We start from the raw sequence: 57,671 nt of genomic DNA on the forward strand, positions 1-57,671 counted from the left end.
ATGGAAAATTTCTGGCAGAGCTGCTCCACCCAGTTGGAGCAGGAGTTGACGCCTCAACAATTTAGCGCGTGGATAAAACCACTGACGCCACTCGATTATGAGGATGGGCGCCTGCGCATAGCAGCGCCGAATCGCTTCAAGCTGGATTGGGTCAAAACGCAGTTTGCCAGCCGCATCACCACGCTCGCGCACCAATATTGGGAAGCGCCGATCGAAGTGGTGTTCGTGCTCGACCCGCGTAAATCCACACCGGCACCATCGGTTTCCAGCATGCCGGTCTCCGTTGCTAATAATAGTGAGCAGTCGGGCGTGCAGTCGTCGGCTGCCAACGGCGGCAATTATGGCAATAGCAACTTCGATCGCCTGCCGGAAGTGCAGACCGAGAACAGCGCCGTCAGTGCCCGCCGCGATCAGTCGCGCATCAATACCGCGCTCAGTTTCGACAGTTTCGTCACCGGCAAGGCCAATCAATTGGCTCGCGCGGCGGCGATCCAGGTGGCCAATAATCCCGGTGTTTCATACAACCCGCTGTTCCTGTATGGTGGCGTCGGCCTTGGTAAAACCCACTTGATCCACGCCATCGGCAACCAGCTGCTGGCTGACAATCCAAACTCGAAGATTCGCTACATCCACGCAGAACAGTACGTTCGCGACGTAGTGACCGCTTACCAACGCAAGGGTTTTGACGATTTTAAGCGTTATTACCATTCGCTCGATCTGTTGCTGATTGACGACATCCAGTTCTTCGGCGGCAAGAGCCGGACCCAGGAAGAATTCTTCTATGCGTTCGAAGCGTTGATTGCAGCGAAGAAACAAATCATCATCACCAGCGATACCTATCCGAAGGAAATCACGGGCATGGATGACCGCCTGATTTCACGTTTCGATTCCGGCCTGACGGTCGCGATTGAACCGCCGGAACTGGAAATGCGGGTGGCGATTCTGCTTAAAAAAGCAGCATCCGAAGGCGTCACCTTCTCCGACGACGTGGCGTTTTTTGTTGCCAAACATTTACGTTCCAACGTCCGCGAACTGGAAGGCGCACTGCGCAAGATTCTTGCTTATTCACGTTTCCATGGCAAAGACATCAGCATCGATGTTGTCAAGGATGCACTGAAAGATTTGCTGTCGGTACAGAATCGCCAGATCTCGGTTGAGAACATCCAGAAAACCGTGGCTGACTTTTTCAACATCAAAGTTGCCGATATGTACTCAAAAAAGCGGCCGGCGAATATCGCCCGTCCGCGCCAGATTGCGATGTACCTGGCGAAGGAACTGACCCAGAAAAGTTTGCCGGAAATCGGCGAATTGTTCGGCGGCCGCGATCACACCACGGTGTTGCACGCGGTCCGCAAGATCGCCGCCGACCGTACCAAGAATCCCGAGTGCAACCACGAGTTGCATGTATTAGAGCAAACCCTCAAGGGCTGATTTTTGTGGTCGGCGAACTGCTTGCCGACCTGTGGATAAGTTTTGAGGTGGCAATTTTTAAGGCAGTCGGTAAGTGTGGTTTTTTTGTCGTTTTTGTGAAATCCGGAGCAACCGGAGAGGCGAGAAAAAAAGCCGAAAACAAGCCCAGATTTACACCTTGTTGTGAGTCGTAAGGGGTCGATTTCAGTTACATTTATAGGCTGCGGCAAAGTACAACGCCGAGTATTAATAAGTCATAGGTAATGCATTCAAGCAAGCCGCAATATTTGTATTTTAAATAACAAGGATATAGCTATGCAATTGGTCAAAACCAACCGAGATACCCTTCTCCGGCCACTGCAGATCGTGAGCGGTATTGTCGAGCGTCGGCACACACTGCCGATTCTGGCCAATATCCTCATTCGCAAAGAAGGCGAAAAGGTCTCGTTCCTGTCTACCGACATCGAAGTGCAAATCACCACCAATGCCAAGGTTGGCAGCGGCGGTGAAGTTGCTGCTACGACGGTCGCGGCACGTAAGCTGCTGGATATTCTGCGCGCCTTGCCGGACACCGGCGAAGTCTCGTTGACCCTCAGTAACAAGCGCATGACAGTGCAATCCGGGAAGTCCCGTTTTGCGCTGCAAACACTGGCCGCCGAAGAGTTTCCGACAGTCGCCCAGGCGGATCACTACAACGCCACCGTGACACTGCCGCAAAAGACCCTGAAGCACCTGTTCAACATGGTCCATTTCTCGATGGCCCAGCAAGACATCCGCTATTACCTGAACGGCCTGCTGCTGGTCCTCGACGGCAAGAACGTGATCGCAGTCGCCACCGATGGCCACCGTCTGGCGTTTTGCCAGGTCGCCACCGAGCAGGAATTCGCGCGCCAGGAAGTCATTATCCCGCGCAAGACCATCATTGAATTGCAACGCCTGCTGGAAGAAACCGACGAACCGGTCCAGCTCGAAATCGCCAACAACCAGGTCAAGCTGTCGTTCGCCGATATCGAACTGATTTCCAAGCTGGTCGAAGGCAAGTTCCCCGACTACACCCGCGTGGTGCCGAAGGGTTACAAGAACGATTTCACCATCAGCCGCGATCAGCTGCTGCGCTCGCTGCAACGCGCCGCCATCATGACCAGCGACAAGTTCAAGGGCGTGCGTTGGGTCGTGACGCCAGGCAGCCTGAAGATCAGCTCCACCAATGCTGACCAGGAAGAAGCGATCGAAGAACTCGAAATCGATTACGGCGGCGATAGCGTCGACATCGGTTTCAACGTCACTTACCTGCTCGATGTACTCAACAACCTGAAGGGCGACAACGTCAACATCGCCCTCGGCGACGCAAACTCTTCGGCACTGATCACCGTGCCGGAAAACGCCGATTTCAAGTACGTAGTCATGCCAATGCGCATCTAGCCAAGCGCGCTGTCGCTTGTGCCGTCTGGACGACCTCAACTCGGCGTCCCCCGTCATTCCCGCGAACGCGGGAATCCATGGTACGGACGAGGCAAGCGGCAAAAAGATGGACTCCCGCGATCGCGGGAATGACGGCGGGAGCATGTAGTTGTAGCCGTAGGGTGGGCAAGCTTTTCTGCCCACGCACTCCCCCCAGCTTTGCTTGTAAAAACAGCATCAGCCCCAATATATATAGTTCCGAAGTAAGCTTTTCAGAAGGTAGCCATGTCATCAGCCCCAGACAACACCAATCAGCCGCAACCCAATGCATACGGAGCGTCCTCGATCCAAATTCTCGAAGGCCTGGAAGCGGTGCGCAAGCGCCCCGGGATGTACATCGGCGACACCTCTGACGGCACCGGCCTGCATCACCTGGTGTTCGAAGTGCTGGACAACTCCATCGACGAATCGCTGGCCGGCCACTGCACCGAAATCCACGTCACCATCCACTCGGACAATTCGATCTCGATTACCGACAATGGCCGCGGCGTGCCAACCGGCATCAAATACGACGACAAACACGATCCAAAGCGCAGCGCAGCCGAAATCGTCATGACCGAGCTGCACGCCGGCGGCAAGTTCGACCAGAACTCCTACAAGGTCTCCGGTGGCTTGCATGGCGTTGGCGTCTCTTGCGTCAACGGCCTGTCGAAACTGCTGAAGCTGACCATCCGCCGCGACGGCAAAGTGCATTACATGGAATTCGTCCGTGGCGTGCCGCAAAACCGCGAAACCGAAATGCAGGACGGCGTGCTGGTCTCCCCGATCAAAGTCATCGGCGATACCGACAAGCGCGGCACAGAAGTGCATTTCTGGGCCGACGAAGAAATCTTCACGCACGTTGAATTCCACTACGAAATCCTGGCCAAGCGCATCCGCGAACTGTCCTTCCTCAACAACGGCGTGCACATCAAGCTGAGCGACCAGCGCACCGGCAAGGAAGAAAGCTTCGCGTTCGAAGGCGGCACCCGCGGTTTCGTTGAATACATCAACAAAGCCAAGAGCGTCCTGCACCCAACGATTTTCCAGGCCACCGGCGAAAAAGACGGCGTCAGCGTCGACGTCTCCATGCAATGGAACGACGCCTACAACGAACAAGTGCTGTGCTTCACCAACAACATCCCGCAACGCGACGGCGGCACCCACCTGACCGGCCTGCGCGCTGCGATGACCCGTATCCTCAACAAGTACATCGAAGAACACGATTTCGCCAAGAAAGCCAAGGTAGAAACCAGCGGCGACGACATGCGCGAAGGCCTGACCTGCGTGCTGTCCGTGAAAGTGCCGGAGCCGAAGTTCAGCTCGCAAACCAAAGACAAGCTGGTCTCCAGCGAAGTGCGTTTGCCGGTTGAAGAAATCGTCGCAAAGACACTCAACGATTATTTGCAAGAACGCCCGAACGACGCCAAGATCATCTGCGGCAAGATCGTCGAAGCCGCGCGCGCCCGTGACGCCGCCCGCAAGGCGCGTGAACTGACGCGCCGCAAAGGCGTGATGGACGGCCTCGGCCTGTCCTCGAAACTGGCCGATTGCCAGGAAAAAGACCCGGCGCTGTGCGAACTCTACATCGTCGAGGGTGACTCCGCGGGCGGTTCCGCCAAGCAGGGCCGCGACCGTAAATTCCAGGCGATCCTGCCGTTGCGCGGTAAAGTGCTCAACGTCGAAAAAGCCCGTTTCGAAAAAATGCTGTCGTCGGAACAGATCACCACCCTGATCGCCACCCTCGGCACCAGCATCGGCGCCGATGAATTCAACGCCGACAAGCTGCGCTACCACCGCATCATCATCATGACCGATGCGGACGTCGACGGCGCCCACATCCGCACCCTGCTGCTGACCCTGTTCTACCGCCAGATGCCGCAACTGGTAGAGCGTGGCCACATCTACATCGCGCAACCGCCGCTGTACAAGGTCAAGCACGGCAAGGACGAACGCTACCTGAAGGACGACGCTGAAGAAGTCTCCTACATGATGCAAGTCGCCCTCAACGACGCCGCCCTGGTGCCAAGCGAAGGCGCCATGCCGATCAGCGGCCCAGCCCTGGCAGAATTGGTGCGCCAGTACAACATGGCCAACTCCATCATCACACGCCTGACCCGCGCGATCGACGGCGCCGCCCTCACCGCCATCATGACCGGCGTCACGCTCAAGCTGGACACCCTGGCAGATGCAGAAGCATCAGCCAAGGCATTGGAAGAGTCGATCAACGATCCATCGGTACAAGTCATCGTCAAATCCGATGAGCTGTCCGACAAACACGCGCTACGCATCAACCGCCGTTACCACGGCAACATCAAAGCCAGCGGCATCGACAGCGACTTCGTCGCCAGCCCGGATTACGCCGTATTGGTCAACGCCGCAGAAACCTTCAAGGGCCTGATCGGCCCAGGCGCAGTCATCCAGCGCGGCGCTGGCGAAAAAGTCAAAGAGTCAGCCATCACCGACTTCCACCAAGCCATGGCCTGGCTACGCGACGAAGCCGAACGCGGCGTCAGCAAGCAGCGCTATAAAGGTCTGGGCGAGATGAATCCTTCGCAGTTGTGGGAAACCACAATGGACCCAACCGTGCGTCGGCTGTTGAAGGTGCAGATTGAGGATGCTATTGCTGCGGATCAGATCTTCATGACGCTGATGGGCGATGATGTTGAACCGCGGCGGGCGTTTATTGAGTTGAATGCGCTGCAGGCGGGGAATATTGATGTTTGATTTAGTGGGTGTAGGATTTCACGATGCTTGCAGTTATTCTCGCTAGTTGCTTCACCCCGACAGGGGGACTATAGCTAGCGTGTAGGGAGTCATCGACAGTGAAAAAAAATTACTCAGGTGACGGTCGTTATACGCAACAGCGAAAAGAGTGTATGAATTTGGATCGCGTTTCCCCTTGGTAAATATGGAGGCGATAGCCAGTGGCCAAATCTGAGGTACAAACGCGGTCAGAGCTTATAGACCAGCAATTGGCCTTATCCGGTTGGAATGTCAAAGATCCCACGCAGGTAATTGAGGAATTCGACATCCTCACTGAATTGCCCGAAGGCGTGGCGGAACGACGCACTCCCTATGAAGGTCATCAATACAGTGATTACGTCCTGCTAGGGAAAGACAGTAGGCCTCTTGCCATCATCGAAGCCAAGAAATCCAGCCGCGATGCCGCCTTCGGCCGCGAGCAAGCCAAACAGTACTGCTATCACACCCAGAAGCAACTGGGCGGCGAGCTGCCATTTTGTTTCTATACCAATGGCTTAGAAATCTATTTTTGGGACCTGGAAAACGCCCCGCCCCGCAAGGTGGTCGGTTTCCCGACGCGCGACGATTTGGAACGCTTTGCGTACATCCGTCGTAACCGCAAGCCGCTGACGCAAGAGTTCATCAACACTTCGATTGCCGGGCGCGATTACCAGATCCGTGCGATTCGCTCAGTGCTTGAAGGCATCGAACAGAAGAAACGAGACTTCCTGCTGGTGATGGCCACTGGCACCGGTAAGACCCGCACCTGCATCGCCATGGCTGACGCACTTATGCGTGCGGGACACGCCGAGAAGGTTTTGTTTCTGGTCGACCGCATTGCCTTACGAGAGCAAGCCCTAGCTGCGTTCAAGGAGCACATGCCCAACGAGCCTCGTTGGCCCAATGTGGGTGAAAAGCTCATAGCCAAAGATCGTCGCATCTACGTGGCAACCTACCCGACAATGCTCAACATCATCCGAGATGAGGAACAGCACCTTTCGCCGCATTTCTTTGATTTCATCGTCGTGGATGAAAGCCACCGCTCAATCTACAACACCTACGGCGAAATCCTCGATTACTTCAAGACCATCACACTCGGGCTGACGGCTACGCCAACAGACATCATCGACCACAACACCTTTCAACTCTTCCACTGCGAAGACGGGCTGCCCACCTTCGCCTACACATTTGAAGAAGCCGTGAATCGTGTGCCACCTTATCTCTGCAACTTCCAGGTCATGAAGATCCAGACCAAGTTCCAGATGGAGGGTATTAGCAAGCGAACCATTTCACTTGAGGACCAAAAGAAGCTGATATTACAGGGCAAGGGTGTCGAAGAGATCAACTTCGAAGGCACGCAACTGGAAAAGCAGGTGATCAATAAGGGCACCAACACTTTGATCGTCAAGGAATTCATGGAGGAGTCTATCAAGGACGTCAACGGCGTCCTACCTGGCAAGACTATTTTCTTCTGTTCCTCCAAAGCCCATGCCCGCCGTATCGAAGAAATTTTCGACAAGCTCTACCCACATTATCACGGCGAACTGGCCAAGGTACTAGTGTCAGACGACTCGCGTGTGTACGGCAAGGGCGGCCTGCTCGATCAATTCACTAGTAGCGACATGCCGCGTATTGCCATCAGTGTAGACTTACTCGACACCGGTATTGATGTGCGCGAGATCGTCAACCTGGTCTTTGCCAAGCCGGTGTATTCTTACACCAAGTTTTGGCAGATGATCGGGCGCGGCACCCGTTTGCTGGAAAGCAGTAAGCCCAAGCCTTGGTGCACTGAGAAGGATGTGTTCCTGATTCTCGACTGCTGGGACAACTTTGAATACTTCAAACTCCGACCCAAGGGAAAGGAGCTTAAGCCTCAGCTGCCGCTCCCAGTGCGGCTGGTGGGACTACGCCTCGACAAGATCGACAAGGCCATAGCAAGGGACCACACCGACATCGCCGCACGCGAAGTCGCCAAGCTGCGCCAGCAGATCGCTGTATTGCCCAAAGACTCCGTGGTGATCAAGGAAGCCGCTGTTGCGTTGGCTCGGCTGGACGAAGAGAACTTCTGGATCAGTCTCACACCCCAGAAACTCGAATTCCTTCGCAATGAAATCAAGCCTCTATTCCGCACTGTGTCGGAAGCCGACTTCAAGGCCATGCGTTTCGAGCGCGACCTGCTCGAATACTCGCTGGCCATACTGAATGAGGACAAAGGACAGGCAGACACCCTCAAGGAAGGCATCTCCGAACAAATCAGCGAATTACCGCTATCGGTCAGGTTTGTGAAACATGAAGAGACACTTATTCGCGCAGCACAAACCAGCTACTACTGGGCCAAAGCCGACGAAGATGATTTGGACGAACTGATAGCCAAGCTCGGCCCGTTGATGAAATTCCGTGAACAGATGACCGGGCTGGAGCCGGTACATCTGGACCTGACTGACGTGCTGCACAACAAGGAGATGGTCGAGTTCGGTCCGCAACACCAAGCCGTCGCCATCAACCGCTACCGCGAAATGGTCGAAACGCTGATTACCGAACTTACCGAGCACAATCCGGTGCTACAAAAGATCAAGAACGGTGAAACGGTCACTGCCGATGAAGCCAACGCGCTGGCCGAACTACTGCATGAAGAACATCCGCACGTCACCGAAGACCTGCTGCGCCAAGTCTACAAGAACCGCAAAGCGCACTTCATTCAGTTCATTCGTCACATGCTCGGTATTGAAGTGCTGAAGAGCTTTCCCGACGAGGTCAATGCAGCTTTTGACCAGTTCATTCGTGCCCACACCACACTCAGCAGCCGGCAGATGGAATTCCTCAACCTGCTGAAAAACTTCATCATCGAGCGCGAAAAGGTGGAAAAAAAAGACCTTATCAACGCCCCCTTCACAGTGATCCACCCTCAGGGCATCCGTGGCGTATTCAGCCCGGCCGAAATCAATGAAATCCTGCAGCTGACCGAACGGTTGGCTGCCTAAGAAACTAGATACATTATGCTACAGAACAACCCCGAACTCAAAAGCAAGATCGACCAACTCTGGAACAAATTCTGGAGCGGAGGTATCAGTAATCCGCTCACAGCCATCGAGCAGATCACCTATTTGCTGTTCATGAAGCGACTCGACGAGCTGGACCAGAAACGGCAAGCCGATGCCGACTGGACCGGCGAGAACTATACCTCCAAGTTCGAAGGCAGCTGGATTCCGCCCGAATACCGCAACCAGCCAGCGCCTGAGAAATTCGCCATAGATAAACGCACTCTGCGCTGGAATGAATTCAAGCGCATGCAAGCTGAAGAGATGTTACTGCATGTGCAGGGTAAGGTGTTCCCCTTTCTGAAAGACCTGAACGGCGCCGAGTCCAACTTCACTCACCACATGAAGAACGCCGTATTCATCATCCCCAAGCCAGCCCTGCTGGTGGAGGCGGTAAAGACTATCGACGAAATCTTCGAAGTGATGGAGAAGGACTCGCAAGAGAAGGGCCAGGCCTTCCAGGACATCCAGGGCGATGTGTATGAAATGCTGCTGTCCGAGATCGCCACCGCCGGCAAGAACGGCCAGTTCCGCACCCCACGCCACATCATCAAGCTTATTGCCGAGCTGGTGCAACCACAACTGGGCCACAAGATCGCCGACCCTGCTTGTGGCTCCGGCGGGTTCCTGCTTGGTGCGTACCAGTATATCGTCACACAGCTTGCCATCAAGGCGGGTAAGTCGGATCTCACGCCCGATGAAGACGGTTTCGTGCGCACGTCGATCGCCGCCGGCCTCACTGAAAAGGCTCAAGCCGTTCTAGCCGGTTCATTGTGGGCTATGATATCGACGCCACCATGGTCCGCTTGGGGCTGATGAACCTGATGATGCACGGCATCGACGAACCACACATTGATTACAAAGATACCCTCAGCAAGAGCTACACCGAAGAGTCTGAATACGACATCGTGATGGCCAACCCGCCCTTCACCGGCAGCATCGATAAGGGCGACATCAATACAAACCTGCAACTTGCCACTACCAAGACCGAGCTGCTGTTTGTCGAAAACATCTATCGCCTGCTTAAGAAGGGTGGCACCGCCGGTGTGATCGTGCCACAGGGCGTGTTGTTCGGCTCCGGAGGTGCGTTCAAGACCTTGCGCCAGATGCTGGTCGAGCGCTGCGATTTCAAGGCGGTGATCACCCTACCCAGTGGCGTGTTCAAACCTTATGCTGGGGTCAGCACCGCCATCCTGTTATTCACCAAAGTCTGGGGGCCGAAGGACAAGCTCACCCAGCCAGCCACAGAACACGTCTGGTTCTACGAAATGGCGGCCGACGGCTATTCGTTGGACGACAAGCGTAGCAAGCGGGAAGGCTTTGGCGACTTGCAAGACATCATCGCCAGATACCACGCCCGCAACCCCGCCACCAATATTGATCGCACGGCGAAATGCTTCATGGTGCCGCTCGCTGAGATCGCGGACGACAAGAACAACTACGACCTCTCACCCTCGCGCTACAAAACGGATGTGTTTGAAGAACAGCACTACGAAGCGCCAGGCGTAATTCTGGATCGGCTGATTCAAGCCGAAGTGGGCGATGTAGATAGAGCAGAGCTGACCAAGATGCAAAGCGGTATCGTGCGTGAATTGCTTGAGTTAAGGGGGATGGTGGGATGACAAAATCCGTGCCCCAAACACTCGGTTCGGCTATTTCAATTGCTAAGGGCAAGAAACACGAAATAACGACCTCACCATCCGGCGCAGCAAAGCGATTGATCGGCATCGATGACCTTCGAAACGATGACCTGATTCGTTACACAGACGACCTCACTGGTACCGAAGCGAGTTTAGACGACGTGTTAATCGCTTGGGATGGGGCAAACGCCGGAACCATTGGGTATGGGAAAAATGGTTACATCGGTAGCACCATTGCACGTCTTCGTATTAGAAATAATGTACAACTGTTTACTCCATTCCTCGGGATGTACCTGAAATCCAAGTTCGCCTATCTGCGACAGACCGCAACGGGTGCGACGATTCCGCATATCAATAGGAACGCGCTGGAAAGCATCCCGCTGCCGGTAATCGATTTCGAAGACCAAATCCGCGTTGCTCATCTGCTCGGCAAAATTGAAGCACTGATTACCCAGCGCAAACACCACCTGCAACAACTCGACGACCTGCTACAGAGCTTATTTCTGGAAATGTTCTCGCCCAAAGCGCCCGGTTATACAGATTGGCCACTGGTAGAGATAAAGGATCTGGCGGCGAAACACAAAGGCGCGATGCGTACAGGCCCATTTGGATCAAACTTGTTGCACAGTGAATTTACTACCGACGGTGATGTGGCAGTGTTGGGTATTGATAACGCCGTTCAAAATCGCTTCGCATGGGATGAGCGCCGCTATATCTCCAGGAAAAAGTACCAAGAACTTGAAAACTACAGAATTTATCCAGACGATGTAATCGTCACCATCATGGGCACGATTGGTCGTTCGGCGGTGATTCCTGATGACATTCCTCTGGCAATCAATACCAAGCACTTGGCGGCGATTACTCTAAATAGAGAAATCGCAAGTCCACTGTTCTTGTCCTACTCGATTCATTCGAATCCCTTCATTCTCAATCAGTTTAAGAGCAAGAACCGCGGAGCAATTATGAGCGGCTTGAACCTTGGCCTTATCAAAGAAACGAAACTTAAACGCCCTCCAATTGATTTGCAAAATGATTTCGCGGCAGCTCACAAATTGATTGATAAGATGAAATCTCGCTACCAGGAAAGCCTTACTGATCTCGAATCCCTTTATGGAGCTCTCAGCCAGCAGGCTTTCAAGGGTGAACTCGATTTGTCGCGCGTACCACTGGCTAGCGAACAGACTCATTTGTCACACGAACAACAAGCACAAGCAGAGCGATCAACCTCGCCGAAGCAACCGACCACACCTAGTGAGCTCGTCAATGAGCTAGTGCAAGCCGCGCAACCAGCAGCAGATGCGCGTAATGAGTTACTTGCTCGTTGGTTAAAGCAATACCTAACGAATATGTCTCCGGATGCCAACCTGGGCTCCGCGCAGTTTTTGGAATCGGCGTGGCAGCTAGTACAAGCGATACAACTTGAAACCGATGGCGCCACCCCCGCGCTGACGCTGGACGATTACGACGAGCTGAAAGACTTGATCTTTGAAAAATTGAGGGCCGGCGACTTGATACAAATTTTCGATATACATAGCAATCGAGTTGAACTTCAAAAGCGACCGACCGATTGTGGGACGTGATAGATCATGAAGCTCGTACGCATCAAAATTACAGACCCCGCCGGTTTTCGCAGCTTGCCCTACGGTTTTGAGTATCACTTTCGCACTGAGTGGTCCTTTCAGGAAGAGATGATGAAGCCGGAGGGTTTTGCGCCCTTCGTCTGCGCCGGTCCTAACGGTAGTGGGAAGTCCAATTTGCTCGAAGCGCTGGCGGCGATTTTCTTTCAGCTTGAAGTACTGCGCGTGCGCCGCAGTTTTTTACCTGAGGGCTTGCAGAGCGTGACGTTGGATTTATCGCCGGTGGCATTCGAACTGGATTACATGATCCAGGTGCCTCCGGAGTATCGACGTCCGGACAGCCCAATGTGGGCAGGTGTTTGGGTTTGGAAAAATCCAGGTGAGTCGGTACGTTTCCAGTGGGCGAACCAAAGCGAATTTGAAATCGACCCCGATCAATCGTTCGACGGCGGATATGTCGATATTCTCTTGCCTCAGTACATATTGGGTTATTCATCGGGCGAGAACGAAATTCTCAGTCTACCTTTTTTCAAGATGCGCTTTGTCCAGTTTGACGAGTATTGGACTGCGCTTGCCAAGCAATTGCCCTATCCCGGTCGTCCTGAAACTAGACTAGCCTATCTCGACAATGGCTTCAGCCAAGCCATCCTGCTATGCAATTTGCTGTTTCAGGACGAAGCCACCTTGCAGCCCTTCCGGGAGGATGTGGGCATCGAGGCGCTGAAGGAATTCCGCATTATCTTGCGACGTAGTATTCCATTGACACGCCAGCAGGTGGCGACTTTCACTTCTGGTGAATATGTTTTGCCGACCGAGACGCAAGATGGCCGCTTTGCGGACAACGATGCAATCTATCTTGATCCCGAAACGGGTGACTATCGGCTCAATCTGTTGCAAGGATTGGAAGGCGATGAACGCACTTCCATCATCGAAAAGCTAAGACGATGCGCCACGCTTCATTTCCACGATGAGGCATCCGACACCTTGGTTTTCGACTACTGGGTTAACGAAAAAACCAAGGAAGCCTTCCGCGCCAACTTTGATGATTCTGCCCTCGCCTTATTCCAGGTCCTGCAAGTTCTGCTGGCGCTGAATTTGTATTCGGTCAGCGAAACGCTCAAGTCAGATCTGTACACCTCGACCAGTCACTATGTCAGTGAGACAGTGCCGTCCCTAGCATCCGACGAGCGCATCATGCGCATCAAACATTTCTACTTCACAAAGCAAGGCGTGCAAAAGCCGATGCTCCTCAAGGAGCTATCGGATGGTGAACATCAACTGTTGCACAGCCTCGGTCTATCCTTGCTGTTCCGTGACACCAACAGCTTGTTCCTGCTCGACGAACCGGAAACCCACTTCAACCCCGACTGGCGCGCCAACTTCATTAGTCGCCTGCGTCAGTGCCTACCCGGTAACGATGAGTTTGCACAGGAGATGCTAATCACCACTCACACGCCTTTCCTGATCTCGGACAGCAAGTCGGACAAGGTGCTGGTCTTTGAGAAGGACAAGGACACGGGTGAAGTCAGCATCAGCCACCCAAACTACAACACGTTGGGTGCTTCCATCAACAAGATCACCATGACCACTTTCGGTAAGCGCGAAACCATCGGTGGTCATGCGCAAGCGCTGCTGGATGATTTCCGCAAGCGCTTCAACGAGGGCATAGAGGACAAGGAAGCCCTGATCACTGAAATCCACCAGCAACTTGGCGACTCGGTTGAAAAGTTGCTGGTGGTCAAAGCGATTCTCGATAGCGATCAACAGGACGACGGGAAGGCACAGGGCTAATGTTATTCTCATACACCTATGTGCCGCACCAGATGGAGAAGATGCAAGCGTTCATCGACTACATTTTTTACGATGTGTGGTGCAAGACCCCTGGGAGCGGCCCCTTTGACTTGAACTTGTTCAATACCAATGCAGAACTACGCGAAGTGATGGAGGCGTTCTACTACTCCGACGCACAAGGCGCAGATTTTTTCTACGGCCACGTGGAGCGCATCTATGGGCTGTTTTCACCACTAACTGCTGCGCAGATCAATCAGTTCAAGCAGTGGTATCAAGGTAATAATGATCTTGAAAAGGTCTGCACCAATGACCCGACAGCACAATTGGCCCGGTACACTGACATTGCAGTAACCCACCAGAACATTGCTGTTCAACTTGGTAATTTCTTCAAGGGCTTGTATTCGCCTTCACTGCTAGGTCTCGTCGCATTAAGCAAAAAAATCGGTGATATCAACGAGCACTATCACAATTTTGTGACCACTAACAAGACCGGGAAATGTCCATTCTGTGGTATTGGCGATATAAAGGGGGAACATCATAGTAAGCGCGAGGCCTACGACCACTACCTGCCCAAGGCATTATATCCGTTCAATTCAATCAATTTCCGCAATCTGGCTCCAGCCTGTCACGAGTGCAACAGTACCTACAAACTAAGCAAAGACCCGATGTACGGCCCTGCCGGGCGACGCAAAGCTTTCTATCCGTATGCAGCCGCTGGCCACGCTATTGAGATCCAAGTTGTCTTGCTGGGTTCTGATGTCGCCAGGCTGACACCAGCAGAGGTAAGCCTGCACTTCGGCCCCGAGGCCATTAACGAGGAAATCGACACTTGGAGAGACGTTTACGGCATCGAGGAGCGCTATAAAGCCAAGCTCTGCGGAGAGAACGACGGCAAGTACTGGATTGTGCAGGTGCTGGACGAATGCCTGGCATATGACAAGCAACCTGCCGATATTCTAAATATGCGTACCCAACAGGCGAATAGTCGCCCCTACGCCGACTGCAACTTTCTCAGAAAGCCGTTCCTCGACGCCTGCCAAAAGATCGGCGTTTTTTAGTATTTTCGCCTGGAAATTTATTTTCGGGGTCTTCTTTGGGACGGGAGCAAGTCTTGCAATACCATATGATGAAGTCGTTGCAATTATCGATTACGTCATTGCAAGACTTGATCTCGCCCCTGCCTGACGCCGCCCTTTTGTGGCACCGGGTGATCTCTGCGGCCTACCGAACTTCCTAATTTCTAGGTTCCATGCGAGTGCTTATGCTGGAATATATTAAAGAAATTAATTCATATTGCCGATACCAAGTACATGGCAAATTCACGGTTGTCGACATTTCTATTTGTTTCCTACTACGCTTTAGTAAAAATTAATATCCACTTATGCAAGGAGCCCGTATGACAAAAGATGAGCTACCTCAAGAAAAAAAAGCTGGCATAGAAAAGAACGGAAGTGCATTTTCATTGAGTGCGTTCGCTTCGACCACACTAGCATTTTTAGCTCTGATTGCAGCGTTTCTAGCGTTTATGGGTTATGGCGTCGCGCTATCAGTTGAAACTGAATTTGGCATCCCACATGCGAGTATATTCAAGTCTAGCTTTGATCTTTTAACTTTATCAGTTTGGTTTTTTACATGGACCATAGTTACTTTATCTGAACTATTTGGAAACCTGTTTTCCTCCAGATCGTACTGGGAGAGCATCGGATTTGTCATGCTGATATCGTTGATAAGCATGGGCGCAATTTCTATTTTTTTTGAGGTTTATCAACGGTTTATTGATGGAAAATTTTCGTTAAAGTCATTGAATATAAATAATAAAAAAAGATTTACTAAATATGCATTCATATCTCTATTAGGGAGTGCTATTTCTGGTGTGAGCGTCTTCTTGAGTGTTCCATTCATATTAGCTTTGATGATTACGTTGAGTAGTTTTTTTAGTCTACTTCCAATGATTGGACTTTCTGCAGGAACGAAACACATTCAAGACGACGTAATACTTCCAAAGCAATGTGCCCCCATATTGACGAGAGCGGAAAGAGTCAAATTTGTTGAGTTGAAGAAAAAAAATAAGACGGTTGAGACATATGCTCAATGTATAAAGATTACTGACGGCGATAAAACTATCGCAAGTGGTCGGGTCGTGTTTGGGACAACAGATGTTGTTGTTTTGTTTGACCCGAACACCGGTGCGGTTTGGAGGGAGGCCATCGGAAATCGAACGATTGAGACAATATCTCAACTCCCAGAGCCTAAGTGATCGGACAATTTCTGTTTCTAATTAATCGGCCGCCAATGATAATTTGTTGGACTTAATCGCCTAGATCGATCGTGGTTGTAAATGGCACCCCGTCCACTGCGTCATAAAGAGCAATCACCCAGGCCTGCGGCGAGTTGCCAGCGACTCGATTGAGCATCTTCACCACAAAATTGATGGATGCCTTATCCAGACTCGCAAATGGGTCGTCCAGCAAATTCAGCGTGGCGCCAGCGGCGAATGCTGCCGCCAGCCATACTTTCCGTTTGCTGCCTGTGGATAGCATGTACAGCTTCTTATCCAGATGTGGTGTCAGTGATAGCCCTTCCGTCAGAGCTGGTAACAGCGAGTCGTCAAACTTGGGATATGTAGCGTGCAGGGACGCAAAATATTCATGCGCAGTCATTTGGTCGAATGCTTCTGAGCGCGGGTCCACCCAGAATACTTGGCGTCGATACAGGTCTGGCTGTTCGTTCAGAGACACGCCATTGATTTGTAATTCACCCGCTTGAGCCGGCAGATCGCCGGCCAATAATCGCAGCAAACTACTCTTGCCACGCCCATCGCCACCGCGCACCAGCGTGATGCCGGCGGGGATTTCTACAGACAGGTTATTGAACAGCTCCTGATGCGGATAATTGAAAGTCAGATTGATGGCTTTGAGAATGGGTGCGTTGGAGTGTTTCATGGAGTGGGGACGTACGTCTTCATGTCGATATGAAATGGAGCAGGAATTGCTGTCGATTTCCCGCTTTACGGTTCTGCTCTCAATACGATTGATGAATCGAGACTGCGGATCGTGACGAGCATGGTTGGTAATCGATGAGAGAGAATGTCCAGGCCAAGCCGAGCCGCCAGATCAAAGTCCGCTAAACAGTTCTTCGACCGAGACTTTCAAAGCTTTAGCCAACGCGCCTATCGCAATCAGGGATGGATTCCGGAGTCCTCTTTCAATGCCGCTGATGTATGTGCGGTCGAAACCGCACAGGTCGGCAAATCCCTCCTGAGAAAGACCTCGCTCTTTTCTCAGTTCTCGTATGCGTTCACCGAAGCGTATTGATAAAGATTTCACATATGCATTAACCCATTTTGTAGACTAATCGAACACGGACTAATCGTCACATGTGATAATGTAGACCAATCGTCACATGCGACTGCCAGGCTTTAAAGGCCGCTGACGGTTATGCCCTGCTTTAGTTATGGATCAAGAATGAAGATAAGCAAGGACCAGGTGAGCGTCTTGCCGATGAATGCCTGTGTCGTGAACTGAACATACAAACTGATGAGGAGTCAGGAATGCCATTGTTTACTTTGCCCGCCCCACACGACGTCGCCGACATCATCGCCGATCAACTGGACTTCCTGCGCGTCCCATCGCTCGCACCCGATGTTCGTGAACAGGTAATCGACAACTGCATCATCCCGGTGGTGCTGGCGATGCATGCTTGCGAAATGGTGTGCGCCGCTGGGGAGTTGGAGCAGCGTGTGTTTGCTGCTTTTATTGGGACGTTGGCGGCGCAGGCGGATGTCGAGGTGAACTCGTCCGGTGCGGTGAAGTTGCGGCGCTTGCTGAATTGATTGGTGGCGCTGTGTTTGCTGACATCAACGCTGAATCGCCTTTTTCGTCGCATGTACGTAGTTGTAACCGAGTGTAATGTACGTCAACAATCCCTTTACTGTCCTCGTTAATTGCTCAGGTCCTCAGGAAATACCTGAGGTAATGTAGATAACGTAAAGGTGCAAAAATGAACAAATTAATCGCTACTCTGATCGCTGGCTTGTTTGCTACTTCTGTTTTCGCTCAAGGTACTGCACCTGTTGCGCCAGCCGCACCGGCAGCGGCTCCTGCCGCAGTGACTGCAACGACTACACAAGCAGCCAAGGCTGATGTGAAGACCGAAGCCAAGGCTGCTGGCACTGAAGCTAAGGCCAAGACTACCAAGGCCAAGCCGCATCACAAGGCTGTGAAAGCGAAGTCGAAAGCTGTCGTGAAGTCGGATGCGAAAGAACCTGCAGCAAAGGAAAAAACAGAAGCACCGGCAGTCAAGGCAGACGCTAAGGTGAAGACTGAAACGCCAGTCGCCAAGGCAGATGCTAAGGCAGCGGTAACGAAGTAATTTCGCATGCGGTGTAGGCCGCGGCTGCGATAAAGATGGCGGTGATGGCTGCGAAAAAAACGCAGTCATCACCGCCATTTTTCATTGATTGATTTCCGCGGCAATCCGAGTTGGGGTAAGGTAGCGGCACCTGACTAATCATCGCTCCTTATCTGATCATGCAAGCCATCGAGTCCTTCGACGTTTCCTACGAACATGCCATTCTGAAGGGCGATTTTCATCCCGCAGCATCGTCGCACCATGCCCTGCTGCTGCACGGCGCCGGCATGAGTTCGCGCGCCACGGCGACGCGCTCGGGTTTGCGCCCGGCGCTGCAGGCGCGCGGCATCGCTACCACGGCGTTCGATTGCATCGGCCATGGCGATACCGGCGGCGCGCTGGCGGACTCTTCAGTGAGCAGCCGCACGCGCCAGGCTGAGGCGGTGATTGCGGCACGGAAGTTGGAAGAACCGCTGGTGGTTTTTGGCACCAGCATGGGCGCCTACAACGCGATCAGGTTGACGCAGACGCATCGGGTCGCAGCATTGGTGCTGATCGTGCCGGGGGTGTACGAGCCGGCCGCTTACGATGTGCCGTTCGGGCCGCAGTTTTCGCAGATCATCCGGCGTGAGCGCAGCTGGGCTGATAGCGATGCATGGGCTATCCTGGAACGATTCGAGGGCGATCTGCTGGTGATCGCCGCCGAACACGATGCGGTGATCCCGCTGGAGATACCGGAGCGGCTGGTGCAATCGGCAAGCAATGCGCGTTCGCGCCAGTTGCGGGTGGTGGCGGGCACCGATCATCAGCACCTGTTTCCGCTGTTGCGTGACGAGCGTCCGGCTGAGTTTGATGCGCAGATGGTGCGGATTGCCGCTTGCGTGCGGGGCACTCCGCTGCCCGATTGATGGCAACATGGCGGGAGGCGCCGACGGAACGTTTGCGTCGGTTGCATGTCTGTCATGCACACCATTTCATTTAGTTTAGGGATTACGATGCGTTTATTTTTTGCCGTTATGGCAACTTTACTTATCGCCGCCTGCGGTCATGCCCCGTCCAATGGCGACGCCATCAGCGGCAGCAGCATTACGCCTTATGGCGTGATCGATACCGGTGTTACCCGTACGACGGGCCGTTGATCTGCAGATAAATTCTCGGCGGCAATTCAGTTGCCTCAATACCGGCGCGGCCCTGCTCTGGCAATTGGCCACATAGCTCAGTAGAATCAATGGTTTCCGCTCTTTATGCGGCCTCGAATAACCCTGCTGCGTCATTGGCGATGCCGTTTAGGCGGCCCTAGCCACGCGCCACGTCATTCCCGCGAACGCGGGAATCCATTTTTTAGGCAAGTTGGATTCCGCAACTTGGATCCCCGCGTTCGCGGGGATGACGGCGGGTTTGAGGTCGTTTGAAATTGTTTTCGGCACCTGCTTGTGCCGGCAGCTTGGCGGTTTTCCCGCATACCCATGGAGTTTCCAAATGCATCAGCACATCAAAGCCAGCCTGACCGAAGCCCAGCAAGCGCTGGATGCCCTGCTCGCCAATCCGGTTGCCTTGCAATCGATCGAACAGGCCGCCGCCTTGCTGATCGATGTGTTCCAGCGCAAGGGTCGCGTGTACTCCTGCGGCAATGGCGGTTCGATGTGCGACGCCATGCACTTTGCCGAGGAACTGACCGGCCGCTATCGCCTAGATCGCGCGGCGTTGGGCGCGACGGCCATCAGCGATGCCGGCCATCTGACTTGCGTCGGCAACGACCACGGTTACGAGCAGGTGTTTTCGCGCTACATCGAAGGACACGGCCGCCCCGGCGATTGCCTGGTTGCACTCAGCACCAGCGGCACCAGCAAGAACATCATTCGCGCAGCCAAGGCGGCGCGCGAACTCGGCATGCATGTGATCGTTTTGTCGGGCAAGCCGAGCGAGGTGTTGTCAGCGCTGAGCGATGTCTATATCTGCACGCCGGGCGGTACCTTTGCCGATCGCGTCCAGGAATTGCACATCAAGGTGTTGCACATCCTGATCGAACTGATCGAGCGTCATTTCTTTCCTGAGAATTACGCGGTCAAGGTTTAGTTTTTTGCGGGGCGTTGCACTCGCCCCTATTTCCCGATAATCCACCCAATCGACAGCACATAGCGGCTCCCGCCTTCAACGCGGGTGACGCTGTGCTCGCATTGATCGGGTCGGAAAAATTTGATCCTTGAGGTGGAAATGATTGGCGCGCTGCAGACAAATTCGCCGCCGCGCGGCGAGCGCTTGACCACGATATTCAGGCGGTAATGCTGACCTTGTTTTACCGCATCGGTATGCGGCGGGATTTCCGCGCCGATGGGATAGCGGATTAGGTAACTGTCGAACGGCAGCGGCCACGGCGCAGTCAGCAACAACATCTTGTCGTAGCCGCTGTCTTGCCGTCCTTTTTGCCATTTGAATGCCACCGCAAGATATTTGCGTATGTTGGTCAGCATGTTCTCCAACTTCTTGTCTGGGTGCCCGTCGCTGTACGAATAGATTCGCGCACTCGCGCCAAGCACCTAACGGGACTATTCGGGTTGACCCTAAGCCGCAGGCGCAGCCCGCTTTTCATCCAGTAACGCGGCTGCACTGAGCACGGCGTCGCGCTTGTCCAGCAGATGCTGGCGCAGCACGTCAGCCAGGCGTTTGCCGTCGCGCGCTTCGAGTGCCTTGACCATCTCGTCGTGATCGTGCGCGGCGCTATCCCATTTGGTCGGCTGGAAATTGGACCGGAAGCGTAGCGCCTGCAGACGCCGGTTCAGGCCCAGGTAAGTTTGCTGCAGCACCGAATTGCGCGCCGCTTCATTGATCTTGTCGTGGATCGCCTGGTTGCGGCTGTAGTATCCGGGCAGATCGTTTTGCGCCTTGCAGGCCAGCATCGCATAGTGCAGGGCCTTGATCTCGGCCAGTTCGACCGGCGTGATGCGTTCGCAGGCCAGTTCGCCCGACATGGCTTCCAGGCCGCTCATCAGTTCGAAGGTTTCCCAGATTTCCGTTTCCGACATCTTGGAGACCGAGGCGCCGCGATTCGGCGAAATGTCGATCAGCCCTTCCGCGGCCAGCACCTTCAGCGCCTCGCGCAGCGGCGTACGCGAAATACCCAGCGTTTCGCATAGCTCCCGTTCATTCAATTTTGTCCCAGGCGTCAGCACTGCTTCGACGATCAGGTTGCGCAAGTGGTCGACCACCGTGTCGTGCAGGCGTTGACGTTCCAGTTTCGGGACCAGCGGAGCGACTTTTTCTTCTTGATTAGATGTCGTATTTTGCATTCAAAATCCTTTTTTACGCTTTCGTTCCTATTTTAACACCAAATACAGGGCTCAAGAACGACAGCTGCCTAGTCAGCAATGGTGAATGTAATTATGAGAATTTCAACAAAAAATAGGCATATTTTGTTGTTTTAGATCAGTTTTGAGCCGAAATAAGCCGATGCTTAGAGTCGGGTAATGTCGAAAAAGGCTTTACGTTTGAAATTTGGACTGCTAAAGTATTTTGAATGCAAAATACAATTCGTTCAAAGGAGGAGCAAATGTTAAAGCTAGACTTTCATCCCGCCGGCCGTCATTTCCTGCAAATTCCAGGTCCAAGCCCAGTCCCGGATCGGATTTTGCGTGCTATGAGTTACCCGACCATTGACCACCGCGGCCCCGAATTTGGCGCATTGGGTTTGCAGGTGCTGGCCGGCATCAAGAAGATTTTCAAGACCGAACAGCCGGTGGTGATTTATCCGGCGTCCGGCACCGGCGCCTGGGAAGCTGCGCTGACCAACACGTTGAGCCCGGGCGATACGGTGTTGATGTATGAGACCGGGCACTTCGCCACGCTCTGGAAAAAAATGGCCGAGGCGCTTGGCTTGAAACCCGAATTCCTTGGACTGCCGGGTATCGAGGGCTGGCGCCACGGCGTGCAGGCTGATCGGATCGAAGAGCGTTTGCGCCAGGACAGCGGCCATCAGATCAAGGCGGTGTGTGTGGTGCATAACGAAACCTCGACTGGCGTTACCTCGGACATCGCTGCCGTGCGCAAGGCCATCGATGCGGCAGGACATCCGGCGTTGCTGATCGTCGATACGATTTCCGGCCTGGCGTCGGCGGATTACCGGCATGACGAATGGGGTGTCGACGTTACTGTGTCGGGATCACAAAAGGGCTTGATGCTGCCGCCCGGAATCAGCTTCAACGCGGTATCGAAAAAAGCCGTGGCGGTCAGCAAAACCGCGCGGTTGCCGAAGGCATTCTGGGCCTGGGCTGAAATCATCGAAATGAACGAAACCGGCTACTGGCCGTACACGCCCAACACCAACCTGCTGTATGGCTTGTCGGAAGCGCTCGACATGATCCTGGGTGAAGGTCTGGATAACGTGTTCGTGCGCCATCAGCGTCTTGCTGCGGCATGCCGTTCCGCAGTGCGAGCCTGGGGCCTGGAAATCCAGTGCGCTGATCCTGCCCTGTATTCGCCGGTGCTGACTGGGGTCATGACGCCGCCCGGCTTTGATGCCGATGCGATCCGCAAGACCATCTATGAAAATTTCAACATGTCATTGGGAACCGGCCTTGGAAAAATGAAGGGCGGCATGTTCCGCATCGGCCATCTCGGCGAGGCCAACGAGTTGACCTTGATGGCGACGCTGGCCGGTTGCGAAATGGGTTTGAAATTGGCCGGCGTGGAGTTGGCTGGCAGCGGTGTAGTGGCGGCGATGGATAACCTGGCTGCGCAAAAGAGCAAGCCGGTGCTGAAAGCCGCATGAGTATGTCCGGCGCCTGCTGTTGGCGGGCGTCGCTAGTGTCCGAATAAAAAGGCTGGGTTCAATGCGGCTCCGTGCGCGGCACGGCTTACATCGCAATGGATCGGTCCGGCACGCCCCACAGAGGGCGGCGGGACCAGGGACCGCGTAGGTCTTTCGGCGTTTGCCGACCTGCACATATTGGATGGAGACAACAATGAAACACCTGCGTTTTCGCGCGACGACCGTCGTGCTGATCATGTTATGCCTGATGTATTTCATTACCTATCTGGACCGCGTCAATGTCAGCACCGCAGCAGCGGGCTTTGGCAAGGAATTCAATCTTTCAAAAACCGAAATCGGCCTGGTGTTTTCGGCATTCGCGTATCCCTACCTGGTGTTCCAGATTATCGGCGGCTGGGTCAGCGACAAGTTCGGCGCCAAGCGCACCCTGATTTACTGCGGCATCCTGTGGGGCATCGCCACGATTTTGACCGGCTTCGCCGGCGGCCTGTTCTCCTTGCTGATGGCGCGCTTGCTGCTGGGCCTCGGCGAAGGCGCGACTTTTCCGGCGGCCACGACTGCCATGTCGCGCTGGGTGTCGAAGGAAAATCGCGGGTTTGCGCAAGGCATCACGCATGCGTTTGCGCGCATCGGCAACGCCGTCGCTCCAGCGATGGTGGTGTTCATCATGGCGACGCACGGCTGGCGCGAATCGTTCTACATCTGCGGCGCGATCAGCCTGGTGTGGGTGCTGGTGTGGGCGTTCGTGTTTACCGAACATCCGGAAAAACATCCGCGCATCACGCCTGAGGAATTGGCGATCCTGCCTCAGGTCAAGAAGAACCAGCCGAAGATTCCGTGGGGGCCGCTGTTCAAGCGCATGCTGCCGGTGACCATCGTCTACTTTTGCTATGGCTGGACCCTGTGGTTATTCCTGAGCTGGATTCCGCAGTATTTCCTGCACAGTTACGACCTCGACATCAAGAAATCGGCACTGTTTGCCTCCAGCGTGTTCTTTGCCGGCGTGGTCGGCGATACGCTCGGCGGCATCGTCAGCGACCGGATTTTGAAGCGCACCGGCAACCTGAAGCGCGCGCGCAGCCAGATGGTCTCGGTCTGCATGTTGTTGACGCTGCTGTCGTTGTTGCCGCTGCTGTTCACGCACAACGTTTACATCTCGATCCTTTGTTTGAGCGCCGGCTTCTTCTTCGCCGAAATGACGATCGGCCCGATGTGGGCGATTCCGATGGACATCGCGCCGCAATACTCCGGCACCGCGAGCGGCATGATGAACACCGGCTCGGCGCTGGCCGCGATCATCTCGCCGGTACTGTCCGGCTACCTGATCGACCGCTTCGGCAATTGGGAGCTGCCGTTCCTCGGCAGCATGATCCTGATGGGATTCGGGGTATTCCTGGCGTTCCGCATGCAACCAGACAGCAAATTCGAGCAAAGCGTACCGGGCACGCCGGTCCATCCGGTCAAGGCTGGCGTGTAGCTGCATTTCAAGCATCTAGAGAGGATACGATCCATGCTGGTGAAGCCCATCCATCTGGTTCCGCGCGGCGGAGCCATGCCAACGCCGCTGGTCGCGCAATTGCGGCGCGAACTGCGGGGCGATGTCCTGTTCGACAAGGCCGATCGTGGCCGTTACGCGACCGATGCCTCGATCTACCAGATCATGCCGATCGGCGTGGTTGTTCCGCGCGACCAGGACGATCTGCTGACGGTACTGGATATTGCCCGCGATAACCATGTGCCGATCCTGGCCAGGGGCGCCGGCACCAGTCAGTGCGGTCAGACGGTGGGAGAAGCGCTGGTCATCGACAGTAGCAAGTGGCTCAACAAGGTGATCAATTTCGATCCGGCTACGCGCACCGTGACGGTTGAACCGGGCATCGTGCTTGATCATTTGAATGCGTGGCTGAAGCCGCATGGCTTGTGGTTTCCGGTGGATGTTTCCACTGCGGCCCAGTGCACGATTGGCGGCATGGCCGGTAACAACTCCTGCGGTTCGCGCTCGATTGAATACGGCAATATGGTACATAACGTGACAGCTATCGATGCTGTGCTCGCCGATGGCACGCAGGGACGCTTTGAACGCCTGGACCGGATGCCGGCGACGGCAAGGATGGACGAACTTGTCGCCGGCCTGCAGCGCATCGCACAGCGCGAGCGTAGCGAAATCGCCGAGCGTGTACCGAAGGTGCTGCGGCGGGTCGGCGGCTACAACATCGACATCTTCGATTGCCAGAATCCGCGCGCCTATACTGACGACGGTGTCGCCAACCTGGCGCATATTCTGGTCGGCTCCGAAGGGACGCTGGCGTATAGCCGGCAACTGACTTTGGCGCTGCTGCCTCTGCCGGAACACAAGGTGCTGGGCGTGGTCAATTTCCCGACCTTCTACCAGGCGATGGATCTGACGCAGCATATCGTCAAGCTGGGACCGACTGCGGTCGAGCTGGTCGACCGCACGATGATCGATCTGGCCATGGGTAATCCGGCATTCAAGCCGGTCATCGAAAAGGCGCTGGTCGGACAGCCGCAGGCGATCCTGCTGGTCGAGTTCTCCGGCGAAAATCTCGATGCGTTGTTGTTGAAGCTGGCGCAACTGGATGAACTGATGGCCGATTTGCAATTGCCCGGCGCGGTCGTGCAAATGCGCGGCGCCGCCGACCAAAAGGCGTTATGGGAAGTGCGCAAGGCCGGCCTCAACATCATGATGAGCATGAAAGGCGACGGCAAACCGGTTTCGTTCATCGAGGATTGCGCGGTGCCGTTGGAGCACCTGGCGGAATACACCAGCCAGTTGACCGAGGTGTTCCACAAGTACGGCACTGAAGGCACCTGGTACGCACACGCCAGCGTCGGCACGTTGCACGTGCGGCCGATACTCGATATGCGTCGCGGCGGCGCCAAGGACATGCGCGAAATTGCCGAAGCGGCGTCGGCGCTGGTGCGCAAATACAAAGGCGCATATTCCGGCGAGCACGGCGACGGCCTCTGCCGTGGCGAATGGGTGGCCTGGCAATACGGCCCGAAGATCAACGCGGCCTTCAGCGAGATCAAAGAACTGTTCGATCCGGAAAATCGCTTCAATCCGGACAAGATCGTGCGTCCTCCAAAGATGGACGATGCCGCCAATTTCCGCTTTGCGCCAGGGTATCGCGAACTCCCGCACGCGCCGTTGCTCGATTGGTCAAGCTGGAATGTCCGCAGAAATCCACTGACTGGTGAAGAAACGGCGCCTGGCAGCGGCGACGACCGCAGCGGCGGCCTGGCCAAGCTGGTCGAAATGTGCAACAACAATGGTCACTGCCGCAAGTTCGACGCCGGCACCATGTGTCCGAGCTACCGCATCACCAAGGATGAAAAGCACGTCACCCGCGGCCGTGCCAATACGCTGCGGCTGGCGCTCTCCGGCCAGCTTGGCAGCGCCGGCCTGGCTAGCGTCGAAGTCAAGGAAGTACTGGACTTGTGCGTATCTTGCAAGGGCTGCAAGCGCGATTGTCCGACCGGCGTCGACATGGCAAAAATAAAAATAGAAGCGCGCGCAGCATGGGCCGGAGAACACGGCGTCAGCCTGCGCGACAAGCTGATTGCCTTCATGCCGAAATATGCGCCCTACGCCAGCAGCGTCGGTGGATTCCTGGCGTTGGCCGACAGCGTGCCGCTCTTCGCATCCTGGCTCAAGAAGCGGATCGGCATCGCACCGCAACGTTCACTGCCCCGCTTCAAGAAGGCTTTCCTTGGTAACGCAAAAAGCACTTCCGGCAATGCAGACGGGCGCGAAGTATTGCTGTTCGTCGATACCTTCAATAACTACATGGAGCCGGAAAACGCCCGCGCCGCGCAACAGGTGCTGGAAGCCGCCGGCTACAAGGTGCATTTCAATGCACTGGCCGGCGAACAACCTTTGTGCTGCGGCCGCACCTATCTATCCGCCGGCCTGGTCGAACAAGCCAAGGCCGAAGCGCGCCGCACATTGGATGCATTGATGCCGCTGGTCCGGCGCGGCGTCGCCATCGTCGGCCTGGAGCCGTCCTGCCTGCTATCCATGCGCGACGAATTCGTGAATTACGGCTACGGCGACGAAGCCCGACAACTGGCGCAATCGGCCTACCTGTTTGAAGAATTCCTGTTGAAGGAAAAAAAGGAAGGCCAGCTGCAGCTTGATTTGCAAGCCCTGCCGACGAATCAGGTCCTGCTGCACGGACACTGTCATCAAAAGGCGTTCGACGCCTTCAGCCCGGTGCAAGCAGTACTGAAATGGATTCCCCACATCGAACTGGCCACCGTCGAATCCTCGTGCTGCGGCATGGCCGGCAGTTTCGGCTACGAAGCCGAACATTACGAAGCCTCTATCGCGATGGCCGAACTCGCCCTATTGCCGGCCGTCCGCAAGGCCGGCAACGCCAGCATCGTAGTCGCAGACGGCACCAGTTGCCGCCATCAGATTCACGATGGCGCGGGGATGGAGGCATTGCATGTGGCGCGGGTGTTGGCGTTGTCGTTGGGACAAAAAAAGCCTAGTTAAATGACGAGTTGATGATTCGCCGCTGGAATATAGATAGAAAAACAAAAGACCCTTACGGGCCCTTTGTTTTTGTTGTGGAGTATTCAGTTGAAGATCTCGTATTTCCCTTGAGTTGAGCTGACGCTTTTCCCGAGCGTACAGTGTCGCGGATCCATAATAATCCTGGCTGCTTCCTGTTGCCGCTACGCGAGCATTGTTTTCAAGGATTACCCATTCCTTTCGAAGTACATCCCAGCGCTTGTCAAACATCCGGCGCCTGCCGACGACGCCATCGATTTCTTTCAGTACGATGTATGGCGGAGGCAGCGTATCCAAGGTAACTTCGTACCAGATCTGATTGATCAGATGCAGTTGCACGCGGTCGGAAAGAATGCGACGAACCCTGCTTTTATCCAGTTCAAATGCAAGGTGCTCGCGATCTCTGTCAGCTTTATAGCTCGCATGGAAACGATTGCGCAGCAGGATTCCGGTTACCGGATGAACAAACAACTCAGCGCGGGACTGCGCCAATTCCACGTAACTCCCGGATCGCCTGTGTTGACGCAGTAATACGCGACCGGCTTTGCGGTCTCCTTCCCAGCGGGTCTGCGTCTCTACGACGTCATTCAGATGCTGCAGGATATGTTGCTTGACGGTGCTGCGGGCATCTATCACCGCTCGGATTTCTGCATAGACCTTGTCCCACGGACGATTGACCTGTTTTTCCAGAAAGCGCTTCAACGGCGCAAGATTCTCGTTGAGCCCCTTGCTATCGTTGTAACCCATTTTCATGCCAAGCAAGCCGGTAGGTTCTTCACGATTACGGAAAGGGCGGCCGTCGCCTTTGTAGGCATTGCTGTTTACGCGGCGTGGCCGTTCGACAATCACCTTGAACATATCGTCACGCATCGTCGCCTCCATCGCTTTTGCGTCCGGACAGCAGCTGATTCAGTTTTTGTTTTTCCGAGCGCCGTACTTGCCGCGCCGGATTGTGCGAAGTATGCCCACCGGCCTTCCTGGCTCGCGCAAGTGCGACCAGGGGATTGCGCGGCTTCGGTAGTTTGATCGTCACCTTCATATTCATCCTTTCACACAAATGACTTGGCGCAACGTGTGCACCACTTCAACCAGATCGGTCTGGTGCGCCATGACCTGATCGATATCCTTGTAGGCGGCCGGAATTTCATCGACCACGCCGCCATCTTTGCGGCATTCGATGCCGGCCGTTTGAGCGGCCAGGTCGAAGTGGTTGAACTTGCGCTTGGCTTCACTGCGGCTCATGCGCCGGCCGGCGCCGTGCGAGCAGGAGCAAAACGATTCCGGGTTGCCTTTGCCACGCACGATGTAGCTTTTGGCGCCCATGCTGCCGGGGATAATGCCGAGTTCGCCTTCACGTGCCGAGATCGCGCCTTTGCGAGTGATGAACAGGTTTTCATTGCCGTGCATTTCACGTGATACGTAGTTGTGATGGCAATTGATCGCTTCGCCGTCCAACTTGAATGGTGGCAGTTGCTGAGCCAGCACATCGACCGCTCGGCGCATCATTTCGCGCCGGTTGATCAATGCGTAGTCCTGCGCCCAGTCGACGGCTTCCACGTAGTCGTCGAACAGCGTCGAGTCTTCACTGAAGTACGCGAGATCCTTGTCCGGCAGATGCAGGTGATTGCGCTCCATATCCTTCTTCGCCGCCGAAATGAAGTAGCGTCCGATCACGTTGCCGATGCCGCGCGACCCGGAGTGCAGCATGATCCAGACGCGCTGTTCCTCGTCCAGGCAGATCTCGATGAAATGATTGCCGCCGCCAAGCGTGCCGATCTGGCAAATCCAGGTCTGCGCAAACTTGTGCTGCATCTTCATGATTCCCTTGTGTTGCGCCACGATGCGGTCCAGCCGGTCATTCAGCGGACGGCCGACGCGGGCGTGCGCCGAGCCGCGTACCTTGTTCCATTCGTGTTGTTCAAAACCGACTGGAATCGATGCTTCGATGGCGCTGCGCAGCCGCGCAAGGCTGTCGGGGAGCTGGCTTGCTGTCAGCGTGGTGCGTACCGCGTTCATGCCGCAGCCGATATCCACACCGACTGCGGCGGGAATGATCGCGGCGCGAGTCGGAATCACGCTGCCAACGGTAGCGCCAATGCCGGCATGGACATCGGGCATTGCCGCCACATGCGGATGCACGATCGGCAGGCTGGAGATGTTGATCAGCTGCTGCAGCGCACTGTGGTCGATCTCGTCGGTAAATATGTGCACGGGCACCAGGCCCTTGTGCAGGGTTTGTTTGATTGGCATAACTTTTTCTTCAAATTATTTGTCATGCCAGGGCTTTTGCCGCAGGCCGCGCCAATGGCGCGCCCGAAAAAGCAAAAACCCCGGCGAGTTTCCTCACCGGGGTTCTTGATTGGAACGTCCGGCTCGGGGCGGCAATATTGCCGATACCCCGAGCAGGCATGCGCGGGGCTATGTGTGTTGCGAATTACCGATAGCCGTCCGTGGCATAGCCGTTCCTTTCCTGTAAAAATTGTTGGTTGAAATTACTGAGCTGCGATTCTGCTCCCGATGAATTCCGGGTGTCAAACAATTCACGGAGCGCGCAGCGTGTTTTGTTGTTTTTCGGTGCACGATTTGTGCGGGAGAATGCGTTGCGGGATTGCGGCTACTTCAGTTCAACTCGCGCATCCTGCTGTGCTTCGGCAGGCGGGCGGCAAGGTAATCGTGTTGATCCGCCAGCACATTGCGGCCGCTCAGCAAATAGTGCTCGGCGCGGCAAGGAACGTACGGCACATACAACAGCGGGCGGAAATCTTCCAATGGCTTGTTGCCCTTTTCCTGGTTGCAGTCCTTGCAGGCGGTGACGCAGTTCATCCAGGTATCCTTGCCGCCATGGGAGCGCGCCAGGATATGGTCGCGCGACAGATCGCTATGTGTGAAATGGCCGCCGCAATAGGCGCAGGTGTAACGGTCGCGCCGGAATAGCAGATCGTTGTGATGGCCCAGCGGCAGTTCCATGTGCAGCATGCGCGCCATGATGGCGCTGCCGGCGATGGCGATGATCGGTTTGACGAGGATGCGCGACTGTACTCCGGTGCGCGAGTAACCGCCGCGAAAGACGATGTCCCCTTCTCCCAACTCCCAAGCCACCTTCCCGCTCGCATAATAGAGCACAGCGTCTTGCGGCGAAATCCAGTCGAACGGATTTCCTGCGATGTCCAGAGTCAGAATATGGGAGCTCATTTTCTTCACCTTTGCAGATGATTATAACCAGCATCTTGCGGTTTCGGAAAGTTCGTGATTTTTTGACTGCTTTAGCGACGTATGGCAATGAGTTCAGTTGCGGGATTGCCATTAGAGCGATTTTCCCGAGGCAATCCGCCTCTTTCTATCTTGTTTCGATGGTGCACGTGCTGAGCATGCCGTCATGTTCAAACGAAATCACTACTGGCAGGAAGTGTTCAATCACTTCGGCGTTCGTCGTCGCATGCTTTGACATGCAATTGGTGGTGAAGCGGCCACGGCCGGTCAGTGCAAATGGCAGCATGATTTGATCGGCCAAGTGCTCGCCGACTGCTGCTCCGGATGTGAGATATTGCCGCAATTGCGAAATTGCCTTCCTTGCAACATCTTCGGCGCGCACCATTTTCTCGCCGAACGCGCAAAAGACATCCGTAACATATTGATATTCGAGCGTGATGAGCAAGGCATTACCGGGACCCTGTTCAGCTGGCAAGCCACGGATCAGCAATTGTGACTCGTCCCAACCCATGGCTGCCTTCACACATGCGAGTTCCCGCTTTGCGACATCGAGTGGAACGCCGGCGATGAAGCTTTCCGCATAGCCTGATACGCGTTCTCCACGGGTCATCAATTCAAGTGACTTTAGCCGCGGGCATGGCGAAACGTGCGCAACTATTTCACCTCCACCAGCAGGATAAAAGCCGACGCGCTTCAATTCGATCTCTAGCGTTGCGCCCATCTCAGCCAACACGCGGCCATATGCGCGCTGCAAGAAATGCGCCGGGGGCGCCATCGAATTATGTGTACCGCCAGTGATATGAATCATGGAGGGTTCATCCGCATACAGCAGCGCCGGCAGCAATGTCTGCAACACCAAGGTACAGCTGCCAGCGGTGCCGATGGAGAATTTATAGTCCCCGCCCTTGATCTTGCCAGGCACAAATTCAAGCGATTGCGCGCCCACGGTTACAGAGCCGATATCGGCATTACATATTGCCGCCGCAGCTTGCACGGCGACCAGGTGTTGCCGCATCAATCCTGGCTTGGGACGATTTGCCCTGATATTGATAATGCGAAATGGTTGTCCGGTAATCATCGACAATGTTAATGCCGTACGCAAAACCTGGCCGCCACCTTCCCCTGTTGCCCCATTCAATTCAATCATTTTCTTCAATTTTTTCTTTGTTTTTATTACCGAAGTCACGCCTGTAAGCGTGACTTCGGGACGGTATAAGAGCAACGGCTCTCTATCCTTTAACACATACCACTTGCTTCAAGGTATGTATGACTTCGACCAAGGCGCGCTGCGCTTCCATCACCGCATCAATATCCTTGTAGGCCATCGGGATTTCATCGATCACATTAGCATCCTTACGGCATTCAACACCTTCGGTCGCCTTGATCTGGTCGTCGATGGTGAAGCGCTTCTTGGCTTCGGTGCGGCTCATGGTACGGCCGGCGCCGTGACTGCAGCTGTTGAAGCTCTCTGGATTACCTTTGCCGCGAACGATAAAGCTTTTTGCACCCATCGATCCTGGAATGATTCCCAGCTCGCCGGCACGTGCTGATACCGCCCCTTTACGCGTCACCAACACATCCTTGCCGAAATGCTGCTCCTTTTGCACATAGTTATGGTGGCAATTTACAGCTTCCACGTGAGTTTCGAACGGCTTTGTAATCACCGTACGAACTGCGGCGATCAAGTTTTGCATCATCACTTCGCGATTCATGCGAGCAAATTTCTGGGCCCAGCCAACCGCTTCGATATAGTCATCGTAATGCCGGGTCCCTTCAGGCAAATACGCCAAATCCTGATCCGGCAAATTAATGAAGTGGGTACGCATCTCTTGTTTGGCCAGTTCTATGAAATGGGAGCCGATCGCATTACCTACGCCGCGTGAACCGGAGTGCAACATGAACCAGACGGCATTGGTCTCATCCAGACAAACTTCAATGAAGTGATTACCGGAACCGAGCGTTCCCAAGTGGCGATAATTATTGGTTTTCGCCAGCTTCGGTGTTTTAAGGCAGACCGCGTCGAATTCATCCTTCAATTGCGCCCAGGCGGCATCGACCGGTGTTGGCGGAGTTTCCCAGGAGCCCTTGTCGCGTCCCTTGAATCCCGCGTCTTCGGCGAAGCACCGTGTGGAATGGCTTTTTCAATTGCGCTGCGCAACGGGCCCAGGTTATCCGGCAGATCGCGGGCGTTCAAGGTTGTCTTGGCCGCCATCATTCCGCAGCCGATATCCACGCCGACAGCCGCTGGAATAATTGCACCCAGCGTCGGAATCACGCTGCCGATAGTCGAACCTTTACCGAGGTGGACGTCCGGCATCACAGCGAGATGCTTGTAGATGAAAGGCATTTTCGCCGTGTTGCTCAGTTGTTGTCGTGCTTCGGCTTCCACCGGCACACCCTTGGTCCACATCTTGATATGGCTACCACCCTCAACATTGAGGACATCGTATTCTTCGTGTTTCATGATCTTTTCTTTTATAAATAAGGCTGATGTCGAGTGCTGCGGAAGTGCTTTCTTAGTTCTCCACCTGCATCCGCCTGATACCTGATAATGCGTGGTCAATCAAATCCCGACAAGAGTTGACAAGATATTTTGCCAAACTTGCTCGGTCTGGCAGGTCGGATAGGCACCGGCCATTCCAAATGTAGTCTTGTCCGTATTCGGGGACGCGCGTAATTGAGCGACGGTATGACAAGCAGTTGATGTGATGAGGCACGTTGATGTAGTCGCATCGGTATTCATGCCCCGTTCAAAGTTTGTACTGCTAATTCTGATCATCCAACTCATCTCTATCTCCCGTCTGTTGCCGAGACCGCTGTCGGTATTACCCGCGTATCGTTTGCGGCTAGGCATGTCATCCATAATTTCGTTACTTGCCTCTCCTTTATTGCAACGACTGTGCCAGATAAGTATGTAGCAGCGAATATCTCGTGTAACGAATTGATTTCAAAGAGATTTGTTAAATATTCTTTGCTTTCAAAAGAGTTTGTGAGATATTCATATTCCAAAGAGAATTATCTTATTGGATAAAGATTTATCTGAGAAATATGAAGAAGAAACGCATTGTCGTCATTGGATTCTTAGGTACCCAGCTTGATAAAGGCTCCGGCAGTGGCCGCTGGGAGAAATGGCGTCCGACAGTGGCGCTGACACAGCACGACGAGATGGTGGTTGAGCGGTTTGAGTTGCTCTACAGCGGCAAGTACGAGAATCTTGTGCAGCAGGTGACGAGGGATATCGGATCGGTGTCGCCGGAAACCGAGGTTGTTGCTCGCCAATTATCGATCGCCGATCCTTGGGATTTTGAAGATGTGTACGGTTGCCTGTTCGACTTTGCCAAAACCTATCCATTCGATACCGACAACGAGGAATACTGGATACACATCACGACCGGTACACACGTTGTGCAGATCTGCATGTTCCTGATGACTGAAGCGCACTATTTTCCTGGGCGGTTGTTGCAAACATCGCCATCGCGCAGGCAGACGGTGGGCGACGCAGGTAACTATACGTTGATAGACCTTGACCTTTCCAGGTATGACCAGATCGCGCAGCGGTTCTCGCGCGAACGGCAAGAAGGTGTCGCGTTCCTGAAGTCGGGCATCGCTACGCGCAATGCACACTTCAATACGATGATCGACGAAATTGAGCGGGTCGCCATCAAATCCAAGGCGCCGATGCTGCTTATGGGCCCTACCGGCGCCGGTAAGTCCTTCCTGGCGAAGCGCGTGTTCAAATTGAAGAAGGCGCGTCATCAGCTGGATGGCAAGTTCGTAGAGATCAATTGTGCAACGCTGCACGGTGATGGCGCTGGATCGACGTTGTTCGGCCATATCAAGGGTGCGTTCACCGGCGCGGCATCTGACCGCCCAGGGTTGCTCCGCACGGCGCACAAAGGATTGCTGTTTCTTGATGAGATTGGTGAACTTGGCCTCGATGAGCAGGCGATGCTGCTGAAAGCCATCGAGGAAAAGCGTTTCTTGCCAGTGGGGAGCGACAACGAAGTGCAAAGCGATTTTCAACTGATCGCCGGCACCAATCGCGATTTGTCGAGAGAAGTAGTGGCCGGGCGTTTTCGTGAAGATTTGTACGCGCGGATTAATTTGTGGACGTATGAATTGCCTGGGTTGGTAGATCGTTCCGAAGATATAGAGCCGAATATGGATTATCTGCTGGCTCAGTTCGGTGCAGAAAACGGCCAAATGGTCCGATTCAACAAGGAGGCGCGTGATCACTACATGCGGTTTGCAATGTCGAAGGAGGCATTGTGGATGGGGAATTTCCGTGATCTGTCCGCATCCATAACGCGCATGGCGACGCTGGCTGATGCTGGCCGAATTACTGATGCGATTGTAGTGGACGAGACGCTACGGCTGAAGCGGCTGTGGCAGCATTATGCGACGCCGCCCATCCAACCAGGCGAGTTCAACCTTGACGAGGTAATGGAGCGTGAGCAGATCGAGCAATTGGATTTGTTCGACGCTTTGCAATTGACGGCGGTAATCAATATCTGCCGGCGTTCGAAATCGATGTCGGATGCCGGGCGAAAATTGTTTGCGGCTTCGCGCAGCACAAAGCTCAATCCCAACGACGCGGATCGCCTGAAGAAATATCTTGTCAGGTTTGGACTCAGTTGGGGCAAGTTGAACGCCGATAGCACCGACGGATTCTGAGTTGCTGAGTACGGTGCCGTGTAAAAAGCGATCCAGCATGGGGAAATCGTGTTGTCCACCATCACAACTCGCTCGAAGGGCCATTGCAGGATTTTCTGTGTACTGGCATCGGTGGCGTTGCTATCTTTCACCAGCATACGGATCGTCCGCGGCAGTTGCATATGGTCGTGTCGGCCATGGGAGGTCTCCAGTCCACCACTGGCAGAGGTCAGTATGTATCAGCGCGAGCGAGGCGCGATGGAGTCAGGCGATTTCGTTACTGATCGGGATGCCTTCGAAAAGAAGCTGGTCAAGATCGGCTGCCCATTCCGCCATGTCTATGAGAGACCTAAAAACGGTCGTGGTGTTTCTCCCGCATCGGCGCGCGCCGTTGCGACGTAAATAATGCGTTAATGTATTCAATGTGCGTTAGCGCACAGATATGCCGGGATGTCCGTTGTAGAGTGAGTTGTGTCAGTGCAAATAAAGCTGCCGGATTGGATTGTTGATTGCTGCCGCTGGGGAACATTTTGGCTTTGGCGTGCTCAAACGACAACGTCTTGCCAGGATCGTGTCTATGGCCGACATGGCCGTTATTCGGCGCGATAGCGGAGAGCGAGGCGCTTGGAAGATATCAAATTGTTACTATTTGATACACCTGCCTTTGGCTTAAATGCTATATTTGCAACATTATACGAATCATAAACGGTATTTTTAGACGGAGAATAATATGCAAAAGAAATCACCATTGTTCCGGAGCCGCAGCCTCGCAGCGATCACTATCGCTTTGGCCAGTGTCACCTTCGCCGGCTGCACCACAACCATGCCGGATCGCGATGCCAGCGCCAGTAGCAGCCGTAACGAAATCAACGCCGGTGCTGACGCTACTCTGTCCAAGCTGTACCAGACAGCCCCCGCCTCGCGTGACCTGGTTGCGCGCGCCAAGGGCGTGCTGATTTTCCCGGCAGTGCTGCAAGCCGGCTTCGTGGTCGGTGCTGAATACGGCAAGGGCGTTCTGCGCGTCGGCAACCGCACCGAAGCCTATTACTCCACTACCGCCGGCTCGATCGGCTTCCAGGCCGGTGCGCAATCCAAGGCTATCGTTGTGCTGTTCATGACGCAGGATTCGCTCGACAAATTCCGTCATAGCGAAGGCTATACAGTAGGAGCCGATGCAACCGTGGCGCTGGCCAATATCGGTGCCAACGGCAATATCGACAGCAACACCGTGCAGCAGCCGATCATCGGTTTCGTCACCACCAATGGCGGCTTGATCGCCGGCGTGTCGCTGCAAGGCGCGAAGATCAGCAAAATCAACCTGTAATAGGCTTAAGGCCGCATGGCGACAGCCACGCTGCCTGCTTGTATCGAACGGCACCTGCGGGTGCCGTTTTTTTTGGAGTGAACTGGCAGTCTTAGTTTTGGTTTCAGTTCAGATGAGGATAAGTGAAGCCAATAAAGTGCACGGCATTCACGGCGAAATGCACGATGATGGGGGCTTCGATGCGGCGGGTGAGGTGATACGCATAGGCGTAGCCGAACCCGGCAAGCGTGGCCAGCATTACGTAGACGCCGCCGCCAGCCGCGTGGGCGGCGCCGAACAGCAAGGCTGAACAGACGATTGCAGCCGACCGGCCGAACCGCACATTGGCGAGCGATAGCGCCAGGCGATCCTGCAGCAATCCACGGAAGAAAGCCTCTTCCGCAACCACCGTAAAGAACAGGTTCGTCGCCAGAAACAACGCGCTGACTTGCGTGAATTTGAGATCAGGTTTGACATAAGCGATGCATGTCGCCAGACCGAGCACCGCTGCGATCGTGACCAGCGCAACAGGCCAGGTCTGTTTGAACAAACTGCCCCACTCCGGCGCCGTCTCGGCCCGTCTGCACAACAATGCCAGCAGGATCAGGCCGGCCGATCCCTTGTCGAAATTCGCATATTGGCTGAACGCAGCGGCGCCGACGGACAACGTCGTGTTCGCAATGATGAGCGGGTTGTTGAAACCGGGTAGCCGATGCAAGGCCAATCCCAACGCCAGCAGCGCCGTGCAAATGCCAAAGAAATAGCTTTGCAGGGACTTCGGTTTGGACGTAATGGCAACATAGGCCGCACCACCGAATGCCGCCAACGAAACAAGCGCGGCTGGGCGTAGCACCCCGCAGTCAGCCCGCAGGCGATGGCGGCGATGAAGAAAACGGTCCATGGCGCGATGACGGCGCGCTCGCCGATTCGTAGCGGTTTCAGCCAGACGGCGAGGATGGCAAATGCGAGTAATGCAAAAGTGAGGAAGATCGTTGCAGGGAAAATCATTGTTTTCAATAAGCGATTTATCGGCCAACGAAAATCCTAACACCGAGTGTCGGAATTTCAGCGATCTGCATGAAATCCATTGTGAGCGAAGTTACTTATCGCATGCATGCTGCTGAATCCTCTCGTTGATATCAGGGCAGCAGTTTCCCGATGATGTTCTGGATAAATGGCAATGCCTCACTGGGGCTCGCCGCTGTTGGAACTATGGGTGTATTGCCTTGCGCTAATGAGGCGATCAGATTGGCCGCCGATACGCCGTGGATCAGCGGCGCCAAGTGGGCGGCGGCTTGATGCAGGCTCTGCTGCATGTCATTCAGCGGCGCCAACCTGGCCTGGGCCAGCGCCAGAGCGTCGTCGGATGCCGGTGGCGGCAACGCTTGCACGACTTGCCTGCCATCGAGCGACGGCTGATTCAGATTGAGGACTGGATCCAGCACGGCCGCATTGGCATCACGATTCGTCAGCGGCTGGTCTATGTTGAATCGCTCACGTAGCGTACGGATGATTGATGTATGGTCGAAATATTCGCCGTTGGTTGAGCGGAGCACGGTTCCCGGCTGGATCAGCGGAGAGGCGATGACGGCAGGCACCCTTACGCCATAGCGGTCAAAATTAAAGACCTGCCCCGGCTTGGGGGACTCTGGTGGCGTGGCGCTGGGCGGCAGGACATGATCGTAGCAGCCGCCATGCTCGTCAAATATGACGATCAGCATGGTTGAATTCCAGCAGGGGAATTGAGGAGCGCGTTATACACGGTGGCGACAAGTTGATCGCCATAGTTCACATTATGCGGCGGATGCATGTCGTTCGGCCAGGTCACATCGGCAAAATAGCGCGGTTCGATGAATGAATAGGATGGCAGGTGGCCGTATTTGGCGTTGTCCAGGAAGTCTGCGAACGGATGGAAATGGTCTAGGTGATCCCACAGCCGGCTGAGGGTCAGCGCCTGCGGGAAGTCGTGATAGTAGATTTCCCAACCGTTAGGAACGACATCGTCCAGCACATTGAAGATCGTCGGCATCAGGTAGGGGAAATGTGCCGGGCTGTTGTTCTCATAGCCGTCTGCGGTTCCGGTATGCATGAAGAAGCGGTTTGGCCAGGTCTGGCATGGCGCCGACGCATACCATTCGTCGCAGATGGCGTAGCTGCTTGCCAGGGCCGTCAGTGCCGGCAGTTGGCTGGGCATGAAGTAATGCATGATGTCTCTTGCTGCGCCGCCCTGGCCGACGTAATTGGCGGCAAAGCCGCTCATCGGCGATGCAGCTGGCGCGAGGCCGAGCTGCTGGTTCATGTCGGTGAACAGTTCGCCGGGGTCCGGAGTGGGCAGCCAGCTGTCGTTCGGTCCGACCGGGCTGTTCCAGACCTGCACGGTACCGCCGCTGCCGTCGGGGTTGGTTTCGTTGCCGGTAAGTCCGTTGATTTTTCCTCCCAGCCAGTTCGGCGCGCCGAGCAAGTTATCAAACGAGCGGTTTTCCAGCATCAATACGACAAAGTAGTCAATCTGGTCTATCGACGCCATGTGTGCCTCCGTATGAAGCATGAGGTGTTGCGGCGTCAGATGCGGCTGACGCAACCGACAGCGATTGCCAGGCCCTAGGAAGCCGGCGGACCTTTGAGCTCGATCACATTACCTTCCGGGTCGGTGATGTAGATGGAAGGTCCTTCCCCTTCTGCGCCATTTCTCGATGCCAGTTCCCCCGCTTCCACGTTGTTTGCCCCGAGATGGCTGCGGATGGCGGTTTCATCGAAAGGTTCGACGCGAAAACACAAGTGGTCGACATTGCGCCCTTCCTTGCCTGGCGCCGCACCGCCGGCGCTGCCCAGTTTGCCGTCGACCGGAACCAGATCGACTAGCGAACGTCCGGCGCGCAACTGCACCAGGCCGATGGCGTCGTTGCGGCGCTCTATCGGGCAGCCAAGCACATCGCAATAGAAGTGCAGCATTTTCTCCAGGTCAATGACGCGTAACACGACGTGGTCGATTTCACGGATATGGATCATATTGGCGGACAGGATTGGGCTTCAGGAAGTTTCCTATGGGAATTTATTGTAGGTCAAATCGCCCGAGTCGGTCCACCAGACAATGCATGGAAGCATTTGATACCAGTATAAAAGCTGGTCTTGTTACAGGATGACAAGCCGATTACGCTGGGTGTACTGCATCGTCCTAATGCTTTCGCTGCCGCCAGCCAAGGCGTTATCTTGAAAATTGAAAAGAGGATCTCATGAAACGCTTCCACATCGCCCTTGCCGTTCGCAACCTCGATGAGTCCATCGCCGACTACAGCGTGCGCCTGGGGCAACCGCCGCATGTCGTGGTAATTGAAAAATATGCAATGTGGCGTACCGACTTGTTGAATTTCTCGATCAACCAGATGCCGGAGCGCGCCGGTCAATTGCGCCACATCGGCTTCGAGGACGACTCGGCGCAAGGATTTGCCAGTACAACGGATGTCAATGGCATCGAATGGGAGCGTTTTTCACCGCAGGCGCAGGATGACAAGATCGTCGAAATCTATGGCGTGCCGGTCGGCCGCTAGTCTGCCTGGTCGGCGCAGCGATGCCGAAAAATGGAAAGACCCGCAGGTGCTAGCACCTGCGGGTCTTTTTTTATCCGGATTGCACTTTTTTGCCCAAATGTCGCTGCGGCGCAGGTCATGACAGCATCAGAAGCGCAGAAACCTGTCGGTTCGAGATGGCGCGGATGTTGCGTTCAATATAGATTGACGCGCTGCTGCCGTCGCCGCTGCATATGTCGGTTGCAGCAATTTACAGCTAGCCCACAGCTGTCGAAAGGGCGTATTCTTGACATGTTGAATGTTAAATCTGACGGCAATTGAATCTGCCTTGCTATTGTTTGATTGGAGTTGTTTGAATGTCCGTAACATCCCGGCCGTGTATCACCGGCTATCACGCTCATATTTACTACAATATCGCGACATTGTCGCAAGCGCGTGCGTTGTGCGAGGAAGCAACTGAACGTTTTGGACTGGTCATGGGGCGCTTGCACCAGCGTCCGGTTGGTCCGCATCCGGACTGGAGCTGCCAGCTGGCTTTTGGCCCGGCGCAGTTCGGCGAAGTTATCCCGTGGCTGGCCTTGAATCGGGCCGGCCTGGTCGTATTCATCCATCCCGTGACCGGCGACGATCTGCTTGATCACAGCGATCATGCGATCTGGATGGGCGAGATGCGGCCGTTGAAGTTGTCGATTTTCTATGGTGCGACGGAAACATCCGAAATGTGATCCGGCGCGGCCATGCCGCCGCCGGGAAGCAGGAGGTTGCCATGCGCAATCGCGTTTCGAAGTGGCTGTTAATGGCCTTGGTCGTGGCTACGGGCCTAACATTGCCGGCTGTGCATGCGACGGCTGACGGCATAATTCAGATCAACCCGGGACGTGCCGACAAGCCTGGATTCCTGGTGATCATCGAATACCCGGGACAATACCAACTGAGCGGCAACCTGCGGGTGCCGGATGCCAATACCACCGCGGTCGAAATCAACGCCGACAATGTCACTTTGGACTTGAACGGCTACACCATCCAGGGGCCGGCGCGTTGCGTCAAGCCGATGGCATCCTGTACTCCGGCTGGCGGCGGCAACGGCGTGCACACGGTCAATCGCCGCAATGTCATGGTGAGGAACGGCAATATCCAGGGCATGGGCAATTACGGCGTTTATCTGGAGACCAGTTCCGGACGCATCGAGCGGCTCGTGTTGACCGGTAATGCCAACGGCGGCGCGGTGTTTTTCGGCGGTTCGATCAGCGACAGCATTGCCGAAGCGAATGGTGGTGACGGCATCTTTGGCGTCGATCTCAAGGTCCGGCGCAACGTGATTCGCAACAATTTCGGATATGGCCTCAAGGCCTTCGGGAAATCCGCCTCGCGCAACAACGAATTCATTGGCAACAACGGCAATGCTGTACAGAGCAATCTCAAGTCGGCGGTGGGCGACGGCAACACATGCAGCGCTACGGCCTGCCGCTAGGCACGCAACCGGCTGGAATTGCGGGTAAGATGGCTCGATTGGTTTTTTTCCCGCATTCATCCACAGGCGGTCAACATGAAAAATTGGATAAGACACAACAAGGGTTTCCTGGTGTTCCTGTTTCTCTTCGGGATTTTCCGCACCGCGATCGCCGACTGGAATCCGATACCATCGGGTTCGATGCGTCCCAATCTGGTGGAAGGTGACGTGGTGTTCGTCAACCGGCTCGCCTTCAATCTCAAAGTCCCGCTGACCAACATCGTGCTGACCCATCTGGGCGAACCGCAGCGCGGTGACGTCGTCACGTTTTTCTCACCCAAGGATGGCACCCGGCTGATCAAGCGGGTGATTGCGCTGCCGGGCGATACGGTGGAGATGCGCGATGAAAAGCTGCTGATCAATGGTCACGAAGCCGACTATGCAATGCTGGATTCAGCGCCCGAACCGCTCGATCATGGCGGCAGCATGGTTGCCGTGCGCCTGCGTGAGCAAATGGGAAGGGAGCAGCATCGCATCCAGGTGTTACCTGAGGCGAATGCCGGCCGCAATTTTGCGCCGGTGGTGGTGCCGGCCGACCATTACATGATGCTCGGCGATAACCGCGACAACAGCGCTGACTACCGCTACTTCGGTTTCGTGCCGCGCGAACTGTTGATTGGTCGCGCCGAACGGGTATTGGTATCGGCTGATATCAAAGGCAACTGGATGCCGCGCGCCGACCGTTTCGGCATGCAGATACGCTGAACTGCTGCGGCTTGACCGCGCGAAACGCTGCAAGTTAGTATGAGGGATGCTTAGTCCCCTCACCCATTCCTGTCACATCCTCCGCTTGCGCTGTTGTCGCACGCCATTCCCGCGGCGCGGCTGATCCGTCGCGCTCGTCCGCTTGTACCTTGCCAGGTGCATGTCACACTGGCATATCTGCAAAAAATTTTCGGAAAACAACAGCATGGAATTGCATCTGTACGACAGTTGGGAGCGGCGCGTCCGGCCTTTTGAAAGCATTGTTCCGGGGCGCGTGGGTTTGTACTGCTGCGGCCCTACGGTGTATGACTACGCGCACATCGGCAATTTGCGTACTTACATCTTCGAAGACTTGTTGCGCCGGACGCTGCAGTTCAACGGCTACCAGGTGCAGCATGTGATCAACATCACCGATGTCGGCCACCTGGTATCGGACGCCGACGATGGCGAAGACAAGATGGAAAAAGGTAGCCGCCGTACCGGCAAGAGCGCATGGGATATCGCGGCGTTCTACAGTGCTGCGTTCATGGCGGATTTCCACGCACTTAATCTGCTGGAGCCGGAAACCTGGTGCCGCGCCACCGAATACCTGCCGCAACAAATCGCTTTCATCGCAACGCTGGAACAGAAGGGTTATACCTATCGCACCGCCGACGGCATCTACTTCGATACCGCCAAGCAAAGCGATTACGGTTACATGGCGCGGCTGGATCGCCATGCGCTGCAGGCTGGCGTTCGCGTCGCGCTGGGCGACAAGCGCAGCGCCACCGATTTCGCGCTATGGAAATTCAGTCCGCCCGATGTGCAACGGCAGATGGAATGGGATAGCCCCTGGGGGCGAGGTTTTCCCGGTTGGCATATCGAATGCTCGGCGATGTCGGCAGCGCATCTTGGCAGCTGGTTCGATATCCATTGCGGCGGCGAAGACCATATCGCGGTCCATCACAGCAATGAAATCGCCCAGACCCAGGCTTGCCACGGCACGCGCCTGGCAAACTTCTGGATGCACGGCTATTTCTTGCAGACCGGCAGCGAAAAGATGTCCAAGTCCAGTGGAGAATTCCTGCGGTTGCAGACGTTGCTGGATCGCGGCATCGATCCGCTGGCTTATCGTTACCTGTGCCTGAGCGCGCACTATCGCAGCCAGCTGGAATTCAGCTGGGATGGATTGCAGGCAGCCGCCATCGGCTTGCAGCGTTTGCGTGATGCCTATCATCGCTGGCCGCAAGGTGGCCACGTCGACGACGCATGGTTGCTGCGTTTTCGCAGCGAGGTCAATAACGACCTGAATTTTCCGCGCGCGTTGGCGCTGATGTGGGAGCTGGTGCGTAGCGATAGCGACGCTGCGACCTGCAGGGCGACCTTGCGTGCGATGGATGACGTGTTGGGACTGGATCTGGATAATTGGCGTCCGGCGATTGTGGAAGTGCCGGAAGCGGTGACGCAGCTTGCCGCCCAACGCCAGGCCGCGCGCTCAGCGCGGCAATGGCAGGAAGCCGATCGCTTGCGCGAGCTGATCCGTGCGTCTGGTTTTCTGGTGGAAGATACTGCCGCGGGGCCTGCGCTGAAACCGGTGCTGCAAGGCGTGGCGCATGACAGCTGACATCACCGGTGCAAAGTGTCCTTTGCTAGCAATGCGCTGACGGCATACTCTTCATCGAGTAAGTCGTACCTCAGGAAAATTTGTCGAGGATGCTGTAGTACGCAACACCGGCCGCGATGTAGAAACGCTGCAGGCCGTGGAATGGGATCGGCTGTATCGTGCTGATCGGGAATGGGAATGTCGCATCCGTGTGCAGCAGGCGCTGCGCCAGGCAGCGGCCCATAGTTGAGGCCATCGCGATGCCGCGGCCGTTGTAGCCGAGTGCAATCGTCAGGCCAGCGGCGGGTTCGTGCACGTGCGGCAGGAAATCGCGCGTGATCGCTACTCGTCCGGCCCAGCGGAATTCGTATTCGATGCCGCTCAGCTGCGGAAACAGCAGTGCCAGCGATCGTTCCAGGTGGCTGAAATCCTGCGCTCCTTGCGGATCGGCAAACGGGCCGCGGCCGCCCATCAGCAGGCGGCCGTGGGCGTCGCGCCGGTAGTACAGCAGCAGGCGCCGCGAATCGGACACCACTTCGCGGCCGGCCAGGATGCTGTCGCCCAATTGTGCGGAAAGCGGCTTGGTGGCGACGATGAAACTATTGGCGGCAATCACCGATTGCTTGAGGCGCGGCCACAAATCACCGGTGTAGCCGTTGGTGGCGATCACCACTCGCTCGGCTGTTACGCTCAGGCCGGCGGCAGTGTCGACGCGCCATTGACCATCCTGCCGTTGCAGGCCGGATACCAGCGTGTTGCCATGGATGGCGGCGCCGTGCGATTGCGCCGCCCGCACCAGGCCGCGGCAATAGCTGAGCGGCTGGATGCTGCCGGCACGGCGGTCGATCCAGCCGCCGACGTAGGCCGGTGTGCCGATGCGTCGGGCAACGCCGTCGCGCGTCAGCACTTCAACCGGCGCGCCGCGTTCAGCCCATTGCCGGGCACGCTTTTCCAGCGTGCGCATCACCTTGTCTGAATGCGCCGGCTGGATCCAGCCGTTGCGGGTGGCATCGCATTCGATGCGATATCGGTCGATCAGGTCGTACACGGTATCGGCAGCCTTGCCGATGGTGTCGATCAGCAGCTCACCCTTTTTACTGCCAAACATCACGTTCAATTCGTCGGGATCGTATTTCAAGCCGGGAATCACCTGGCCGCCGTTACGGCCGGAGGCGCCCCAACCCGGTTCGGACGCCTCCAGCAGGCAGACGTCGACGCTGGCCTGGGCCAGATGCAGGGCCGTGGAGAGCCCGGTGAAACCGCCGCCGATGATGATCACATCAGCCTTGCGCGAGGCCGCCAGCGGCGGTGTCGGTGCGGCCGGCGCGGCGGTCGCCGCCCATAATGAAGGAGGCAACGCTTGTCCTGCAGTGATGTTGTTCATGCTGTGCTTTTTAATTTGACGCTGGCGCGCCGGCTTGCTGGCCCTGGTCCTGACCAAGTACGCGGCGCAGGAAATCCTTGGTGCGTGCATGTTGCGGCGCGCTCAATACCTGTTTCGCCGCGCCTTCTTCGACAATGGTGCCGCTGTGCAGGAAGCAAACGCGGTCGGCGACATCACGCGCGAAACCCATTTCGTGCGTGACAACGATCATGGTCATGCCGTCGTCGGCCAGGTTGCGCATGACGGCCAACACCTCACCCACCAGTTCCGGATCGAGCGCAGAAGTCGGCTCGTCGAACAGGATCGCTTTCGGCTTCATCGCCAATGCGCGAGCAATCGCCACGCGCTGCTGCTGGCCGCCTGACAGTTGATTCGGATAAGCATCGGCGCGTTGCGCCAGGCCGACTTTGTCGAGCAAGGCCAGCGCTTCTTTCTTTGCGGTAGCCGGTGCGATCTTGTTGACGTAGACCGGCCCTTCCATCACGTTCTCCAGTACGGTGCGATGCGGGAACAGGTTAAAGCGCTGGAATACCATGCCGACATGGGTGCGCAACTGGTGGATGGTGGACGATTTGCTGTCGACTCGTTCGCCTTCGATCAGGATCTCGCCGCCTTCATAGGTTTCGAGGCCGTTGATGCAACGCAGGACGGTCGATTTGCCGGAGCCGGATGGGCCGATCAGGCATACCACTTCACCAGCGGCGACCTGCAGCGAGACGCCTTTCAATACTTCGTGTTCGCCGAAGCGTTTGTGGATTTGTTTGACTTCAATCATTTCCGCTTCCCCTGTCCAAAGCGCGCCTCCAGCCGTCGCGTCAGCAGCACCAGCGGCAGGCTCAACAGCAAATACATCAACGCCACCATGGTGTACACGGTCATGTTCTGAAAGGTCGACGAGGCGATCATTTGCCCGGCGCGGGTCATCTCCAACACGGTGATGGTAGACACCAGCGACGAATCCTTGAGCATCATCACCAAGGTGTTGCCATACGGTGGCAACGCGATGCGAAACGCCTGCGGCAACACCACGCGGCGCATGATCATCGCTCTGCGCATGCCGATCGACTGTGCGGCTTCGATCTGGCCCGGATCAACCGCTTCGATACCGGCGCGGAAATTTTCTGCCTGGTACACCGAGTAAGCGATGCCGAGGCCGATCACGCCGGCCTGGAATGCGCTCAGCTGGATGCCCAGTTCCGGCAGGACGAAATAGATGTAGAACAGCTGCACGATGATCGGCAAGCCGCGGATGATGTTGATGAAACTGGCCGCGAACCATGACACCGGCCGTAGCTGCGACAATTTCATCAGCGCCAGGAGCAGGCCCAGCACGGTGCTGAGGATCAATGAGTAAAAGGTGACTTCCACCGTGACCACTGCACCGCGCAGTAGGATAGGCAAGAAATCCATGACGTTCTGGATCAGCATGAGTAACTTTTCAACGAGGAAGGAAGCGGCAGCGTGCCCGGACCTGGAGAGGGACGGGCAGATCGCTCGTGATTAGTTCAAATTCCACTGCTGGATGATTTTGGCCAGCGTGCCGTCGGCCTTGGCGGTTGCGATCGCCTTGTTGAGCCGTTCCAGTAACTGATGATCGCCCTTGCGCACGACCAGGCAGACATCGCCGACCAATGTCGGTTGGTATTCCTTGACCAGGCGCACTTGCGGATTGGCGCCTTGCGATAGCTGGTAGGCTACGATCGGGCGATCGCCGAAGCCTGCCTTGATGCGGCCCAAGGCGACGTCGCGCATCATGTCGGCGACGGCGTCATACACGCGCACTTCCTTGAAGCCGCCTTTCTTGTTGAGGGCGTCAATGAAAATCGTGCCGACCTGGGCGCCGACGATTTCGCCTTTCAGGTCGTCCAGTGTCTTGTAAGTGCGTTTGTCTTCCGCGTTGACGAACAGGCCTTCGCCATACGAATAGACCGGGTCGCTGAAATCGACGATTTGCGCGCGCGCCGCGGTTTTCAACATGGCGGCGGCGATGATGTCGATCTTGTTGGACGTGAGCGAAGGGATCAGGGCCGAGAACGGGGTTTGCTGGATGTTGACGCTGAAGCCGGCATTTTTTCCGACGGCGGTCACGGTATCAACCATCATGCCCTGCAGCTTGTTGGTTTTGACATCGAGAAAAGTGAACGGCACGCCGGTGGAGGTAGCGCCCACCGTGAACGAAGTCTGCGCGATGCTGGCCGAGGCGCCGGCGGCTGCCACCAGCAGGACGGTTGCCTTGGTGAGGCGTTGGATCAGCTGTTTCATGTATTTCCCCTCTGTGTGGAAGCCAGGCTGTTGACTGGCAGGTCCTGCAGTTGATGTCAAAAATCGCTGTGCAATTAAGTATATTCAATTTAATGATATCGTCAATAGATATTTATGTATCGATATTCGATATTTAAGGCTAATATTGAGTATAATTAATCATCGCGCAGAGTGAGAGATACCGATGAAGGACCAACCATCGCAAGAAGTTGCTGACGCTTTGTTCAACCAGTCGCTGGAAAAAGGCCTGGCGGTGTTGCGCGCGTTCGACGCCCGGCGCCGCACCATGACGCTGGCCGAAGTGGCCGAGGCCACTGCAATCACCAAAAGCTCGGCGCAGCGCATGATCTACACGCTGGAAGCGCTCGGTTATGTGAAAAAGCATGCGACCACGCGGCGTTACCAATTGACGCCGAAAGTGATGGAGATCGGCTACAACTACCTGGAAGCCGATACGCTGGTCGATGTCGCCAATCCGTTCCTGGCAGAGCTGGCCACCACCACCGGCGAAACCACCAACATGACGGAGCCGTACGAGACCCAGATGGTGTACGTGGCGCGCTTTGTCGGTCATCAATTCATTCCGATCCACATGCCGATCGGCAGCCGCATTCCGATGTATTGCACCGGTTCCGGCCGCGCCTACCTGAGCACGCTGGCGCCGGCCGATGCACGCGCACTGCTGCAGTCGGGACCGCTGACGGCCCGCACGCCGCATACCCGCACCAATGTCGACGACATCATGGCGTTGCTGGCGACGGCACGCGAGCGCGGCTACGCCTGCAACAACGAAGAACTGTTCCTGGGAGACATGACGATTGCAGCGCCGATCATCAGCAATCAAGGCGCGGCAGTGGCGGCGGTCCATGTGGTGACGCCGACCAGCCGCTGGACGCTGGAAGAGGTGGAGAAAAAAATCGGGCCGCTAGTGCTGGAATGCGCACGCTCGATCAGTAATTCGATCCGTACGCTGACTTGAATGGCAGTTGAATGGCAGTGTAATTAGCCATCGTTGCGTAAATACAGCAACTCCGTCATCCCCGCGAACGCGGGGATCCACATTGCGGAGTGGGGCCTTGAAAATGGATTCCCGCGTTCGCGGGAATGACGGAGAGCCGAGTCCGGGGCGGGACGCCGGGTCGGGATCCCCGAGCCGAAGCCAACTGCTTTATTTCGCAACCGGCATCGTGAACTCAGCACCCTTGCCAATGCTGTCCGGCCAGCGCTGCATGATGCTCTTGTAGCGCGTATAGAAGCGGATGCCTTCCTCGCCGTAGGCGTGGTGATCGCCAAACAGCGAGCGCTTCCAACCGCCGAACGAATGCCAGGCCATCGGCACGGGAATCGGCACGTTGATGCCGACCATGCCGACCTGGATTTGCCGCGAGAACGCGCGCGCCACGCCGCCGTCGCTAGTGAACAGGGAAACGCCATTGCCGAACTCATGGGCGTTGATCAGTTCGACCGCACGGGCCAGGTCCGGCACCCGCACCACCGCCAGCACCGGCCCGAAAATCTCTTCCTTGTAGATGGTCATGTCCGGCGTGACGTGGTCGAACAGCGTGCCGCCGACGAAGAAACCGTTCTCATGGCCGGTAACGCGCAAGCCGCGGCCATCAACCAGCAGTTTGGCGCCCTCTTCCACGCCCTTGGCGATATACGCCTCGACCTTGGCCTTGTGCGCGCCAGTGACCAGCGGCCCCATTTCCGAATCGGCCTGGTCGCCATTGCCGATCTTCAGCGCCGCCGCGCGCTCTGCCAAGCGCTCTACCAGCCGGTCGGCCACATCGCCGACCGCCACTGCCACCGAGATCGCCATACAGCGTTCGCCGGCCGAGCCGTAAGCGGCGCCGATCAGGGCGTCGACCGCCTGGTCGAGATCGGCATCCGGCATCACCACCAGATGGTTCTTGGCGCCGCCCAACGCTTGCACACGCTTGCCGTGTTTTGCGCCTTCAGTGTAGATATATTCTGCAATCGGTGTCGAGCCGACGAACGACAGTGCCTGCACATCAGGGTGAGCCAGCAGCGCATCGACCGCCACCTTGTCACCCTGCACTACGCTGAAAACGCCCTCCGGCAGCCCTGCTTGCTGCAGCAGGTCGGCGATCAGCAGGCTGGCCGACGGATCGCGTTCGGAGGGTTTCAGGACGAAGCAATTGCCGCAGGCCAGCGCTACCGGGAACATCCACATCGGCACCATCACTGGAAAGTTGAACGGTGTGATGCCGGCCACTACGCCGAGCGGTTGGCGCAGGTTCCAGTTGTCGATGCCGCCGCCGATGTTATCGGTGTGGCTGGTTTTCAGCAGATGCGGAATGCCGCAAGCGAACTCGACCACTTCGATGCCGCGCACCACTTCACCCTTGGCGTCGGAAAATACCTTGCCGTGCTCGCGCGTGATCAGCGCGGCCAGCTTGTCATGGTTCTGTTCCAGCAGCTCCTTGAACTTGAACATGATGCGCGCGCGGCGCAGCGGCGAGGTTTCGGACCAGGTTGGAAACGCCGCACGGGCGCTGGCAACTGCCTGTTCGACTTCCTTCACGGAAGCCAGTGCAACCTGGGCAACTACCGCGCCGGTGGCCGGGTTGTAGACGTCGGAATAGCGTTCGGAGCGGCCGGTGACTGGCGCGCCGTTGATGAAGTGATTGATTTGTGGTGTGTTCAATGAGGTGTTCAAAATATCGCCCGCAATATGGATTCTGATTATTTGGTTTCGTTGAGTGCTTCGCGCACAGTCGCAAAAATCCGTTCGATTTCTTCGGGCTGCACGATCAGCGGCGGCGAGAAGGCCAGGATGTCGCCGGTATAGCGCACCATCACGCCCTTTTCATAGCACCTGCGGAATACTTCATAGGCGCGCGCGCCGGGTGCGTCTGGCCGTGATTCGAGCTCAATGCCGGCCACCAGGCCGAGGTTACGGATGTCCTTGACGTGCGGCGCACCGGCCACGCCGTGGGCTGCCTTTTCAAACAGCGGCGCTAGCGTACGTGCCCGTTCGAACAAGCCTTCATCGCGATACAGGTCGATAGCGGCGATGGCGGCGGCTGCGGCCACCGGATGGGCAGAATAGGTGTAGCCGTGCATCAGCTCAATGCCGCCGACGGCGGTAGCCTGCACCACCGTATCGTGGATCTCGCGCTTGACTGCGACCGCGCCCATCGGGATCGCCGCGTTGTTGATGCCCTTGGCGAGCGTGATCAGGTCCGGCGTCACTTTGAAGTATTCACTGGCGGTGGCAGTGCCGAGACGGCCGAAGCCAGTAATCACTTCGTCGAAAATCAGCAGGATGCCGTGCTTGCTGCACAGCGTGCGCAGGCGTTCCAGGTAGCCCACCGGCGGCACCAGCACGCCGGTCGAACCGGCCAGCGGTTCGACGATGACAGCGGCGATGGTCGAAGCGTCGTGCAATGTGACCAGGCGTTCCAGTTCATCCGCCAGGTGCGCGCCCCATGCCGGTTGGCCTTTGCTGAAGCCGGCTTCGGCGATATTCAATGTGTGCGGCAAGTGATCGACGCCGGGTATCAGGTTGCCGGAAAACGCCTTGCGGTTGCCGACGATGCCGCCCACCGAAATACCGCCGAAGCCGACGCCGTGGTAACCACGTTCACGACCGATGAAGCGGGTGCGTTGTCCCTCGCCACGGGCGCGGTGATAGGCCAATGCGATCTTGAGGGCGCTGTCGACCGCTTCCGAACCGGAGTTAGTGAAAAAAATCCGGTCCAGTCCAGCCGGCATCAGCCCTGCCACTTTTTGCGCCGCTGTGAACGCCAGCGGATGGCCCATCTGGAACGACGGCGCGTAATCCATCGTGCCGATCTGGCGCGCCACGGCGGCCGTGATCTCTTCGCGGCAATGGCCGGCGTTGACGCACCACAAGCCGGCGGTGGCATCCAGCACCTGGCGGCCGTTGTCGGTCTGGTAATACATGCCTTTGGCCGAGACGAACAGCCGTGGCGCTTCCTTGAATTGCCGGTTGGCAGTGAATGGCATCCAGAATGCCGACAGGTCCTGATCCGATTGATGTGTGTTCACAGTGGGTTCCGCCGCAGTGGCGCAGTGGTTAATCATGCTGCCGATTATTGCAGTTACAATCCACATTGTTAGATACACTTGATACAAATCGCAAAAATTGTACTGTTGTGTTCGGCAATCTGTACTGATTACACTTTGAGGCCGTATGACGGATATCCCACCTTCCCGTTTCAACCTGCAGCTGGATCGGCAATCGGCCCTTGGCCTGGTCGAACAAGTGGTGGCTGGCCTCGGCCGCCTGATCGACAGCGGCAAGTTGCGGCCTGGCGAGCGCCTGCCGTCGATTCGTCAGTTCGCTCAGGAACAGGGCGTCAGTAATTCAACCGTGGTCGAAGCCTACGAACGGCTGGTGGCTGCCGGCCTGCTGCTGGCGCGGCGCGGCTCCGGCTTTTTCATCGCCAAGCGCGATGTGACGGAGCGCAGCGGCTTGCCGCCGATCCAGTTGAACCCGGTGATCGATTCGGCCTGGCTATTTTCTGAAGTGTTTGCCGACGAGCGGGTGCCGATCAAGGCCGGTTGCGGCTGGCTGCCGAGCAGCATGCTCGACGGCGAGGGTTTGCACGCGGCAGAGCGGCGCATCATCCGCTCGCCCGGCGCGCAGCAGGTCGGCTACGGCCACCCATACGGCTACGCGCCGCTGCGCCAGACCATCGCCAAATCGTTCGCCACCTGGTCGCTCGATATCGCGCCGGAGCAGGTCGTCACCACCCACGGCGTGACGCAGGCGTTGGACCTGATCATGCGCACGCTGGTCAAGCCCGGTGACACCGTGTTCATTGAAGAGCCCGGCTACTGCAACCTAATCGCCATGCTGCGGCTGGCGAATATCGACGTGATCGGCGTGCCGCGCACCGTCAGCGGCGTCGACCTGGAGCGGCTGGAAGAACTGGCGCAGATCCATCGGCCGAAAATCTTCTTCACCAATCCTGTCCTGCAAAACCCGACCGGCACCACCTACACTCCCGCCTGTGCGATGCGCGTACTGCAAGCCGCCGAGCGGCATGGCTTCTGGGTGGTCGAGGATGATCTGTACCGCGAACTGGCGCAAGCCACCGATCCGATGCTGGCGGCGCTGGACGGCTTGCGGCGGGTGATTTACGTCAGCGGGTTTTCCAAAACCATCGCGCCGTCGCTGCGGCTAGGCTTCATCGTCTGCCAGGCCGATCTGGCGCGTGAGTTTGCGCGCACCAAGATGGTATTGACGCTGACCAATTCAGAAATCACCGAACGGCTGGTCTACAACGCCCTCACCGAAGGCCATCATCGGCGCCACGTCGAGCGCCTTGCCGGCACCTTGCTGACTGCGCAGGCGCAGGTCAGCGCCCGGCTGGAAGACGTCGGCCTGCTGCCGTTCGCGCCAGCTCGCGGCGGCATGTTCTATTGGGCGCGCATGCCGCACAGCACGCTCAGCGCCAACGAAATCGGCGACCAGGCCTTAAAGCAAGGAATCTGGCTGGCGCCCGGTGAATTTTTCCACGTATCGCAGCCAGAACATGCTTGGTTCCGCTTCAATGTGGCGTTTTCGGATGTGGCGAAGCTGTCGGATTTTTTCAGGAAGTTGACGGCGGCGGGCTGATGCATTTGCGCCGGAAGAAATCGCTCGCAGATGCCGCGCCCATTTTCGATCAGTGTGATATCAATGGCCGTATTTGGACTGCAATGATCTGATAATTTGGTTATCGCTGCGTGGTTATCGCTGCGTGTCTGCGCAATGAGTGGAGTCGGGCAAAAGCGGACGTGTCATCGCCATCGAAAAAACGTTAGCGCGCACGTCCTTGCAGACAATCAAAGAAGTTAAGAAATACGCATCAAAGAACAGCGCCTACCGATAAAAGGGTTCGACCTTGCCTTTGACTTTAGTCATCAAGGGGTTGCCCTTCCGATCTAGCGCCTTTCCGGCCGGGATTTTAATCCATCCCTCGCTGATGCAATATTCCTCAACTTCGAAGCGCTCTTTATCGTTGAGTTTGATACCAACATCATGTTCAAATATGGCCGCATTATAGTAAGGGCTACGAGGATCGACTGAGAGCCGATCAGGAAGTGGGGGGCGGTTTTGAGTATCGTTCATGGCTATAATTATCAACTATAAGATTAATCAAAACAATTTTTTTGCGCGGTTTCGCTAAATCAAAATAAGCGAACGTGGATTTGAAGGAGACACCATGTCTGGCTTCCACTCAACACCCTGCAGCGCAATGGCGCCTGGCGTGACTATTCCACGTCACGTTCATGCACAAGCCTACGCCACCATCGTACTCGATGGTGGTTATCAGGAAGCAGGTGATGGTGGCCGCTGGGATGTGCGCTCCGGTGATGTTCTACTGCATGCGCCGTTTTCGGCGCATTGGGATCGAGTGACACTACGCGGTGCAAGGGTGTTGAATTTGCCTTTACCGGTGCCCATCCAATTCTCCGCATGCGGACAGGTTGATGATCTTGATCTGGTCATCCGTTTGATCATGCGCGATCAGGCAGAAGCGGCAACCGCGCTCATGCAGAATTGGCGTCAGACTCAAAACGCACTGAACGACGCGCCGGACCTCATGGCGCACGCAATGTCGGATGCCGATCCGTTTGGCGTCCAGAACTGGGCATCGGCAAATGGCGTGTCGCGCGCAACGGCATTCCGCTGGTTTCGTTCTGCCTACGGTGTTGAACCCACGCGATATCGTGTTGAAGCGCGTGCTCGCGCTGCCTGGCAGATGATCATATCCAGTAAGGCAAGTCTGGCTGAAGTCGCAGCGGTCACTGGTTATGCCGATCAGGCGCACATGGGCCGTGACGTCAAAGCCTTCACTGGTCGATCGCCCGGTGTCTGGCGTTCAGGCGGTGGATTGCAACATTCGTTCAAGACCGAGATGCACTAGCATTGATACTGTTAGAGCATGACAAATACAACTACCCTACAACTGGGCCGCCCATTTTTCCAGATAACCGGATTCAAATTCCGTCTCTGGCCGATTGTTCTGGCTGCCGTGCTGATGCAGGCGATGCTGTGGCCTGCCCGCGAAGGCGCGCGCTGGCTATTCAAGCAGCATGCGGACTGGTTTCATCATCAAATCTGGGCATTTGTCGGGCTGGCCGAATTATTCCAGATCGTGGCCGGACTCATTGCTATCCTGATCATGAAACGCCTGTTGCCGCAGGCAGATGCCAATCTTCGCTGGCCGTCGCAACGTAGCTACGCCGGACTGGCTGTATTTATCGGCGTCGTCATGGCGGCGATCATGCTGGTTGCGGATTATTGGCCACAATTTCTCAGCCACACTCCGCTCAAAAGCGATTACGAAATGACAGCTATCGGCGTTCCGGGCTGGCTTTTTGTGATGTTCATTGCCGGTCCCAACGAGGAAATCGTTTTTCGCGGCGTATTGGTCGGTATGTTGACGGTGCTGATTCGGGGGCGCCTACGACTAGGGCGATTCGAAATCCCGATCTCCGGCGTCATCGTCAGCCTGCTGTTCGGCGCTGCGCACTACAACAGCTTCTTTGTTGACCCGCTGTATCAGGCCGTCGCACAACAACTCTATGCTTTTGCCTTTGGACTAACCTACGTCTGGCTCATGGAACGCTCGCGCAGCCTGCTCGCACCGATGATCGCGCATGGAGTCAGCGATCTGGTGGAAGTGGGAGCGGTGATGCTGCTTGCTGTAGCTTGAAGTCCAGGCTGGGTTCTCTTCAAAGATCTGTTGCTAGCAACTCATAGACTAGGCAATCCGAAGCAGCTGGCGCCGACGGCAAGCGACGAAAGTGGTCGGTCATCACAAACCTTCCTGGTTGAAGTGGTTGTGCGTAGAGGAAATGAGGAGCGCCGGGCAGTTGCCAGCGGCCGAGACATTTATGCGTTCACTGCTCCTCTCGCAATGAAGAGGGTTCGCATCGATTCACGACAAGCGAGGCGGAATTCGATAGGATCACCCTGTACTTTGTCGCTCCATCTCCCGATGAGGGCTTCAACATCGTTGAGGAATGACTTGATTCGAATGGAGAAAAATATGACCAGCAGAACCGCAATTATTTTGGGAGCGTCAGGCTCAGTTGGGCAGGCCCTACTCGCTGAAGTAGTGCGCTGCGGCGGTTTCAGCCGGATTCTTGTCATGACGCGGCGACCGCTCAATCTGCAGTTGAGTGCCCAGGTGGAGGAGCGGCTGGTGCCGGATATGAAGCCGGAAAAACTGAGCCTAGCCGTTGTCGATGCACTGTGCAAGGTTGACGGCGAAGTGACCGGGTTCAGTGTTTTGGGCGTGGGAGCCGGTACCGCCAAACTTTCTTTGGATGAGCACCGCGCCATCGATGTCGATCTCAACGCTGCCTTTGCCCGAGGCTTGAAGGCATCGGGAAAAGTTCAGCACTTGGCCTTCATGTCGGCAATGGGCGCTGACATTACAGCCAAAACTACCGGTTCCGGCGCCGCAGGAATGGCTCGCTATTCCCGCGTCAAAGGCGAGGCCGAAGCGGCGGTTACGAGTCAGGGGCCAGCCGTCGTCAGCATCTTTCGTCCAGCCATGATTATCGGCTCTCAGCATACGCCACGGCTACTCTCGGCCGTTCTGCCACTTTTTACGCCGCTATTGCCCGCGAAGTTTCGTTCGATTCGGACGACGGAGATTGCCCAGGCGATGGTCGCTGCCGCCTTGCGCCCTCCGCAGCAATGTGCGATTTACACTTATCCTGAAATGATGGCATTGATTGCTGGCAGATAGGCGTCGCAAACGATGACGGTGCCCATCCGAGATGTGCTCCTTGACATTCATAACCATTTGGTTATGATTAATTCCGTGGGGTAGCAACTCCACGGATATCAAAACCAAGCTCACATAGGCAAGGATTCACCATGCACGCAGAACCGACGGCTGTTTTAAAAATCTTGTCGGATCCTACCCGGCGCGCAATTTTCGAGCGCTTGAGCAGAGGTGGGGAAATGACGGTGCACGCTCTGACGGATCCGTCGGGGGTGTCGCAACCTGCCATTTCGAAGCATCTCGGCGCGCTTAAGGAAGTTGGCCTGGTGTGCGGCCGGCGCGACGGACGGGAGACGTATTACAGCGCAGAGCCGAAAGCGCTGACGCCGCTGATTGAGTGGATCAGTTTTTATTCGACTTTCTGGAACAGCCGATTTGACCGCTTGGAAAACCTACTGAAGAGGATGGATCAATGATGCAAACCAACGATACCAAAACACTGATTGTAGAGAGGGAAATGCCGCATTCCCCCGACAAAGTCTGGCGCGCGATCACGCAGCGTCCTTTGATTGAAGATTGGTTGATGGAGAACGATTTCGAGCTTGTCGTGGGCCACCGTTTCGATCTTCGCGCTGACTGGGGTGTGGTCGAGTGCCAGGTCCTGGCGATTGAGCCGAACAAAGCGCTGTCTTACACGTGGGAAGCGATGGGTCTCAAAAGCGTCGTGTCCTGGACTCTCACTGCAACGGCAACGGGAACGCAGCTGCGCATGGAGCAATCGGGCTTCCGGCCGGATCAGCAGCAAGCCTACGCCGGCGCCAAGTACGGCTGGGAGAAGTTTTTCACCGGTCTCGAACGCGTGGCGGGAAGCCTTTCCTGAATTGCGCCGTCGTTTCGTACTAGCAGCTCGCACGCGTTACATTGCATTGACTGCAGGCGCTTGTTTTTATATCCATAACTATCCGTAACTTCCAGGAAGAGAACATGAAAACATCGGAGACAAGCCAGGGATTACCAGCATCGGACCTCATCACCAGGAAAATCGACGGTCTCGGAGACTGGCGCGGGGAAACGCTTGGCAGGTTGCGCAAACTCATCTTGGCAACGGATCCGGACATTGTTGAGGAAATGAAGTGGGGGGACACTCCGGTCTGGTCGCGCGACGGCATTATCTGCACCGGCGAATCCTACAAGAAGGTGGTGAAACTTACCTTTGCCAAGGGCGCGTCGCTGAAGGACCCGGCCTCCCTCTTTAACTCGAGTCTCGACGGCAATGTGCGTCGGGCAATCGATATTCACGATGGCGAAGAAGTGGATGAGTCGGCCTTCAAGGCGCTGATCCGTGAAGCGATTGCGCTCAACAGTGCCGGCAAGTCGAAACCATCGAAGAAATAGAAATCTTAGGAAGTTAAATGACAAAACCCGCGCACTCGTCATGAGGCGCGGGTTTTGTCGTTTGTAGCCGGTAGTGGCAAATGCAGCCGGATGTCCGCTGCATCGCCGTGAAATGATTGCGGGCAAT

At 56.0% G+C, this 57,671-nt stretch carries 53 protein-coding genes and 2 pseudogenes (1 of these 55 running past the window's edge); 35 read left to right on the top strand and 20 right to left on the bottom strand.

Translation table 11 applies throughout. From position 1 onward, the window contains the following. The 10 genes from dnaA to CAter10_RS00045 all read left to right on the top strand — a co-directional run bounded on the left by dnaA (position 1) and on the right by CAter10_RS00045 (position 15,898). Positions 1-1,431 (top strand): chromosomal replication initiator protein DnaA, encoded by a 1,431-nt coding sequence (gene dnaA / locus CAter10_RS00005; RefSeq protein ID WP_061531780.1) that lies wholly within the window; start codon positions 1-3, stop codon positions 1,429-1,431. A gap of 294 nt (positions 1,432-1,725) precedes the next feature. Next, complete coding sequence (dnaN, locus tag CAter10_RS00010; protein ID WP_061531781.1) at positions 1,726-2,832, top strand: DNA polymerase III subunit beta; 1,107 nt, start codon at positions 1,726-1,728, stop codon at positions 2,830-2,832. A 264-nt stretch (positions 2,833-3,096) separates the two neighbouring features. Further along, positions 3,097-5,577, top strand: coding sequence for a DNA topoisomerase (ATP-hydrolyzing) subunit B (gene gyrB, locus CAter10_RS00015; RefSeq protein ID WP_061531782.1), 2,481 nt, complete (start codon positions 3,097-3,099; stop codon positions 5,575-5,577). A gap of 200 nt (positions 5,578-5,777) precedes the next feature. After that, positions 5,778-8,576, top strand: a complete 2,799-nt coding sequence (locus tag CAter10_RS00020; protein WP_061531783.1) for a type I restriction endonuclease subunit R — start codon at positions 5,778-5,780, stop codon at positions 8,574-8,576. A gap of 15 nt (positions 8,577-8,591) precedes the next feature. Continuing rightward, positions 8,592-9,449 (top strand): type I restriction-modification system subunit M, encoded by an 858-nt coding sequence (locus CAter10_RS23880; protein ID WP_205630274.1) that lies wholly within the window; start codon positions 8,592-8,594, stop codon positions 9,447-9,449. Beyond that, positions 9,407-10,255, top strand: a complete 849-nt coding sequence (locus CAter10_RS23885) for an HsdM family class I SAM-dependent methyltransferase (protein WP_205630275.1) — start codon at positions 9,407-9,409, stop codon at positions 10,253-10,255. The genes CAter10_RS23880 and CAter10_RS23885 overlap by 43 nt, the downstream gene beginning before the upstream one ends. Beyond that, positions 10,252-11,853, top strand: coding sequence for a restriction endonuclease subunit S (locus CAter10_RS00030; protein WP_061531784.1), 1,602 nt, complete (start codon positions 10,252-10,254; stop codon positions 11,851-11,853). The genes CAter10_RS23885 and CAter10_RS00030 overlap by 4 nt, the downstream gene beginning before the upstream one ends. Before the next feature lie 6 nt (positions 11,854-11,859). Then, complete coding sequence (locus CAter10_RS00035) at positions 11,860-13,641, top strand: restriction system-associated AAA family ATPase (RefSeq protein WP_061531785.1); 1,782 nt, start codon at positions 11,860-11,862, stop codon at positions 13,639-13,641. Positions 13,642-13,682: 41 nt separating this feature from the next. After that, positions 13,683-14,699: an HNH endonuclease gene (locus tag CAter10_RS00040; RefSeq protein ID WP_205630276.1), complete on the top strand. Its 1,017-nt coding sequence runs from the start codon at positions 13,683-13,685 to the stop codon at positions 14,697-14,699. A 338-nt stretch (positions 14,700-15,037) separates the two neighbouring features. Beyond that, complete coding sequence (locus CAter10_RS00045) at positions 15,038-15,898, top strand: hypothetical protein (RefSeq protein ID WP_061531787.1); 861 nt, start codon at positions 15,038-15,040, stop codon at positions 15,896-15,898. 52 nt (positions 15,899-15,950) lie between these two features. On the opposite strand, the gene CAter10_RS00050 is transcribed toward CAter10_RS00045, so the two are convergent. Next, positions 15,951-16,583, bottom strand: a complete 633-nt coding sequence (locus tag CAter10_RS00050) for an ABC transporter ATP-binding protein (protein ID WP_061531788.1) — start codon at positions 16,581-16,583, stop codon at positions 15,951-15,953. A 171-nt stretch (positions 16,584-16,754) separates the two neighbouring features. Beyond that, complete coding sequence (locus tag CAter10_RS21675; protein ID WP_082797732.1) at positions 16,755-16,967, bottom strand: helix-turn-helix domain-containing protein; 213 nt, start codon at positions 16,965-16,967, stop codon at positions 16,755-16,757. A 224-nt stretch (positions 16,968-17,191) separates the two neighbouring features. Here CAter10_RS21675 and CAter10_RS00055 point away from each other — a divergent pair, with 224 nt between their 5' ends. The 5 genes from CAter10_RS00055 to CAter10_RS00070 all read left to right on the top strand — a co-directional run bounded on the left by CAter10_RS00055 (position 17,192) and on the right by CAter10_RS00070 (position 20,067). Further along, entirely contained in the window at positions 17,192-17,473 is a 282-nt protein-coding gene (locus tag CAter10_RS00055; protein WP_061531789.1) for a hypothetical protein, read from the top strand. 167 nt (positions 17,474-17,640) lie between these two features. Next, complete coding sequence (locus CAter10_RS00060; protein ID WP_061531790.1) at positions 17,641-18,012, top strand: hypothetical protein; 372 nt, start codon at positions 17,641-17,643, stop codon at positions 18,010-18,012. Between the two features lie 158 nt (positions 18,013-18,170). Beyond that, positions 18,171-18,899 (top strand): alpha/beta fold hydrolase, encoded by a 729-nt coding sequence (locus tag CAter10_RS00065; protein ID WP_061531791.1) that lies wholly within the window; start codon positions 18,171-18,173, stop codon positions 18,897-18,899. 108 nt (positions 18,900-19,007) lie between these two features. Beyond that, on the top strand, positions 19,008-19,130 hold the full coding sequence (locus CAter10_RS24000) for a hypothetical protein (RefSeq protein ID WP_257722426.1): 123 nt from the start codon (positions 19,008-19,010) through the stop codon (positions 19,128-19,130). Between the two features lie 340 nt (positions 19,131-19,470). Next, entirely contained in the window at positions 19,471-20,067 is a 597-nt protein-coding gene (locus tag CAter10_RS00070; RefSeq protein WP_061531792.1) for an SIS domain-containing protein, read from the top strand. A 26-nt stretch (positions 20,068-20,093) separates the two neighbouring features. Here the strand turns inward: CAter10_RS00070 and CAter10_RS00075 are convergent, their stop codons facing one another. Then, positions 20,094-20,462 (bottom strand): 2OG-Fe(II) oxygenase, encoded by a 369-nt coding sequence (locus CAter10_RS00075; protein ID WP_417924700.1) that lies wholly within the window; start codon positions 20,460-20,462, stop codon positions 20,094-20,096. Between the two features lie 90 nt (positions 20,463-20,552). Continuing rightward, positions 20,553-21,278: a GntR family transcriptional regulator gene (locus CAter10_RS00080; RefSeq protein ID WP_061531793.1), complete on the bottom strand. Its 726-nt coding sequence runs from the start codon at positions 21,276-21,278 to the stop codon at positions 20,553-20,555. Positions 21,279-21,538: 260 nt separating this feature from the next. Between CAter10_RS00080 and CAter10_RS00085 the strand changes: the two genes are divergently transcribed. The 3 genes from CAter10_RS00085 to CAter10_RS00095 all read left to right on the top strand — a co-directional run bounded on the left by CAter10_RS00085 (position 21,539) and on the right by CAter10_RS00095 (position 27,275). Then, entirely contained in the window at positions 21,539-22,756 is a 1,218-nt protein-coding gene (locus tag CAter10_RS00085) for a pyridoxal-phosphate-dependent aminotransferase family protein (RefSeq protein ID WP_061531794.1), read from the top strand. Between the two features lie 193 nt (positions 22,757-22,949). Then, positions 22,950-24,233, top strand: a complete 1,284-nt coding sequence (locus CAter10_RS00090; RefSeq protein WP_061531795.1) for an MFS transporter — start codon at positions 22,950-22,952, stop codon at positions 24,231-24,233. 33 nt (positions 24,234-24,266) lie between these two features. Continuing rightward, complete coding sequence (locus CAter10_RS00095; RefSeq protein ID WP_061531796.1) at positions 24,267-27,275, top strand: FAD-binding and (Fe-S)-binding domain-containing protein; 3,009 nt, start codon at positions 24,267-24,269, stop codon at positions 27,273-27,275. A gap of 880 nt (positions 27,276-28,155) precedes the next feature. On the opposite strand, the gene CAter10_RS22675 is transcribed toward CAter10_RS00095, so the two are convergent. The 5 genes and pseudogenes from CAter10_RS22675 to CAter10_RS00125 form a co-directional block, all read right to left on the bottom strand. Further along, a complete protein-coding gene (locus tag CAter10_RS22675) occupies positions 28,156-28,326 on the bottom strand; it encodes a hypothetical protein (protein ID WP_164840390.1) in 171 nt (56 codons plus the stop codon). An 8-nt stretch (positions 28,327-28,334) separates the two neighbouring features. Next, positions 28,335-29,543 (bottom strand): RtcB family protein, encoded by a 1,209-nt coding sequence (locus CAter10_RS00110; RefSeq protein ID WP_061531799.1) that lies wholly within the window; start codon positions 29,541-29,543, stop codon positions 28,335-28,337. 369 nt (positions 29,544-29,912) lie between these two features. Further along, positions 29,913-30,485: an HNH endonuclease gene (locus CAter10_RS00115; RefSeq protein ID WP_061531800.1), complete on the bottom strand. Its 573-nt coding sequence runs from the start codon at positions 30,483-30,485 to the stop codon at positions 29,913-29,915. 145 nt (positions 30,486-30,630) lie between these two features. Further along, positions 30,631-31,650 (bottom strand): RNA 3'-terminal phosphate cyclase, encoded by a 1,020-nt coding sequence (gene rtcA, locus CAter10_RS00120; RefSeq protein WP_061531801.1) that lies wholly within the window; start codon positions 31,648-31,650, stop codon positions 30,631-30,633. An 82-nt stretch (positions 31,651-31,732) separates the two neighbouring features. Further along, positions 31,733-32,967, bottom strand: a pseudogene (locus tag CAter10_RS00125) (RtcB family protein). A gap of 584 nt (positions 32,968-33,551) precedes the next feature. On the opposite strand from CAter10_RS00125, the gene rtcR reads away from it, so the two are divergent. From rtcR to CAter10_RS00135, 3 genes are all read left to right on the top strand, one after another. Next, complete coding sequence (rtcR, locus tag CAter10_RS00130) at positions 33,552-35,177, top strand: RNA repair transcriptional activator RtcR (protein ID WP_061531802.1); 1,626 nt, start codon at positions 33,552-33,554, stop codon at positions 35,175-35,177. Between the two features lie 51 nt (positions 35,178-35,228). Beyond that, positions 35,229-35,558 (top strand): hypothetical protein, encoded by a 330-nt coding sequence (locus CAter10_RS22225; RefSeq protein ID WP_128082939.1) that lies wholly within the window; start codon positions 35,229-35,231, stop codon positions 35,556-35,558. A gap of 328 nt (positions 35,559-35,886) precedes the next feature. Then, a complete protein-coding gene (locus tag CAter10_RS00135) occupies positions 35,887-36,480 on the top strand; it encodes a BPSL1445 family SYLF domain-containing lipoprotein (RefSeq protein WP_061531803.1) in 594 nt (197 codons plus the stop codon). Positions 36,481-36,583: 103 nt separating this feature from the next. On the opposite strand, the gene CAter10_RS00140 is transcribed toward CAter10_RS00135, so the two are convergent. After that, positions 36,584-37,360 (bottom strand): CPBP family intramembrane glutamic endopeptidase, encoded by a 777-nt coding sequence (locus CAter10_RS00140; RefSeq protein ID WP_236905428.1) that lies wholly within the window; start codon positions 37,358-37,360, stop codon positions 36,584-36,586. On the opposite strand from CAter10_RS00140, the gene CAter10_RS23205 reads away from it, so the two are divergent. After that, positions 37,343-37,507, top strand: a complete 165-nt coding sequence (locus tag CAter10_RS23205; protein WP_236905430.1) for a hypothetical protein — start codon at positions 37,343-37,345, stop codon at positions 37,505-37,507. The genes CAter10_RS00140 and CAter10_RS23205 overlap by 18 nt on opposite strands. Positions 37,508-37,598: 91 nt before the next feature. On the opposite strand, the pseudogene CAter10_RS24425 reads toward CAter10_RS23205, so the two are convergent. Continuing rightward, a pseudogene (locus CAter10_RS24425) lies at positions 37,599-39,007 on the bottom strand (alkaline phosphatase family protein). Positions 39,008-39,060: 53 nt separating this feature from the next. Next, on the bottom strand, positions 39,061-39,468 hold the full coding sequence (locus CAter10_RS00150; protein ID WP_061531804.1) for a VOC family protein: 408 nt from the start codon (positions 39,466-39,468) through the stop codon (positions 39,061-39,063). 224 nt (positions 39,469-39,692) lie between these two features. Here CAter10_RS00150 and CAter10_RS00155 point away from each other — a divergent pair, with 224 nt between their 5' ends. The 5 genes from CAter10_RS00155 to cysS all read left to right on the top strand — a co-directional run bounded on the left by CAter10_RS00155 (position 39,693) and on the right by cysS (position 43,804). Next, positions 39,693-40,007: a VOC family protein gene (locus CAter10_RS00155; RefSeq protein WP_061531805.1), complete on the top strand. Its 315-nt coding sequence runs from the start codon at positions 39,693-39,695 to the stop codon at positions 40,005-40,007. Between the two features lie 335 nt (positions 40,008-40,342). Continuing rightward, positions 40,343-40,711, top strand: a complete 369-nt coding sequence (locus CAter10_RS00160) for a DOPA 4,5-dioxygenase family protein (protein ID WP_061531806.1) — start codon at positions 40,343-40,345, stop codon at positions 40,709-40,711. 41 nt (positions 40,712-40,752) lie between these two features. Continuing rightward, positions 40,753-41,457: a right-handed parallel beta-helix repeat-containing protein gene (locus CAter10_RS00165; RefSeq protein WP_128082940.1), complete on the top strand. Its 705-nt coding sequence runs from the start codon at positions 40,753-40,755 to the stop codon at positions 41,455-41,457. Positions 41,458-41,532: 75 nt separating this feature from the next. Beyond that, a complete protein-coding gene (gene lepB, locus CAter10_RS00170; RefSeq protein WP_061531808.1) occupies positions 41,533-42,201 on the top strand; it encodes a signal peptidase I in 669 nt (222 codons plus the stop codon). Between the two features lie 205 nt (positions 42,202-42,406). Then, the gene (gene cysS, locus CAter10_RS00175) at positions 42,407-43,804 is read left to right on the top strand and encodes a cysteine--tRNA ligase (RefSeq protein WP_061535084.1); all 1,398 of its coding nucleotides are present in this window, start codon (positions 42,407-42,409) and stop codon (positions 43,802-43,804) included. Between the two features lie 70 nt (positions 43,805-43,874). Here the strand turns inward: cysS and CAter10_RS00180 are convergent, their stop codons facing one another. The 4 genes from CAter10_RS00180 to CAter10_RS00195 all read right to left on the bottom strand — a co-directional run bounded on the left by CAter10_RS00180 (position 43,875) and on the right by CAter10_RS00195 (position 47,429). Further along, a complete protein-coding gene (locus tag CAter10_RS00180; protein ID WP_061531809.1) occupies positions 43,875-45,167 on the bottom strand; it encodes an NAD(P)/FAD-dependent oxidoreductase in 1,293 nt (430 codons plus the stop codon). 10 nt (positions 45,168-45,177) lie between these two features. Continuing rightward, positions 45,178-45,942: an amino acid ABC transporter ATP-binding protein gene (locus tag CAter10_RS00185; RefSeq protein ID WP_061531810.1), complete on the bottom strand. Its 765-nt coding sequence runs from the start codon at positions 45,940-45,942 to the stop codon at positions 45,178-45,180. Next, a complete protein-coding gene (locus tag CAter10_RS00190) occupies positions 45,939-46,595 on the bottom strand; it encodes an amino acid ABC transporter permease (protein WP_061531811.1) in 657 nt (218 codons plus the stop codon). The genes CAter10_RS00185 and CAter10_RS00190 overlap by 4 nt, the downstream gene beginning before the upstream one ends. 72 nt (positions 46,596-46,667) lie before the next feature. Beyond that, positions 46,668-47,429, bottom strand: coding sequence for an ABC transporter substrate-binding protein (locus CAter10_RS00195; RefSeq protein ID WP_061531812.1), 762 nt, complete (start codon positions 47,427-47,429; stop codon positions 46,668-46,670). Between the two features lie 184 nt (positions 47,430-47,613). On the opposite strand from CAter10_RS00195, the gene CAter10_RS00200 reads away from it, so the two are divergent. Beyond that, a complete protein-coding gene (locus tag CAter10_RS00200; protein WP_061531813.1) occupies positions 47,614-48,408 on the top strand; it encodes an IclR family transcriptional regulator in 795 nt (264 codons plus the stop codon). A 189-nt stretch (positions 48,409-48,597) separates the two neighbouring features. Here CAter10_RS00200 and CAter10_RS00205 read toward each other — a convergent pair whose 3' ends face one another. After that, positions 48,598-50,097 carry a CoA-acylating methylmalonate-semialdehyde dehydrogenase gene (locus CAter10_RS00205; protein WP_197467162.1) on the bottom strand — a complete coding sequence of 500 codons (1,500 nt, stop codon included), beginning with the start codon at positions 50,095-50,097 and terminating at the stop codon, positions 48,598-48,600. Between the two features lie 38 nt (positions 50,098-50,135). Beyond that, on the bottom strand, positions 50,136-51,464 hold the full coding sequence (aptA, locus tag CAter10_RS00210) for an omega-aminotransferase AptA (protein WP_470294979.1): 1,329 nt from the start codon (positions 51,462-51,464) through the stop codon (positions 50,136-50,138). Positions 51,465-51,609: 145 nt separating this feature from the next. Between aptA and CAter10_RS00215 the strand changes: the two genes are divergently transcribed. Continuing rightward, positions 51,610-53,040, top strand: coding sequence for an aminotransferase-like domain-containing protein (locus CAter10_RS00215; RefSeq protein WP_061531815.1), 1,431 nt, complete (start codon positions 51,610-51,612; stop codon positions 53,038-53,040). A 246-nt stretch (positions 53,041-53,286) separates the two neighbouring features. On the opposite strand, the gene CAter10_RS00220 is transcribed toward CAter10_RS00215, so the two are convergent. Continuing rightward, positions 53,287-53,535 carry a DUF3297 family protein gene (locus CAter10_RS00220; protein ID WP_061535086.1) on the bottom strand — a complete coding sequence of 83 codons (249 nt, stop codon included), beginning with the start codon at positions 53,533-53,535 and terminating at the stop codon, positions 53,287-53,289. Between the two features lie 94 nt (positions 53,536-53,629). On the opposite strand from CAter10_RS00220, the gene CAter10_RS00225 reads away from it, so the two are divergent. The 6 genes from CAter10_RS00225 to CAter10_RS00250 all read left to right on the top strand — a co-directional run bounded on the left by CAter10_RS00225 (position 53,630) and on the right by CAter10_RS00250 (position 57,544). Further along, positions 53,630-54,334 (top strand): helix-turn-helix domain-containing protein, encoded by a 705-nt coding sequence (locus CAter10_RS00225; protein WP_061531816.1) that lies wholly within the window; start codon positions 53,630-53,632, stop codon positions 54,332-54,334. A gap of 114 nt (positions 54,335-54,448) precedes the next feature. Next, positions 54,449-55,126: a CPBP family intramembrane glutamic endopeptidase gene (locus tag CAter10_RS00230; RefSeq protein ID WP_231879093.1), complete on the top strand. Its 678-nt coding sequence runs from the start codon at positions 54,449-54,451 to the stop codon at positions 55,124-55,126. Between the two features lie 336 nt (positions 55,127-55,462). Continuing rightward, positions 55,463-56,170, top strand: coding sequence for a Rossmann-fold NAD(P)-binding domain-containing protein (locus CAter10_RS22680; RefSeq protein WP_061536864.1), 708 nt, complete (start codon positions 55,463-55,465; stop codon positions 56,168-56,170). A 131-nt stretch (positions 56,171-56,301) separates the two neighbouring features. Beyond that, the gene (locus CAter10_RS00240) at positions 56,302-56,625 is read left to right on the top strand and encodes an ArsR/SmtB family transcription factor (protein WP_061531819.1); all 324 of its coding nucleotides are present in this window, start codon (positions 56,302-56,304) and stop codon (positions 56,623-56,625) included. Then, a complete protein-coding gene (locus CAter10_RS00245; RefSeq protein WP_061531820.1) occupies positions 56,622-57,029 on the top strand; it encodes an SRPBCC family protein in 408 nt (135 codons plus the stop codon). The genes CAter10_RS00240 and CAter10_RS00245 overlap by 4 nt, the downstream gene beginning before the upstream one ends. Before the next feature lie 104 nt (positions 57,030-57,133). Then, a complete protein-coding gene (locus CAter10_RS00250) occupies positions 57,134-57,544 on the top strand; it encodes a DUF1801 domain-containing protein (RefSeq protein WP_061531821.1) in 411 nt (136 codons plus the stop codon). Between the two features lie 126 nt (positions 57,545-57,670). Here CAter10_RS00250 and CAter10_RS00255 read toward each other — a convergent pair whose 3' ends face one another. Further along, position 57,671 carries a 1-nt sliver of a DUF4148 domain-containing protein gene (locus tag CAter10_RS00255; protein WP_061531822.1) on the bottom strand. The gene runs 401 nt beyond the window's last position, so only 1 of the gene's 402 nt is visible here; its start codon lies off the right edge, out of view — the gene reads right to left on this strand; the stop codon is cut by the window's right edge — 1 of its three bases falls inside, at position 57,671.

Origin of the sequence: Collimonas arenae (assembly GCF_001584165.1) — a bacterium.
In the GTDB taxonomy this organism is placed as follows: Bacteria; Pseudomonadota; Gammaproteobacteria; order Burkholderiales; family Burkholderiaceae_D; genus Collimonas; species Collimonas arenae.

Coding starts and splice junctions, on each gene's coding strand:
- rtcA (WP_061531801.1), bottom strand. CDS start 31,650: ATGATTGAATTGAATGGGGCAACAGGGGAAGGTGGCGGCCAGGTTTTG.
- CAter10_RS00245 (WP_061531820.1), top strand. CDS start 56,622: ATGATGCAAACCAACGATACCAAAACACTGATTGTAGAGAGGGAAATG.
- CAter10_RS00165 (WP_128082940.1), top strand. CDS start 40,753: ATGCGCAATCGCGTTTCGAAGTGGCTGTTAATGGCCTTGGTCGTGGCT.
- CAter10_RS00155 (WP_061531805.1), top strand. CDS start 39,693: ATGAAACGCTTCCACATCGCCCTTGCCGTTCGCAACCTCGATGAGTCC.
- CAter10_RS00095 (WP_061531796.1), top strand. CDS start 24,267: ATGCTGGTGAAGCCCATCCATCTGGTTCCGCGCGGCGGAGCCATGCCA.
- CAter10_RS23205 (WP_236905430.1), top strand. CDS start 37,343: ATGAAGAAAACGGTCCATGGCGCGATGACGGCGCGCTCGCCGATTCGT.
- CAter10_RS00050 (WP_061531788.1), bottom strand. CDS start 16,583: ATGAAACACTCCAACGCACCCATTCTCAAAGCCATCAATCTGACTTTC.
- CAter10_RS00030 (WP_061531784.1), top strand. CDS start 10,252: ATGACAAAATCCGTGCCCCAAACACTCGGTTCGGCTATTTCAATTGCT.
- CAter10_RS00150 (WP_061531804.1), bottom strand. CDS start 39,468: ATGATCCATATCCGTGAAATCGACCACGTCGTGTTACGCGTCATTGAC.
- dnaN (WP_061531781.1), top strand. CDS start 1,726: ATGCAATTGGTCAAAACCAACCGAGATACCCTTCTCCGGCCACTGCAG.
- CAter10_RS00190 (WP_061531811.1), bottom strand. CDS start 46,595: ATGCTGATCCAGAACGTCATGGATTTCTTGCCTATCCTACTGCGCGGT.
- CAter10_RS23880 (WP_205630274.1), top strand. CDS start 8,592: ATGCTACAGAACAACCCCGAACTCAAAAGCAAGATCGACCAACTCTGG.
- CAter10_RS00075 (WP_417924700.1), bottom strand. CDS start 20,462: ATGCTGACCAACATACGCAAATATCTTGCGGTGGCATTCAAATGGCAA.
- gyrB (WP_061531782.1), top strand. CDS start 3,097: ATGTCATCAGCCCCAGACAACACCAATCAGCCGCAACCCAATGCATAC.
- CAter10_RS22680 (WP_061536864.1), top strand. CDS start 55,463: ATGACCAGCAGAACCGCAATTATTTTGGGAGCGTCAGGCTCAGTTGGG.
- dnaA (WP_061531780.1), top strand. CDS start 1: ATGGAAAATTTCTGGCAGAGCTGCTCCACCCAGTTGGAGCAGGAGTTG.
- CAter10_RS00140 (WP_236905428.1), bottom strand. CDS start 37,360: ATGGACCGTTTTCTTCATCGCCGCCATCGCCTGCGGGCTGACTGCGGG.
- CAter10_RS00230 (WP_231879093.1), top strand. CDS start 54,449: ATGCAGGCGATGCTGTGGCCTGCCCGCGAAGGCGCGCGCTGGCTATTC.
- CAter10_RS00115 (WP_061531800.1), bottom strand. CDS start 30,485: ATGAGCTCCCATATTCTGACTCTGGACATCGCAGGAAATCCGTTCGAC.
- CAter10_RS00035 (WP_061531785.1), top strand. CDS start 11,860: ATGAAGCTCGTACGCATCAAAATTACAGACCCCGCCGGTTTTCGCAGC.
- CAter10_RS00055 (WP_061531789.1), top strand. CDS start 17,192: ATGCCATTGTTTACTTTGCCCGCCCCACACGACGTCGCCGACATCATC.
- CAter10_RS00065 (WP_061531791.1), top strand. CDS start 18,171: ATGCAAGCCATCGAGTCCTTCGACGTTTCCTACGAACATGCCATTCTG.
- CAter10_RS00160 (WP_061531806.1), top strand. CDS start 40,343: ATGTCCGTAACATCCCGGCCGTGTATCACCGGCTATCACGCTCATATT.
- lepB (WP_061531808.1), top strand. CDS start 41,533: ATGAAAAATTGGATAAGACACAACAAGGGTTTCCTGGTGTTCCTGTTT.
- rtcR (WP_061531802.1), top strand. CDS start 33,552: ATGAAGAAGAAACGCATTGTCGTCATTGGATTCTTAGGTACCCAGCTT.
- CAter10_RS00225 (WP_061531816.1), top strand. CDS start 53,630: ATGTCTGGCTTCCACTCAACACCCTGCAGCGCAATGGCGCCTGGCGTG.
- CAter10_RS00070 (WP_061531792.1), top strand. CDS start 19,471: ATGCATCAGCACATCAAAGCCAGCCTGACCGAAGCCCAGCAAGCGCTG.
- CAter10_RS00215 (WP_061531815.1), top strand. CDS start 51,610: ATGACGGATATCCCACCTTCCCGTTTCAACCTGCAGCTGGATCGGCAA.
- CAter10_RS00195 (WP_061531812.1), bottom strand. CDS start 47,429: ATGAAACAGCTGATCCAACGCCTCACCAAGGCAACCGTCCTGCTGGTG.
- CAter10_RS00090 (WP_061531795.1), top strand. CDS start 22,950: ATGAAACACCTGCGTTTTCGCGCGACGACCGTCGTGCTGATCATGTTA.
- CAter10_RS00085 (WP_061531794.1), top strand. CDS start 21,539: ATGTTAAAGCTAGACTTTCATCCCGCCGGCCGTCATTTCCTGCAAATT.
- CAter10_RS00080 (WP_061531793.1), bottom strand. CDS start 21,278: ATGCAAAATACGACATCTAATCAAGAAGAAAAAGTCGCTCCGCTGGTC.
- CAter10_RS00135 (WP_061531803.1), top strand. CDS start 35,887: ATGCAAAAGAAATCACCATTGTTCCGGAGCCGCAGCCTCGCAGCGATC.
- CAter10_RS00180 (WP_061531809.1), bottom strand. CDS start 45,167: ATGAACAACATCACTGCAGGACAAGCGTTGCCTCCTTCATTATGGGCG.
- CAter10_RS00240 (WP_061531819.1), top strand. CDS start 56,302: ATGCACGCAGAACCGACGGCTGTTTTAAAAATCTTGTCGGATCCTACC.
- CAter10_RS00040 (WP_205630276.1), top strand. CDS start 13,683: ATGCAAGCGTTCATCGACTACATTTTTTACGATGTGTGGTGCAAGACC.
- CAter10_RS00110 (WP_061531799.1), bottom strand. CDS start 29,543: ATGCCAATCAAACAAACCCTGCACAAGGGCCTGGTGCCCGTGCACATA.
- CAter10_RS00185 (WP_061531810.1), bottom strand. CDS start 45,942: ATGATTGAAGTCAAACAAATCCACAAACGCTTCGGCGAACACGAAGTA.
- CAter10_RS00060 (WP_061531790.1), top strand. CDS start 17,641: ATGAACAAATTAATCGCTACTCTGATCGCTGGCTTGTTTGCTACTTCT.
- CAter10_RS00200 (WP_061531813.1), top strand. CDS start 47,614: ATGAAGGACCAACCATCGCAAGAAGTTGCTGACGCTTTGTTCAACCAG.
- cysS (WP_061535084.1), top strand. CDS start 42,407: ATGGAATTGCATCTGTACGACAGTTGGGAGCGGCGCGTCCGGCCTTTT.
- CAter10_RS00045 (WP_061531787.1), top strand. CDS start 15,038: ATGACAAAAGATGAGCTACCTCAAGAAAAAAAAGCTGGCATAGAAAAG.
- CAter10_RS00220 (WP_061535086.1), bottom strand. CDS start 53,535: ATGAACGATACTCAAAACCGCCCCCCACTTCCTGATCGGCTCTCAGTC.
- CAter10_RS00250 (WP_061531821.1), top strand. CDS start 57,134: ATGAAAACATCGGAGACAAGCCAGGGATTACCAGCATCGGACCTCATC.
- CAter10_RS24000 (WP_257722426.1), top strand. CDS start 19,008: ATGGCAACTTTACTTATCGCCGCCTGCGGTCATGCCCCGTCCAATGGC.